Genomic DNA, 57,671 nt, shown 5'->3' with positions numbered 1-57,671 from the left:
TTTCTCTACATAAAACATTTGCCGCTGACGCTTCGCTTTCGCGCAGATAAACAATGTAGCTGACGCTTCGCTTTCGCGCAGATAAACAATGTAGCTGACGCTTCGCTTTCGCGCAGATAAACAATGTAGCTGACGCTTTGCTTTCGCTACATAAAACATTTGCCGCTGACGCTTCGCTTTCGCGCAGATAAACAATGTAGCTGTCGCTTTGCTTTCACTACATAAAACATTTGCCGCTGACGCTTCGCTTTCGCGCAGATAAACATTGTAGCTGACGCTTTGCTTTCGCTACAGCAAACACTCGCTGAAAGAAGTTAAAAATACTTCAATTGCTATTACGAAAGAATAGAGATTAATTGGTACAATTGTCTACCACACAACAACCTATCGGACATATATTACTCTGAAAGGAGTGTGTCTAATGACTAAAACAGTTGTACTCAGTAATGTAACAAAGGCTTATTTAGAGGAAAACCAAAGGATCCTCGATAAAATGATGCAGGGCATGACCTATGTGACAATTACATGTAGTATTTCAGATAATTTTATTAAGCAAATATTACCGCATCAAGTAGCTGCTATTAAATTGTCGGAAAATGTTTTGCAATACACCACGAATATATTTGTACAAAATCTCGCATTAGAAATAATAACAACAAGTACGGAGACTGTTGAATGCCTCGAAGCGATACAAAATAGATGCTGTATCGTACAAAATTCGGAATGTGAGTTGTACGAATATATGTGTGCGTATAAAGAAATTACCGGGGCTATGTTCCAAGCAATGAGCTTACCGCCAGTTTCCAATAATATTAATATAAACTTTCTTCGAACAATGATTGTTCATCATCAGGCAGGCGTTCGACTAGCGCAAAACGTTTTAAGGTTCTGTATTTGCCAAGAGTTAATACCAATCCTTCGAAATATGATTCAAACTATGTGCGATCGTATTTGTGAAATGGAAAAATTACTAGATGCTTTAAAAGATTGCGAGAATTGCTAGTTTGAACGGAACATTTATAAAGTGAAAAAACGCTAGAGTCGAAGTCGATTTTAGCGTTTTTTTGTGACTACGGTTGCTCTTGATGAAAAATAATCAAACATTTTCAACAGAAGGAGCGCACATAAATGTTACTGTTCGTTTATTACTATCGTAAAGACACCACTCTCGGTGATCAACAACCGAACCAACATTGATGCAGTATTGTTTTTCTTGTAATGCGATTGGTTGGCCATAGCGGATACGAATAGGTAACTTTTTATTGCGATGATAAAGACCTGATTCATGACTATGTCCAAAGAAAAGAATTGGTTTTTTAAACGGCGGAAATGTAGGTTGCCACGTCACATTCCATTTAAATTGATGTCCATGCATAAGTGTTGCTCCATCAATCTCCATTGTTTCAGGTAGCTCTGTAAAACGTTCGATACCAGTTACACGTGTAATACGTTCTTCCTGATTACCACGAATAGAGGGGAATGTTAGTAAATTTTCAAAATCGTTTTCTACTATCGCAGCTTTTTGTAGCGGTAAACCCGACATTGTTTGAGCCTTTTTCTTACTTACAGTACATTCATATAAATCACCTAGTCCCAATACCTTTGCATCTTTCGCAGATTGCTGAATATGGGCTAGAACTGCCTTAGTATCTTCTATATTAGAATGTAAATCTCCTAAAAGTGCGTACAACATTTTAATCAGGCCTTTCATCAATTATGCCTCGGCATAATTCCGTGACATCCGCCGGAGGCTTCAACTTCTTTCAGCAGGTGTCCAAACACCTGTACCCGACGCTTTGCTTTCGCTACAAAAGACATGTGCTCAAAGAAGTTAATCATTATACAAATATCATACACCTAACAGAAATTGATAGAAAAGTAAAATGTATAAATATATTTAGTTACATATAGATTATATGTTGGTTCATCACCATAACGTCGAGTTGATTTCCGTTCCGACTGGGCTTTCCTGAGGGCGTCGGGGTAACAGTTGTTTTAGTATGCGAAAGCGTAGTGTTAACGTAGCGACAGCGACAGGATGTTGGTCACGAAGGTGTTATCATAGGACGTGATGTATTCAGCCTTCGTTCCTCTATTGCTAATCCCAAAAGAGTCACCAGTCTCCCTCCAATTAAATTTTCCGCATGACATATGCTTTATTAAAATGTCATCTCTAACTTTCGATAATGAGTCTTATTTTTTTATGTATAGAAAAATTGCCAACTTTTTCATAGATTGATAAAATGTAATTGTAATTTTCTGAATTTTCTTATTGTGATTTTGTGTGGTGTGAGGGTAATGAATACTTAAAATTTGGGGGGCTTATGATGACGATGTTAATGACAGATATTCTACAAAACTATGCTATGCAGCAACCAAATGGGATCGCAACGGTTTACGATGGGACAAAGCTATCCTATAGTGAATTTTATAAAAGTGCAGAAACATTCGCTGCATACTTACAAGAGCAAGGCTTTGAAAAAGATGATGTAATTGCATTATATACGCTCAATTCAGATTTATTTTTAATCGCGTATATCGGTGTTCAGTTAGCGGGCTATGTTGTCATGCCTATTAATACAAAATTAGCAGCTCCAGAGGTCGAATTTATTTTTAATCATTCAGAAGCTAAAGGACTTATTTATGATGAAAGGTTAGAGGATGTACTCGCAACTATTGCGTATCCATTTCAACATATTATAGGGCTCAAAGAAATGAAAGAAGTTATTAAAAACTATCAAGGTCAAAGAAAAGCTGTCAAATTGGAGCCTCATGATACTGGTGTTGTTATGTATACTTCTGGGACGACGGGTAAACCAAAAGGGGTAATGCTAACTCATAAAAATATTGTATCAACTGCGGATATATGGTCGTCATCAATGGATATGACCAATGCAGATAGAATGTTTGTTTGTACGCCTTTATTTCATTGTGCAGGTCTTCATGTATTTGCGATGCCGATGTTTTATAAAGGAGGTACGATGGTTATAGAAGAGGCCTTTTCTTCGACGAACACATTAGAACAGCTTTCCGCTACAGCCGCGACAATTTTCTTTGGCGTTCCGTCGATGTATACAATTATTTTAAACTCACCTAACTTTAAGGAACATGCATTAAAAAATTTACGTTTATTATGTTATGGGGCAGCACCAATGCCTTATGAGCTTGTTAAGCAAGTGAAAGAGGCATTCCCTAATGTGAAAGTACAAAACCTATATGGACAAACTGAAAATTCTCCTGCCAGCACTTCTCTTTTAGATGCAGATGCATTGACGAAGATTGGATCAGTAGGAAAACCGTTAGCACAGACAGAAGTCCGTGTTGTTGATAGCTTTGGTGAAACTGTGCCAGCAGGTGAGGTAGGAGAAATTTGTGTCAAAGGACCACAAGTCATGAAAGGTTATTTACGTAACCCTGAAGAAACAGCTAGAGCAATTAAAGATGGCTGGCTCTTTTCAGGAGATTTAGGACGTTTTGACGAGGAAGGTTATCTTTATATTGTAGATCGTAAAAAGGATATGATTATTCGAGGTGGCGAAAATATTTATCCTATCGAGATCGAAGAGGTTTTATATCAAATGCCAGAAATTTTAGAGGTTGCCGTTGTAGGTTTACCACATGAAGTATATGGCGAAGTCCCGAAAGCATTTGTCGTATTGAAGGAAGGGAAGTCTTCCGATGATGAGGCGATTTTGGCTTATTGTCGGACTCAGCTAGCAAAATATAAAGTGCCATATGAAATTGAATTTTTAACTGAATTGCCACGTAATGCTTCTGGTAAAGTTTTGAAGCATACATTACGTCCAAGAGTAAGCACGCCATAAACTAAGTGTGTAAAAATGGAACTCGAAAGTAGCAAACCTAGTAAACTCTAAATCGGATGCGTACCGAGTGAGAGTTATGATGTGGGTTATTGTGTCACAGGTAGAGGGTATATGAAGATAGGCCTCTGCATAATTGCGTTCAGAGGCTTTAGTCCAACAAATGTTTTTTGGGGGCGAAAGCGAAGCGTCAGCAACAGATGTTTTTTGCGCGAAAGCAAAGCGTCAGCGGCAAATGTTTTATGCGCGAAAGCAAAGCGTCAGCGGCAGATGTTTTTTGCGCGAAAGCGAAGCGTCAGCAACATTAAGTTGGTCACTCAGTCGTTGCCACAGGACGTGGCGTCCTTAGACTGAGTTCCTTTATCACAGCGGATGTTTTTTGTACCGAAAGCGTAGCGACAGGTACAGGTGTTTGGACAACTGCTGATAGAAGATCAATTATGCCTCGGCATAATTGCGTCAGGAATCGGCTTTGTGCTTGCACAAAGAACTCCTTTCCGATTCCGTGACATCCGCCGGAGGCTTTAACTTCTGTTAGCGGGTGTTTGGACAACCGCTGACAGAAGTTAAAATAGGAACGTCTATGAAATTAGCGTATAATAGAGTCTGCGACAAATTGAAATAATATAATAGAATTGAAGTTATTGTCTTCAAACAAGATAGGAGCGGAATTTGTCTTGTGGACGTGGAATAAACGCCTTTTACTAATAGGTATTATGATAATTATGCTACTTTCGAGTTGCAATCAGATTTCGCAGCAGGAAATGCAAAACAAAGAATTAACTGTGTTAACAGTAGAGTTTAATAGTGGTGCACCCATACCTAACCTTTATATAACTGCCACAGATGTAGAGACAGGTGAGGTAGTGGAGGATACAGTTGGCTCAGAAGAGGGCGAAGCAACATTTTCAAAACTTCAAGAGGGACGGAAATATGCTATAGCTGCAACTACGCTTGAAAATAGTACGAAGAACGATGGTTATACGACAATCGAAAATTTTACATATGATTCGACAAAGCCGTATTATCGATTGGAGACATATTTTTCAAGGGACAAGCAAGAGCTGGGTGTCCCAGCTGTTATGCAAAATCCTGAACTACCACATGGCTGTGAAATAACATCATTAACGGCTGTATTAAATTATTATGGGTTAGATGTTACGAAGCAGGAAATGGCTGATAACTATTTACCGAAGCAAAAGATTAGTACTGTAGACGGACAACGATTTGGTCCAAATCCAGCACAGGCTTTTGCTGGTAATCCTCGTGACAAAGAAAGCGGTATGTATGTCTTTGCAGCTCCGATTGTCAAAGCTGCAGAGGCAGTAATAACAGATAAACAGGCAGACTTACAAGTGACAAATAAGAGTGGTGCCACGCAGGACGAAATTTTACAGCTTGTTCGAGAGGGAGTTCCTGTTGTGACATGGGTTACATTAGATTTATCAGAGCCAAAAACAAATTCAGCTAGGGGTTGGATCTATGAAGGTGAAAAAGAGCCGCATGCCGCGTATATGAACTTGCATGCTGTTGTTTTAACCGGGCATTTAGGCGATAAAGTAGTTGTCATGGACCCATTAAAAGGCTTTGTCACTTATAATGTGGATCAGTTTTTTCAAAGTTATAGAGAATTAGGTGAACAAGCTGTAGCCGTTCATAAATGATTCAAAGAAGAGTTATAAGGAGTACAAGGAAAGTATGTTACACTTGTAAAAAAGGCTCGTCACTGGGGATGAACCTCACGTTATGTGAGAGTCTAATAAAAGCTAAAGTGAGTTGAGTAGAATGGCCATTGAGCACGCTTTTTTACCGGTTTTATTAGGAGATGAAATGAATGCTTACGGCATGGCAAGAGCATTTTACGAGTCCTATGGCGTTAAACCACTTGCATTAAATCATACGAATATGGAGAAAATACAACAGAGTGATTTATTAATATTTCGTGAACTTCCAAGACTCCATATTGAAGAACGTTTCGTCGTTGCGTTAAAGGCAATTGCAGAGGAATTTGCAGATAAAAAATTGCTGTTATTAGCCTGCGATGAATTTTACGTGAAAAAAATTGTGCAACATAAAGAAGAGCTAGCAGAGTATTTTGTAATTCCTTATGTGGATGCAAAACTTGCTAACGAGCTATTAACGCGTGAAAGCATGTATGAACTTTGTGCGAAGTTCGGCTTTCACTATCCGGCAATGAATGTTTGCACCGTCAATGACTATGAGGAATTTGACATCCCTTTTGAATACCCAGTTGTCATTAAACCTTTGAATATGACAAAGTATGCTACATGTATTTTTCCAGGCAAGAAAAGAGTGTATATTGCAAAAGATAACGATGAAAAGGATGCTATTTTCCATGCCATTTATAAGGAATCGGCATACCGAGATGACTTAATGGTACAGCAATATATTCCTGGCGAAGATGCTCATATGTGCGTCGTAAATGCTTATGTTGGGCAAGATAGTAAGGTAAAGCTACTATCTGTAGGTAACCCGATTTTAGAGGAGCATTCTCCAGAGGGGATTGGCCGCTATGTAGCCATCATGACTGCATACGATAAAGACTTAATGGATCGCGTGAAATTGTTTCTTGAGGAAATACGATTCCAAGGCTTTGCCACGTTTGATATGAAGTATGATGAACGTGACGGTCAATATAAGTTATTAAGTATTGAATTACATAATGAACTTTCAAATTATTATGTGACAGCAAGTGGCTATAATTTAATGCAATATGTTGCGGATGATTTTATCCGCGGAAGTAAGCAACAGCTAACATATGTTCAGAACAAGCATCTTTGGACAATTGTGCCGAATGGTGTCCTCTTTAAATATGTACAAAATGAACAGCTTGTGATTGAAGCGAAAAGTCTTATTCGCCAAGGAATGGCTACGGATTCCATCTTTAATTATAAGGATATGAATGCGAAGCGCTGGTTGAATATAACATTAGATAATTTAAGCTTTTATCGCCAATATAAGAAATATTTTAACAACAAAGGTCTGTCAAACTAATGAAAAAACAAACTTTAGGTATAATTGGTGGCGTTGGTCCACTTGCAACGATGTTTATCGGTGAAATGATTGTAAGACGTACAAAGGCAACGAAGGATCAGGAGCATTTACATACAATCATTGATAATGATACGAATATCCCTGATCGTACTGCCTTTATTTTAGATAGTACAAAGGAAAATCCTGTACCAGTGATAGTCGCAGATGCTAAAAAGCTAGCTTCTGTTGGAGCAAATATGATTGCTATTCCATGTAATACGGCACATACCTTTTATGATGAGATTGTTGAAGGTTCTCCAGTTCCGGTCTTACATATGATAAGGGAAACGGCAAAGCGCGCTTCTGACTTAGGGGCAGAGCGTGTAGGGATTTTAGCGACAACGGGTACATTAACCTCACGCATGTATCAAGAGGCGTTAGAGGAATTTGGTATCACACCAGTTGTTCCAGACGATGTGATGAAAGAAAAAGTCATGTCTATTATTTACGATTATGTAAAGGCTGGAAAAAATGTCTCTCAGGAGGACTGGCAGCCGATAGAAGAGGCAATGATCGCACTTAATTGTGATCGTATCGTACTAGGATGCACAGAATTATCAATCGTCAATCGAGATTTAAAATTAAGTGACAAATATATCGACTCATTAATCGTGTTAGCAGAACGTGCTATATTGGCATGTGGCTATGAAATAGTAGATTGACAATTGAATGAACGAAATAAAAATCTGTTCGCTTTTCGCAGGTAAGTTGTAATTCTTCAAAAGAAGCTCAAGTGTCTATGAGGGCTTGAAGGCTGACAAATCCCGTGCAGAAGTCGTGCAGATTTTTTTTATTCGCATACTCAAAATTCGCTAGGTGAAATTAAGAAAGACTCATTATTGAAACGATAATACAAAGGTTTACGTACTTATGAAGTAGGAACATGATTAGTGTGTTAAACTAGTGTCAAGCAGATAGAAGGTGGGAGATTACATGTCAGTAATAAATTTATTAAATGAAGATTTACAAGCAAAATGGAAATTTGAAGAGCCGATGAAAATTCAAGAAGAAATGATTCCGGCAATGCTTGAGGGCAAAGATATTGTAGCTGAATCACCGACAGGATCGGGGAAGACTTTAGCGTATGTACTTCCTTTACTAAATAAAGTAAATGGTTCAAAAAAACAAACTCAAGGACTTATCGTAGCCCCATCACAAGAGCTAGCAATGCAAATTGTAGAGGTTATCCGTGAATGGACAGCGGGTTCTGATATTACGGTTCAACAACTAATTGGTGGCGCAAACTCAGCGCGTCAAATCGAAAAGTTAAAGAAAAAACCGACGATTGTTGTAGGAACACCAGGCCGATTAAACGAATTAGCACGCGCTGGAAAATTAAAGCTAAAAGAAATTGAAACAGTTATTTTAGATGAGTGTGATCAGTTACTTAGCCGTGAATATCGTGTTGTCGTAAAATCCTTTATCGAAAGCTCAGCATTTGGGCGACAAGTAGTTGTTGTGTCGGCAACAATTACGGAGGAAATTGAATTAGTAGCTAGTCGCATGATGTTTGAGCCAGTACGCTTCAAAATTAAACCTGAGGATATGTTAAAAGTTGGTAAAGTTGTACACTCTTTCTTAAAAGTGGAGGAGCGAGATAAAACTGATTTCCTACGCCGACTAGCACATACAGAAGGATTACGTGGATTGGCTTTCGTCAACAATATAGATCAATTGCTGATGAAGGAAACGAAATTACAATATCGTACGGCACCGATTGTGACATTACATTCTGACATGAAGAAGGAAGAACGTAAAAAGGCGTTAGATGCATTCCGTAAAGGAGATGCGCGTATTTTAATCGCTACAGATATTGCAGCACGTGGTTTAGATATTGAAGGTTTAACACATGTTATTCATGTCGATGTCCCAAGAACAATTGAGCAGTATTTGCATCGCTCTGGTCGTACAGGTCGTGCTGGAGCAGATGGTGAAGTATTAACGTTATTATCTTATCATGATGAAAAAACGTATAAAAAATGGACAAGAGAAATTTCTGGGAAACCTGTACAGAAGGTATGGCGTGAAGGCAAGTTAGTGGAGGGTAATTCAAAAACAATTGGACAAAAGCGAGGTAAATAATATGACGTTTGAAGAAAAATTACAAGCATATGCAGAACTTGCGGTAAAAGTCGGTGTCAATATTCAACCTGGGCAATACTTATTAGTTAATACATCAGTAGATGCATTAGATTTCGCCCGTTTAGTCGTGAAAGAGGCTTATAAGGCTGGTGCAGGACGTGTTCATGTTAATTTTTCAGATGATGAAATGGATCGTGCTTACTTTGAGCATGCTTCAGAAGAAGAATTTAATCGTTTCCCCGAATGGGTAGTTAAAATGCGTGATGAAGTAATCGAACGCAAAGGAGCACTATTATGGATTGATGCTGCAGACCCGGATAAATTAGCAGGTATTTCAGCAGATCGTCTAGCTACCCATCAAAAAGTATCAGGAGCTGCTCTGAAAAATTATCGCAACGCCGTAATGAAAGATTTAATAGCTTGGTCAATCGTTGCCGTCCCTTCACCAAAGTGGGCGTCGAAGGTATTCCCGAACTTAGCGGCTGAGGAACAAGTACCAGCATTATGGGAAGCTATTTTTAAAACTGTTCGTATCGGTGAAGGTAATGCTGTTGAAAACTGGCAGGAACACGTAGTAAATTTAGAATCTCGTGCTGCCCTACTGAACAATAAAAAATATGCGAAGCTTCACTATACAGCGCCAGGTACTGAGTTAACAATTGCCTTAGCGCCGCAGCATAAATGGCTTACTGGAGGTAGTAAGACACCAGATGATACTATCTTTATCGCTAATATGCCGACAGAAGAGGTTTATACGTTACCGATGAAACAAGGTGTAAATGGCTATGTAAGCAATACAAAACCGTTAGTTTATCAAGGAAATATTATTGATGGCTTTAAACTAACGTTTGAAGAAGGAAAAATTGTTAAGGCTGAAGCACAGGTAGGACACGATTTATTACAGGAGCTTATTAATGTAGATGAAGGCTCTTGTTATTTAGGTGAGGTCGCACTTGTACCGCATGAATCACCAATTTCAGCATCGGAGATTTTATATTTTAATACATTATTTGATGAAAATGCATCGAACCATTTAGCGATTGGTGAAGCTTATCCAACTTGCTTAGAGGGTGGAAGAGATTTAGAGAACGGACAGCTTGAAGCGTTAGGTGCAAATATTTCAGTAACACATGAGGACTTTATGATTGGCAGCGGTGAGATGGACATTGACGGTATTTTACCAGATGGAACTGTAGAACCAATTTTCCGCAAAGGTAGCTGGGCATTTTAAGCTCTTGATATAACTTCTTTCAGCGGGTTTCCAAACACCCGCTGAAAAAGAGGAACTCCGGCTAAAACCTTCACATCCTGTGAAAACGCCTGAGTGACCAACGTCGTATTGGCCCAAAGCCTCCGGCGGATGTCACGGAATCGGAAAGGAGTAGGGCAGATGAAACGATTACTAAGCATAATTAGTGCAGCTATACTCATGATGGCATTTGGTGTTTCATCTGCTTTTGCTCAGACTGAAAACTACCTGTCAGTTGGAGATTCCTTGGCGGCTGGTCAAACACCTTATCAACAGATTGATACTGGCTACAGTGATTTAATCGCCATGAAATTAGGAATGACTGGGCAATTGAGTTTCTATACAAAGGAGCTCGCTTTCCCAGGCTATACAACAGCTGACGTCTTGAAACGAGTAAAATCAGAGGAAGCAAGTGACTTATTAGCGAATGCAACACTTATTACTGTTTCGGCAGGTGCCAACGATTTACTGCGTCTCGTGCAGGTTAATCCAACTGCCGGTACATTATCCTTTGCGCAGCTACAAACAGATTATGCATTAAACATTGCCAGAAAAAATATGGCGGAGATTTTGGATGAGTTGAAAGTACGAGCACCTAAAGCAAAGGTCTATGTAATGGGCTATTATTTTGCTTATCCAAATGTTCATGCTACGCAAAAAGAAGGAACAAACGCACAACTTGTAAAGCTAAATAAGATTTTACAGCAACAGGCAGAGCATGCTGGAGCAGTTTATGTAGACGTATATGATGCTTTTGGGTTAAACGCTACAAACCTTTTACCCAATATCTCTGATGTACACCCAAATTTTGAAGGCTATCGCCAAATGGCAAATGCATTTCTATATGAATATAGCGGAAGTACAGCACTAGCCATTTCTTCAAACGAACTGCCAAAGCCTAACCCTATTTCATTTGAGCAGATTTTAGAACAACTAGCGAAGGGTGAGCAGAAACAAGAAGAAAAGGAAAAGCCGAGTCCTACTGCGCGTGCCATTCAAGGTTTTAACGGATACGCCGCTTTTATGGAGAAGGTAAGAGCTAAGAACCGTTTTAATAATAACTATTTGTAGCAGGGCATCGACAATGATGCTCTTTTTTATGTTGAACATATATCAAAACATAAGCGACGAATGAAATCGGCGGGCGAAGAATGGAATCCTCTGAGCGACGGAAAGAATCGTCAGAGCGACGGATAGAACTGGAGTGACGGAAAGAACCCCCGGAGTGACGGAAAGAAACTTTGAAGCGACGGATAGAACAGCGGAAGCGACGGAAAGAATCGTCAGAGCGACGGAAAGAATCCCCAGAACGACGGATACCCCGACACCCGCTCCCGACATTATGGCGAGGAGCCAAATTATAATTTTCAAACTAATAAAAGGAAAAACAATCAATCTATCAGCCGTGATAAAATGAAATAGACAGGAGGCGCAAAGAATGAAAATATTTCATACAGCAGATTGGCATTTAGGAAAGCTTGTACAAGGCGTCTATATGACAGAGGATCAACAATATATTTTACAGCAATTTATGCAAGCCATTGATGAGGAAAAACCAGATGCTATCGTTATAGCAGGTGATTTATATGACCGTTCGATGCCCCCTATTGAGGCAGTGAATTTACTAAATGATATTTTGGCGGAGATTGTACTTGATAAAAAAATCCCGGTGTTAGCGGTTGCCGGGAATCATGATAGCGCAGGTCGATTGAATTTTGGCAGCAGTTTAATGAGTGATAGTGGATTGCATATTAAAGGGCAATTTACGAAAGATCATGCACCGATAGTTTTACATGATGAGCATGGCGAGGTACATTTTCATCTCGTCCCTTATGCAGAGCCGGCTTCAGTACGAACTATTTTGGAGGATGATTCCATTCGATCTCATCAAGATGCGATGGAGAAAATTATTGAACATATTGGGCAAAGTTTAGATACGACCAAACGTAATGTTTTTGTTGGACATGCCTTTGTGACGAAGTATGGAGAAGAGGAAGCAAATACGAGTGATTCTGAGAGACCTTTATCAATAGGAGGCTCGGATTGCGTAAATGCAGCGTTGTTTAAGCCTTTTAATTACACAGCACTTGGACATTTGCATAAAGCGCATTTTGTGTTGAATGAAACCATTCGATATGCTGGCTCTCCATTAAAGTATTCATTATCTGAACACTTACATGAGAAGGGTTTTTTAATAATTGAGCTAGATGCGCAGGGAGAAGTCACTGTCGCAAAACGAAAGCTTATAGCTAGACGAGATTTACGTGTGGTAGAGGGCTTAATGGATGATTTATTGCAATTACCACCAAGTGATGATTATGTATTTGTACGCTTAACAGATACTACGTCAGTAACTTCGCCGATGGAACGTATTCGTACAGTGTTTCCTCATGCGATGCATGTTGAGCGTAAAGTAGTACGTCAAGAGGTAACACATGAAATTCAGGCGGTTGAGACAGAGAAGATAGAAGACATCGATTTATTCCGATCCTTTTTTGCAGATATAATTGGCATACAGCCTGATCAAGATACAGAGCGTCTATTCACAGAGATGCTACAAGAATTATTAGATGAGGAGCGAGAGACAGTAAAATGAAGCCTTTAAAGTTAACGATTACTGCATTCGGTCCATATAAAAATACAGAGGTTATTGATTTTCAACAACTTGGTGAACATCGCCTATTTGCGATTTCCGGAAAAACAGGTGCAGGGAAAACGACGATTTTTGATGCTATATGCTATGCACTTTACGGATCGGGTAGTGGTGAAGATCGTCAGGATACTGCAATGCTACGAAGTGGGTTTGCAGATGATGATGTCTATACTGCTGTGGAACTTGTTTTTGAAATGCATGATAAGGTCTATCAAATTTTACGTCAGCCGGGTCATATTAAAGCAACAAACAAAAGTGTTACTGGCAAGAAAATTGAACTGGCTGAAATCAAAGGAGACACGCTTGATTATAGTATTGTAGAAAAGCAACAAACGCTTGAGGTAGATAAAAAGCTACAGGATATAATAGGCCTCACAAAGGATCAGTTTAGTCAAATTGTTATGCTGCCGCAAGGTGAATTTCGCAAGCTGTTAACCTCAGATTCTACGAATAAAGAAGTTATTTTGCGCAAAATTTTTAAAACAGATCGATTTGGTGTGATGACAAAAAGACTTGATGCGAAACGAAAAGAAGCGGAAAGTGATTTGCTGCGTGCTCAACAATTAAAAGAGCATCTTCTTGGCCAAATTGCAGGCGCTTTACCACAGCGTTCGTCATCTTTATTTACTTGCATTACTAATAATACTGAAAATATGCATCAGCTGAAGAAGGCTCTGGAAGAGGAACAGGCCTATTATACGGAATGTATACAATTGGAACAGCAGCGCTATAAAGAGGCTTATGCACATCATCAAAAAGAGCAAGAATTTTATAGTAGAGCAAAAACACTGAATGAGCAATTTGATGAGCAAACTAATCGTCAGAATCGCCTACAAGCATTACTAGAAGAACAAGATATATATAGCGCAAAAGAACGTGAAATTGCATTAGCAGAGAAGGCAGAGCGTCTTGTCATACTTGAGCAACAATGTATCGATTTACGTGCTGAGCAAAATCGAAAAGAACAATCCTATCAGCAAGCAATGACAGAGCAGCAAAACGCAGAAGCTCAGTTAAAGATAACACAGGAAAAGTTTAACGTTGAAGAGGCGAAAGAACCTGAGCGTCAACACGTTTTACAACAGGAATTACAGCTGCAAGCATTATTACCGACATTCGAGGCGTATGAGAATAATGTGCAGCAAATGCAAATAGCTGAACAATATGTTGCAACAGCAAAGCTAGCAGTAGACGATAATAGTAAAATCGTAGAAGCGGGACAAATACAAATTCAGCAATTAGCAAAGACAATTGAACAATATGAAAACCAACTTGAGCCATATGAAAATTATTTAGAACAGCTACCGAAGCTAAAAGAACACGTATCATTACTAGCGCAAGCTGAAAAATACACAAGAGCAGTTGCAACTGCTGAGCAGGATGTAGCCACTACTAATGTTCATTATCAAGAAAGTAAGCAGGCTCTTCAAAAACTGGAGCAGCAATGGATTGCGAGTCAGGCAAGTATTTTAGCTCAGCAACTGAAGGATGGAGATCCTTGCCCAGTATGCGGTAGTACAACGCATATCGAAACACATCGTGAGCAATTAGAGATGATCGAATTAGCACAGGTGGAAGCTTTGCGAGGAAAGGCTACTACTGATGAGCGCAAGTTTTTAGAGAAAGAAGCTTTCTTGAATTCTACAAAGCATCTTCTACAAGAGGCGTTAGAACAGTTAGAGACGAATGAGATTGACCAATCGAATCAAGCACAAATTGTAGCTTCCTTGCAAAACGTAGAGCAACAAATTACGATCTTAAAAGTAGTGAGTAATCAATTGTCTGATGTACGTATGCAACAAAAGGATCATCGTACTCGCATGGAGCAGCTACATGAAAAGCACATAAAACTAGAGCAATATTTAGCTGAGAAGACGAAGGAATTGACTAAGCAACAAGCAATTGTGGAAGAGCAGCAAAAGCATATTCCAGAAAATCTTACGACGCTACAAGCATTGAAGCAGGCGATTGCTGATTTAGGTTCACAAAAGGTCGCATTACAAACTGCATGGAATCTCAGTCAGCAAAATCTGCAATCTGCCAAGGAAGCAACAAATAATGCTAGAATGACCGTAGAAATTACGAAACAGACTTTTGAGGAATTAAAGCTGAAAATGGATGAAAAGCGCGAGCAATTTTCAGTAAGTATGACGGAAGCTGGTTTTGAAAGCTATGAAGAATTTGCTACTGGAAAGCGGAGCATGCTGCAAATAGAAGCTTTACGGAAGGCATGCAATGATTATGCACTACAAATCCACACATTACAGGTACAAATTACTGAGGGACAAAAGCATCTTAAAGGGCAAGAGAAACAAGATTTAACGGTAATGGAAGAAAAGTTAGAGATGCTTCGTGTCACATATGAGGAAGCCTTTAAAGTATTGCAACAAGTGGAAGGATTTGCGAAGGCTTGCTCAGACTTTATCAAAAAAGTTGAGGAGACTGAACAGGAGATTCACTTACTTGAAAAAGAGGCAGGACGAGTGAAGGATCTGTATGCAATGTTAAATGGGCAGAATGCGAAAAAGCTGTCTTTTGAGCGCTATATTCAAATCAATTATTTAGATAAAATTACAGAGGCAGCAAATGTCCGACTTTATCATTTATCCAACGGTCAATTTGAGCTACGACGTTCAGATCGCTTAGAAAAGCATGCCAAGCAAAGTGGGCTTGGACTAGATGTGTATGATGCCTATACGGATCAATTACGAGATGTGAAAACATTATCAGGGGGAGAAAAGTTTAATGCGTCTTTAAGTCTTGCCCTTGGAATGGCAGATGTCATTCAAAGCTTTCAAGGTAATATCCGCATTGAAACGATGTTTATTGATGAGGGCTTTGGTTCTCTCGATGAAGAAGCGTTAAATAAGGCGATTGATACGCTTATTGATTTACAAGATTCAGGACGCATGATTGGAGTCATTTCACACGTTGCAGAGTTAAAAGCTACAATGCCTGCTGTGTTACATGTCGAAAAAGCGATGAACGGTCATAGTCAAACATATTTTGAAGTGAAATAACAAAGAAGCGTATCTCCGTTATGTGGAAATACGCCTTTTTGTTATTTTTTAGTTACGTTAGGATTTGTTCCTTTTTTTGCAGCGATTACTTTTTTGACAATTGGGATAACGATAGGTGCTAATTTTACAGCGGTTTTAACTACTTTAGATACTTTCACAAAATAACAGCTCCTTAAGTACTGTCTGTTCAAGGTTGAAATAAAACTTATCGGATGACGCGAACAGCTTGAATAATATTCCAAATAACGATTCCTAATGAAATGAGAATGTAAATTGCGAATGAAGCAAACCAAATGATAAGAAAAGTATTACTACCTGAATTTAGATCAAAATTGGTGCTGAATGATAAAGTTGAGAAAATAAAGACTGCAAATAATATTATTCCAAATGCGACTGGGATTAAATGTGATATTAGTGCTCGAATAGAGTGCCTCTTTACGTCGCTATCTTTTGCAACAAAGTAAACGACTAATGGCACAATAAAGGGTGCGAATAAAATGCTGAGATAACTAAAGGCAGATAAAATTTTTTGGTTCTCCATAGTAGTACCTCCTTTTTTAATATTTACGCATGAAAAACGATAAAGTTTCAAAAAATTAATTGTAGAAGAGGTTGTAATCGTAACAGTGTTTGCGTACAATGAGGTTGTTCAAATAAAATAAGATGTAACGACCACAAGGGGAGCTGATGATGTCAGCTGAGACTGGGCACGTAATGCCTTGACTCTTTGAACCTGTAAGTTAACACTTGCGTAGGGATTGTGGATAGAAACCGACACTTTTACGATGTGAGGCTCTGTCCTGGCATCGTTTTTTATCTTTATTGATGCCAGATAGGGACATATTTGCCAACTGATTTCTATTCCTGCTCTTGTATCCTACATCGGAACAAAGGAGAGAATATTATGGACAATAAAAAACTTTTAATGCTTGTGGAGATTGCGATATTCGCAGCGATTGGCCTTGTGCTAGATCAGGTTTCCTTTAAAGTATGGGCACAAGGTGGCTCTGTTAGTCTAGTGATGGTGCCAATAATTTTAATAGCATTCCGCTGGGGCCTTATTCCAGGTCTGACAACGGGATTACTTATTGGTGTTATGCAAACAATGTTTGGCGCCTATATTATACATTGGCTACAAGGATTACTTGATTATGGTGTTGCCTTTACAGTAGTAGGCTTGGCGGCCGTTGTTCGCCGACCAGTGCTCGATGCTGCCAGAGATTTAAACAAAAAGAAAATGGCACTTTATATTATTTTAGGAACGGTATTAGCAGGCTTTTTACGTTATGCAGCACATACTATTGCGGGCGCTGTATTTTTCTCGGAGTATGCTGGCGAACAAAATGCGTGGATTTATTCAATCATCTATAATGGAACATATATGCTACCAGCAACGATTTTAACAGCAATTGTCGGTGTTCTTCTATTTACGGCAGCACCTCAATTAATGCAACGAAAATCATAACGATTACGCCCTTCACATAAGTGGAGGGTTTTATTATTTATTTATTTATTTATTTATTTATTTATTTATTTAGGTGTGGCATTTGTTGAAAAGTATACACTGTATATAAGTTGATTGGAGTGGAGACTGGGCGACTCCTTGGGGATTAGCGTCACAGATGAGACCCTGGAGCGAGCAAATAGGGGAACGAAGGCTAAGAGCATCACATCCTGTGATAACGCCTTCGTGACCAACATCGTGTTGGCCCAAGCGGCTCATCGGACGCCCCCAGGAAGCTCTGCTCTGCGCGAAAGCGAAGCGTCAGCGGCAAATGTTTTATCTGTGCGAAAGCGTAGCGACAGCAACAAAGCGCCCAGTCGGAACGGAAATCAACCCCGCGCTATGGTGAGGAGCTTGTTTTTCAGCACTTTACAATTTATGATGGCATATAATATTTAAAGCGTTTAGCGTTTTTTGTATAAAAAGTTATGTTATATTAATGAATAGATATTAGATGAAAGGGACGTTAAAAATGATTGTAAAAACGCAAGAAGAGATTGAAGCTTTTAAAAAAATCGGCCGTATTTGTGCTGAAATTCGTGAGGCAATGAAGGCTGCTACAAAACCAGGTGTAACAACACTTGAACTAGATGAAATTGCAGGTCGTATGTTTGCTGAAGCAGGAGCAATTTCTGGACCTAAAGGGGAATATGATTTCCCAGGATACACATGTATTAGTGTAAATGAGGAAGTCGCACATGGTATTCCAGGTAAACGTGTGATTAACGAGGGCGATATCGTAAATATTGATGTATCTGGTTCATTAAATGGCTATTTTGCTGATACGGGCATTTCATTTGTAGTTGGTGAAGGCTATGAGGATAAAGAAAAGCTATGTCGCGTAGCCAAAAGTGCTTTCGACCGTGCGATGACAAAAGTAAAAGCTGGATCAAAATTAAACCAAATTGGTAAAGCAGTTGAGCGTGAAGCATATGCCAATGATTTAACAGTAATTATGAACCTAACAGGACATGGTTTAGGTCGTTCTTTACATGATGAGCCAAATCATATTTTAAACTACTATGATGCTTGGGATTCTACAATTATGAAAGAGGGCATGGTGCTTGCAGTCGAGCCATTTATCTCAGCGAAAGCGGAGCATATTGTAGAGTCTGGTGATGGCTGGACATTCGTTACGCCAGACAAATCATTAGTTGCTCAAATCGAGCATTCAGTTATCGTTACTAAAGACAAACCAATTATTTTAACTTCTCTAGATGAACAATAAAAAAGCTAAAAATCCTGCTAACCAATTTATTTTTGGTAGGCAGGATTTTTTTTAATAAATAATATACCGACAAGTAGCACTCCGCATAAAAACAAGGCTGCAGTTGACACAAGTAGCTCATCAAAACCATTATGTAATGCGACCCCAATATAGGACCAGATAAATACACTTGGATAGATAATATCAAAATAATGGAATCGAATATGTAGCGCTATTGCTGCTCCTATTGTCAGTAAAATAACTGCCCAAAGTGGATCACTAAGGCCAAGACCATTCCATTGATAAGATGTTAGCGTAAAGCTTACATTTGTCATCAGGCTAAATGTAACCCATGCTAAATAAACCGAGAAGGGTATACGACCTGTGAGTGAATTATTGCTGAGAGGGTACGTTTTGTACAACTTAAATAAATACAGTACTAAAACAAACGTACTGATAATTGACATGATAAATAGTTCGTGATGCCAAACAACAATTGCTAACGCCTGCATGATACATATGCTACTAAAGAGAACAGTCTGTTGAATAGATGTCTTTTTTAGATTCATGACTAACCAATAACCAAGAAACATGTAAACCACAATCCAAATCATGTAACTAACATTAAACGGTGCAAATATTACTGGAAAGCGATTTAAGATCTCTAAAAAAGAATGATCGTATATTTTCCTGAAATAGGATGAAAAGGTTAGGATGAGTGAGACAATAAAAGTTATTGTCATCAAAAAAAATCGAGGCATGTTTTCTCTCCCTTCGTGTTAAATTGTATAGGGAAAAGACAAATAAGTATAGGACTGTAACATTATATTTTCATTATAACGGAAATTTCCAACAATGTATCGCGTTGTTTCGTTAAAAATATCTACAATTTACCATTTGAATAGTTATTCATATATTTCTTTAGTACAATTAGAATATTCAAATGTAAGGAGTGAAGTTTTAATGACTCAAAATTTAAATGATCTAGATTTATCAGTTAAACTGGATAAGAAAATGTATAAAAAGAAATTAAAAGTACTCCAATATGAAATGTTAAATGCTCAACAGTTTTTATTAAAAAATAAAATTGGGCTAATTCTAGTATTTGAAGGTATGGATGCTGCTGGCAAGGGTGGCGCTATAAAGCGTCTAATTGAACGTGCTGATCCACGTGGTTATGTCGTGCACCCAATTTCAGCACCTCAGCCTCATGAACTACGCTATAATTACTTACAACGTTTTTGGCGAAAGCTACCACAGCATGGACAAATCGCTATTTTTGATCGCTCATGGTATGGTCGTGTATTAGTTGAGCGTATTGAAGGATTTGCAACAAATGAAGAGTGGTCTCGTGCATACGAAGAAATTAATAATTTTGAAAAGATTTTAACAGCAGGAGATTATATTGTCATTAAGTTTTGGCTGCAAGTATCTGATGAGGAGCAGCTTAACCGTTTTAATGAACGTGAAGAGGATCCATATAAGTCTTGGAAGCTAACAGATGAAGACTGGCGAAACCGTGAAAAAACACCTCAGTATATAGAAGCTGCGAATGAAATGTTTGAGAAGACTGATAAGAAAAATGCGCCATGGGTTCTAGTACCGGGTGACGATAAACAATATGCTCGTGTACAGGTGCTGAAAGAAACATTAGCACATATCGAACGCGAGGCACAAAAACGTGGCCTTCATTTAACGAATGTATTAGGCAAAGCACATTTAGAAGATGCTGAATCGTCTAGCCTTGAATTACTAGAAGAGAAGCCTAAAAAACAAAAACCAAAACAAAAACAAAAAATGAAATAATGTTATAGATGCTGTAACAACAAGACGATATGTTTTAGTTGTAGCAGCATCTTTTTTTACATACAATAAAGTAAAACTTCAATCAGTGGGTTGTTTCCCCACTGATTGTTAGTTGAACCAATCGGGCTATTACGGTCAGTTAATCGTCTACTATGTCGACAGAATTTCAATTAAAAGTTGGGAAAGACATTTACTGACCGTTAAAGCGGGATAAAAGTAAAACTTCAATCAGTGGGTTGTTTTCCCCACTGATGTGGTTTCATCCATTGATAAAATGAATTCAGGCATTAAAAACGTATCGACAATTATCGGAAGGTTAGTGTGGAGAAATGGTGCTTAAAATTTGGAGATTATTGAGGAAAAAGGGTGAAAATGTGGTATCAATTCAAGGGGGAAAATGCTACATTCGCACATTTTATGAAAAAGATGCACAAAGTTTAACCGATCTCGTAAGTCGCAATAAATACTTTTGGTCTACATATGAACCGTTACAACGACCGGAATATTATACCATTAATGCTCAATATAAAAAAATTCAAGAAAGCTTATACTTGATGGACTCAAAGAGGGAATTTACTTTTGGTATTTTTGAGCCAGGTACAAATAATCTAATAGGACATATTGCTCTTTATTCAGTAAAACGTTTACCGTATTCCAGTGCGTTTGTTGGCTATGCAATGGATGAAATTTATATTGGAAAAGGGATCGTGACAGAAGCAGTAAACATGGTTGTGCAATTTGCGTTCGAGCAAGTGGGCTTACATCGAGTAGAGGCTTATGTTTCAACACAAAATAATCCTTCTATCCGAGTCTTAGAAAAGGCTGGATTTCAGCGTGAGGGTCTTTTGAGGAAGTTACTGTACATTAATGGTAAATGGGTCGATCATTATATGTATGCACGTTTAGAGGGCCAATAAAAAGAAGCGTCTATCTTTCAAAAAATGAAGGATAGACGCTTCCTTTTTTTATTATTGTTTACTACCGTTTATGATTAAATCAAGGCGACCTGTATTTGGATCAATCACTAATCCATGAACAGGCACGTCTTTAACCATTAACGGGTGATTGCGAATTGTATCGACGCTTTTCTTTACACTTGTTGCTACGTCACCAAAGCCACGTAAAAACTCTTTTAAATCAAACCCTGAATATTCTATCGTGTCGATAGTTTCAGGGGTAATCCCTCTAGCAACCATTTTCTTTAGCATTGCCTCTGGGTCAACGGCACTCATACCGCAGTCGTAATGTCCAACAACATACACCTCATCTGCTTGTAGTTCATAAACAGCTACAAGTAAACTACGCATAATTGCACCAAAAGGATGACTAACTAATGCCCCAGCACTTTTAACGATCTTTACGTCGCCATTACGCAAATTCATAGCTTTAGGTAACAGCTCTACAAGACGAGTATCCATACAAGATAACACAACGATGCGCTTATCAGGATACTTTGTTGTAATAAAAGGCTCATATTTTTTTTCTTGAACGAAATCTTCATTAAACTTAAGAATATCTTGTAACATTGTCATGAAAAATTGCTCCCTTCCTTACAGGAATTATTTTAGAGCAAAACTATAAATATGCAAATAATAATGACAATATTCACGCAATTTTTTACGAAAAAAACAGAAGTTTAGTAATTTATTTAGCGAATCGAAATAATTAAATGTCCGTAAAATCCGCCGGAAGATAAATAAAAAACAGCTACTTAAAGTAGCTGTTTTCAACAAAATTAAAATTTTTCGTTGGGTTTTGGATCTACAGTTACTGAAGACTTAGAATCTAAACCAACTTGTAGGTAGTGGATGAAGAATGCCAAAGAGATTAATAAAACGACACTAAAGCCCAGTACAGTCGTAATGAACATAATAAAAGCCCCTCTCTACTAAAATAATCTACAATATTATCTAAAGTAATTATACAATAGGTTACTAGGAAAATCTAAGGAGAATTTATGACATCCACAACATACCTAGTTCAGACTAATATTAGTAGGGATAAATTACTTGAATTGTCCAGTTAATAATACGGGAAATTAATTATTTTTACCTAATCGCAGTGGTGCTTTCTATATTCCATTGCCTAGAAATTTTCATGAAGCAATGTACGGAGCTTTGACGTAGTCCAAAGTTCTTAAATGAACAGCTCTTTCCCGCCCTCAAAACAAAAAGTTATAGGCAATCCCCCTCGCAAAATATTTAGAGACATTTAAATCAGACTGTGAATAGGTAATGTGCTACTAACGCTATTAATAAAGTGCATTTTGTCTGTTGTTAAATTTTCTTGACCTGCTTAGCTGCGACGTTTTTTGTACCGAAAGCGTAGCGACAGGTACAGAAGTCTCAGTCTTTAGTTGGTAAAAGAAGTTCTTTGAACAAGCACAAAGCCAAATCTAGATGTAATTATGTCGAGGCATAATTGATTAAATATGGGAAGAAATAAAATGAGTCTTTAGGAGCGTTTTCATAGCGAATGCGAAAAAAGTATTTTGTCTGATAAATCGACATTAAACTGTTTTGCACCATTTTCGTGCGGTATTTTAGTAATTATCTGAGTTAGTTTTTAATTATTAGTCTAAGTACTTATATGAATGCGTGGATCTTTTTGGATATTTAATCCTGATTTTATGACTAATCAAGCATGTTTTAGTAATTTTGTGTCGAAGAATAATAATAAATTCTTAAGTTTTTTCAAATAAAGACAATTTAGTGTATTATTCTTAATTCAATATAATCAAATATGGTCGAAAAGTGAATAAAAAGTATTTATTACATCGAAAAAAATGTGAAATACATTTATACTATATTAAAATTATGGAAAAAAAGACGAAATAAAGCTTAATAGAAGATTTGGAGGTTCTAGAATGGATATATCGTCGATTGTAGGGTTAATACTTGCGCTAGTAGCGCTATTAACAGGAATGGTGCTAAAGGGTGTAAGTTTAAGTGCGTTTTATAACCCAGCTGCCATTCTAATTATCATCTTCGGTACAATTTCCGCGGTAACAATTGCCTTCCCCATGAAGGAGTTAAAGCGTGTACCAAAGCTATTTAAAATTCTTTTTAAAGAAACGAAATTAGCAGATGATATTGAGATTATTAAGATGTTTTCGCAATGGGCTGATTTAGCTCGCCGTGAAGGTCTATTAGCGCTTGAGAGTAAAGCTTCAGAGATAGAAGACCCATTTTTGAAAAATGGACTTACGTTAGCGATTGATGGTCAAAATGCGGATTATATTCGTGACGTCCTAACAGAAGAAGTCGAAGCAATGGAAGAACGTCATGCTAGTGGTTCTGCAATCTTTACACAAGCAGGTACATACGCCCCGACTTTAGGGGTACTCGGTGCGGTAGTAGGGTTAATCGCCGCGTTAGCAGATATGAATGACATAGAAAAGCTAGGACATGCTATTTCAGCTGCTTTTATGGCTACATTGCTAGGTATTTTTACAGGTTATGTTTTATGGCATCCGTTTGCGAATAAATTAAAACGTAAATCAGCTATCGAAGTTAAGCAAAAAAGAATGATGATTGAAGGCATCCTTTCTGTCTTAGAAGGGGAGGCTCCACGTGTTATTGAACAAAAATTATCTTCTTACTTAACAATGGAAGAACGTCGTCAAATTTCTGATGAAAGCGGGGCGGGCGGCCTTGGCAAAGAAAGCTAAGAAAAAAAAGCATGATGAACATATCGATGAATCTTGGCTAGTTCCATATGCAGATATTTTAACACTGCTATTAGCTGTATTTATCATATTATTTGCATCCAGTTCAGTAGACCAAGAAAAGCTAGAGAGAATGTCAGCGGTGTTTAGTCAAGTATTTGATGGTGGTACAGGCTTTTTAGACCAGCCTGCACCGATACAAAGTCCGAATGCAGAAAGTGACCAAACACCACAAACGCAGCAAAATTCGGCCTACTTGAAGGATCAGCAGGAGTTAGCTCAAATTAAAGATAGTGTTGATAATTTTATCGCAGTTCACGAGATGGAAGGTCAATTCGCAACAGCGATGACTGATGAAGGGTTACTTGTTACAATTCGTGATAGTATCCTGTTTGATTCTGGGAAAGCAGACATTAAACCAGAGTATATGACAATAGCAAAAGAGCTTGCAGATGTATTGGTATCTAATCCTCCGCGTAATATTGTTATTACAGGTCATACGGATAATGTTCCAGCTGGACCAAACTTCTCTTCTAACTTACAGCTCTCAGCGTTGCGTGCGGTGAACTTCGCAGAGATTTTATTAAATAGTAACTCGAAGCTAGATGGTCGGAACTTTAGTACACAAGGTTTCGGTGAGAACCGTGCCGTTGCACCAAATGATACTAAAGAAGGGCGTGCGAAAAACCGTCGTGTAGAAGTGTTAATACAACCACTCGTAACTGAGGATGGTTCTGCTGTAAAAAGTACTAAATAGAAAAAAGCTATTAGCAAACGGCTTTGGTGCCTTCATTGCTAATAGCTTTTTATTTACAAATGGCTATTTATTTACGTAAAGCTCCTAATTCAGCAACGATGGCTTGCATTTCACTAGGACTAAATGTGTTGCGCTTCATGACCATTTCGTATAAATAGACCAGGTCTTCGTAATTAGCTTCATCAAAATTTTCCGATTTCATCGCATCGACATTAACCATACGAAGCTTGTCTTTCATTTGATCAACCATATAAATAACGTTTTCTTTTGACGGTACTGATAAATCCATTATTTAAACCTACCTTTCGTAATCCTCGAAAATATCATTTCATTGAATAAAAAAAATGTCAACACTGTTTTTGGGCATTGCTTTAAAAATAGACCGTTATTGGGTAGAATAAGGGCGTAAGTAGTTTAATTATTCTAAGATACATTTACTAAAACAGGGGGTATTTAATATGGGACGAAGTAAATTATTAGCATCTATCGTAGTTGGTGCCACAGTTGGAGCTGCATTAAGTATGTTTGACCGTACAACGCGTGAAAAAACAATAGCTTCAACGAAAAAGATGAAAGAAGCAATATCGTATTATTCAACCAACCGAGAGGAATTACAAGTGCTGGTTGAGGAAAAAGTATTGGCTACTAAAGTGCTATGTGAAAGTGTTTCAGAAAATGTCAACTCAATCATTGATAAAGTTGATGAATTTAAAGAATTACCTTCCACAATCGAAGGCATGATTAATGATACGAAATCAGCCTTTTCTTTGCCTGATAAAGAATAGTTGTCGTACAGGAGGGAATTTGTATGGAAAAGAAAAAAGCATCGATACATTCAGCTGTCGGTATGGTGAAATCATTCGTCTCACCAGATGAAGATACTGTAGATGTGATGACATCAAGAGGCTTTATGCAAGATTTAATGCTACGCATACAGCGAGTGGAAATATCAGCTCTTGCAGCGGAATTGGCTTATTTCTTTTTACTGTCTTTTTTCCCACTACTAATTTTTCTAGTTACATTACTACCGTATTTGAATATACAGTCGACGCAAGTGTATTCATTTCTAGTGAATATAATGCCGGACGAGGTATACAGGCTTATTGAAAATACCTTAGATGAAATTTTAACAAATCGTAATAGTAGTTTATTATCCGTCGGGGTACTTGGGACAATTTGGTCCGCTTCCAAAGGAATTAATGCATTAATTAGAGCCTTAAATAAGGCTTATGATACAGAGACTAGGGGGAGTATCTTAGATCGAGGATTATCCCTTGTTTTCACCTTAGCATTCGTCGTTGTTATTGCTGTCGTACTACTTTTACCGGTTTTTGGGCAACAAGTAGGGCATTTCTTATTTTCGATTGTTGGCATTGAGGAGCAGTTTGAAATAATCTGGTATAGAATGCGTTGGTCGATACCACCTCTACTTATTTTTATAGTTTTAATGGGAATATATAGATTTGTTCCAAATACAAATCCTCGTTTAAAGTTAATGGGGGTTTGGCCAGGGGCATTGTTTTCAACTCTTGCCTGGGTGGCAGTAACATATGCTTTCTCTTTTTATATTAATAATTTCGCGAATTATTCCGCTACATATGGCAGTATTGGTGGCGTTATTATTTTAATGCTTTGGCTATATTTCACGGGGATTATTTTAATTTTTGGTGGCATTTTAAATGCGACGATGCAGAAAAAAGTATTGCAAAAAGAACTTTTGAAGCAGAAGACACTAACGAATAGGTAGGGATATTGAAAAGAACAGCCTCGCATCACGTTTTGTGATACGAGGCTGTTTGTTTTTTTAGGCGTTTTTATTAAGCATACGTAAGCCATTTAAAATAACTAAAATAGTGCTTCCTTCATGTCCGATTACACCTAGCGGTAAATCGACGACTTGTAAGAAGTTAGAGGCAATTAATAAAACGATGACGCCGATAGAGAAGAAGATATTTTGTTTGATGATGCGTTGCATTTTACGTGATAAACGTACTGCGTAGGCAATTTTTGATAAGTCGTTTTTCATTAAAACGACATCTGCTGTTTCCAAGGCAACATCTGTTCCTTCTCCCATAGCAATTCCGGTAGTTGCAGTGGCTAATGCGGGTGCATCGTTAATACCGTCGCCGACCATCCCTACAAATTTATGTTCAGAAAGAAGTCGTTTCATCTCAGTCACTTTTGTTTCAGGGAGACATTCTGCAACGTATTCTGTCACGCCTGCTTCCTTGGCAATTGCCTTTGCTGTCTTCTCGTTGTCGCCCGTTAGCATGATAACATCAATACCTAGCTCTTTTAGTAAGGATACTGCTTTTTTTGCTTCACTGCGAACGGTATCCCTTAAGGCTGCTAATGCGGCAATGCCATCTTTATCACGAATGAAAATAACGCTTTTTCCTTCTGAGGCAAGGTTTTCTGCTGCACCATTTGCAAAATCATTTGCCTCATCTAGACCAACGAAGTCTGGTTTACCAACAAGATACTCGACCTCGTTTACGTAACCTTTGATACCCCAACCTGGGATATCTTCGATAGTCGCTTGAGCAAACTGCGTGATACCTTCTTTTCTTGCGTATAAAGTAATTGCTTGAGCAAGTGGGTGGTTCGATTGTGCTTCAATACCTGCAAGGATTGCCATTGTATTTTCACGGTCTAATCCTTCTCGAACAATAAAATCAGTAACGGTTGGTTTTCCTTGTGTTAAAGTACCTGTTTTATCTACCGCTAGTGCACGTAATGCACCTAGATGTTCTAAATGTAGGCCTCCTTTGAATAGCACACCGTGTTTTGCACCATTTGAAATGGCTGCAAGAGTTGCTGGCATAATGGATGCAACAAGTGCACATGGAGAAGCAACTACTAGGAGTACCATTGCTCGATAGAAAGTTGTTGTCCAGTCCCAACCGAGTACAAAGTGAGGGAGAAACATCATGAGGGCAACGGTAAGTAGCGCAATTTTTACATAAGTACCTTCGAATTTTTCTATAAACTGTTGAGATGGAGATTTCTCACTCTGAGCACTTTGTACAAGCTGGATAATTTTTTGGAATAGTGTTTCAGAATTTGGTTTTGTCATTTCCATCGTAATGGCACCATTTAAGTTCACTGTACCTGCGAATACTTCGTCACCTTCACGTTTCGCCACTGGAAGCGGTTCACCGCTTATTGCGGATTCATCGATAGAAGACTGTCCTTTAAAGATTACACCGTCTGCTGGTACACGTTCACCAGGTTTTACGAGCAGGTGATCTCCGATTTGTAATGTAGAGACAGAAACTTTCATTGGTTCAAAGTTACCACGTACAAGCCAAGCTTCTTCAGGTTGTAAGTTCATGAGTGCAGAAATTTCACGATGACTTTTATTCATTGCGTATGTTTCAAGAGCGCCACTTACAGCAAAAATGAAAATAAGAATAGCACCCTCCGTCCAATAACCGATTGCAGCTGAACCAACTGCAGCTAATACCATTAATAGTTCAACATTAAGTTCTTTATTTTCAATGGTTTCTTCAATACCTTCTTTTGCTTTAGCAAATCCACCAACACAAAATGCAACAATATATAAAATAATAGAGGCTGTTGTTTGCCCGCTAGTATCTAAACGCCATGCAAGCAAAATAAACAGACCTGCTATAAGGGCAGCAATTAATTCAGCGTGTTCCTTCGTTTTCTCAATTAAACTAAAGTTTTCTCGTTTAGAGTGTTCCACCTTTATCCCCCCTGATAATGAAAATCAATATCAAAACCTTTATAATGCAATGTATATAAACAATAGCGAATTGAAAATCGCTTTCAATTAACTCCTTTCTAATTTAGAATTATTATAACAAAGGTATTTGGAAAAAGAAAGTAAGAAATTTGAAGGGATTTTTAAAGAAAGGGAATAAAAGCAGTCCAGGATTGAGATGGAGGCGATTATGAGTTTTTTTGAAATAATTTTGAACATAAGAAAAAGCACAGTTATTCATAGGAATATTCTGTGCTTTTCAAATTTGTGCAGGCTCATCACCATCCCAAAATGGGTGATGAGCCATTAATTATTAAGTTATAAATTCGCTTTTGCAGAGTGGCTGCCGCTATGCTAACACCACAGCTTAAAAACCAATTCTGCTATTCAATGTAACGATTTTATTAGAATACTCGTTCTGCGTGTAGAGCAAGTTTTTCTAGTGATGATTTGTCTACATCTGCGTGTAGTGAGTTACCGTGAGAGTCCATTGTTACAACAGCTGTGAACTTCTCAACGTTTAAATGCCACATTGCTTCTGGAATACCGAATTCCATTAGGTCAACGCCTTCAACACCTTTAATGCAGTCTGCGTAGTACTGTGCAGCACCACCGATTGCATTTAAGTAAACACCACCGTGCTCTTCTAATGCAGCAAGTGTTTTTGGTCCCATTCCGCCTTTACCAATTACAGCGCGGATACCGAATTTTTTCATGATGTCACCTTGATATGGCTCCTCACGAATAGAAGTAGTTGGACCAGCAGCCTTGACAGTCCAGTTGCCTTCTGCGTCTTTTGCCATTACAGGACCACAGTGATAAATAACTTGTCCATTAAGATCAACTGGAGCATCATGACTCATTAAGTGATGGTGAATTGCGTCACGGCCAGTATACATACGACCAGTAATTGAAACAACGTCACCAACTTTTAGAGCGCGAATTTGTTCTTCAGTAATTGGTGCAGTAAGTTCTACTACATCTGTAGTATTATCTTCTGTTGTTGCTGCAACTTCATCTTCTTTAAATGTAATTTTTTCGCCTTCTTGGTAATGCCAGTTAATAATTTCGCCAGTTTGAGGATTGATGTCCACAGCCATACGACGGTATGCCCAGCAGTTATAAGCTACTGATACGTAGAATGATGCAGGGATACGGTGCATAACACCAATTTTACAGCCAAGTAATGTTGCTTCACCACCGAAGCCCATTGTACCGATACCAAATGTGTTAGCAGTTTTCACTACATACTCTTCTAATTTAGCAAGATCAGGATTTTGGTTTGTATCTTCCACATGACGGAATAACTGTTCTTTTGCTAAGTCGTATCCAGAAGAGCGGTCGCCACCGATACCTACACCGATGAAACCAGCTGAACAACCTTGTCCTTGTGCTTGGTATACTGAGTGAATAATACATTTACGGATACCATCTAAATCACGACCAGCACGGCCAAGACCTTCAAGCTCACATGGTAGGCTGTATTGAATGTTTTTGTTTTCACAGCCGCCACCTTTAAGGATTAATTTAATAGTAATATAGTCTTTTTCCCATTGTTCGAATTTCATAACAGGAAGACCGTCACCAAGGTTATTACCGCTGTTTGCGCCTGTTAATGAATCAACCGCATTTGGACGTAATTTTGCATCTGCAGTAGTATCGTTAATAGCTTTTTTAATAGCTTCTTTAATTTCTAATTGGTTTACACCAACAGGAGTATAAATTTTGAATGTTGGTAGACCAGTATCTTGACAGATTGGTGATACATTATCTTCTGCCATAATAATATTAGTTGAGATTGTGTCTAAGCTCATTGCAGCACGAGTACCAGCATTCTCAGCTTCTTTAGCTTTCTTAATTGCACGACGTACGTCTTTTGGTAGATTAGTAGATGTTTCAGTAATTAAATTGTAAAGACTTTTCTCCAAATTTTGGATATTCATTTAGTGTTGCCCCCCATAGAAAATTTGATTATTTCCACGATACATTATACTCTTTTCAACTAATGAAAAAAAGAGTTCAACTCATTGTGGTCGGAATTAAAGGTCTATTCTCAAAAAGAGGTAATTTAAATGTGAAATTATGTATCTATCGTTAAGTTGTTAAGAGATAATGGAAGCGTGGTAATAAACAATATCTTAAGGATTTCCTGATTGATTTTAGGATTTACTGGAGCGTTTTTTTTCGAGAAGGGGATCACTTTAGGGGCGAAGCGGATCAATTTGGGAGCGAAACGGATCACTTTGGGGGAGAAGCGGATCAATTTTAGGGCGAAGCTGATTACTTTGGGAGTGAAGTGGATCACTTTTGAATCCGTGCTGATTAAATCACCGTAAAGATTGCTGATAGAGAACAATTGTTCTATAATAGATATATAATTTACATTAGGGGGTAATATTATGAAGTTACTTAATTTACCTGAAGCGTTTGAACAATATCGGACTGTAATAGAGGAAACGATACAGCCTACTGTATTTATTGAAACGGAAGAACGAAAAACATCTTTATTTGAAAGTAAGTTTGCAGGCGATCCTTATTTTCCATTGTCAATGGAATATCCGGAAAGTCCTGAAGGGCAACCTTTAAAATTACTAGCACAAATTAATTTTGCAGATGTACCTAATCATTTACCAAATTTCCCTGAAGAGGGAATTTTACAGTTTTATATTGATGGTTATGATGATGTATTAGGAATTGATTTTGATAATGGTCAAAATCAGGAGGGCTTCCGCGTCATTTTCCACGAACATATTGTCAGTGATGAGTCGCAATTAGTACAAGACTTCTCATTTGTTGAAGTGGAAGAAGAATTATTCTTTCCAGTGGAAAAAGAAATGGCATTGTCTTTTGGGACAAGCTATGAACCATTATCAGCAAATGACTTTAGAAGTGAAAAAATATATGCGAAGATCTTTGCTAATATAGAAGACAATGATAATTTAGTAGACTCATTTTATGAAACCTTAAATAGTTCAGGTCATAAAATTGGAGGATATCCATTTTTTACTCAGGAAGATCCAAGAGCATATGGCAACTATACAGATTCAACAGTTTTGTTGCTTCAAATTGATAGTGTAGGCGAACATATTGTGTGGGGGGATGACGGGGTTGGCAATTTCTTCATCACTGAAGATGAGCTGAAACGTAAGGATTTTAGTAGAGTTCTATATAATTGGGATTGCTATTAACTGAAAATGGAACAGAAAAAAGCAAGTGGATATAGAGCATCCGCTTGCTTTTATCTTCATTCAGCAAATCTTTTTTTTGCGAAGGCGAAGCGTCAGCGGCAATCCGCCAAGGCGAAATTGATTAGTAATTATTGTTCACGAGCATTAAATTGCTCCATTTTATCTTCTAAATCATCCATCATTTGAATTAAACGATCGATATCCTCTAATTCAGTTGTTTCAGGATCAATTGCATCTAAAACTTCTAAAAATATTTCAAGACGCTCTTTTAAGTAATTCATTTGCTGTTTTTTATCAGTGATAGGATTTGACATACATACACCTCATTTCGTCCCCTCCATCTTAGCTGATTTGGGACTAAATTTCAATGTTTAGGTAAACACCTAGGACTTAGCGATTATTTTGCGAAAATCAATAGACAGAATATTTACAATATTGAGGGCGTGTGTTAAATTAATATTAAGAAAAAGTAAAGGAGCTGATTTAAAAAATCCAAAAAACTCTAACTCGAAAAGGAGGGAGTTTAAACAAGTACTCGGCCGATATAAAAGCCGAAATTCGTGTTTATACAATTAAATGGAGATAAGTGTTAGTTAGGCCTTAGCGTAAAATCACATGTGGTGAGCGCTAAGGCTTTTTGTTATGCTGTTATTTGGAAGAATGACTTGATGTTGGAGGAAATGATGACATACTTCTCAGATTACAGCAAAAAAAGATTTGCCATTCTAGTGTTAATTGTATCTATTTCAGGCTTTTCGCAAGGGATGCTTTTACCGCTAATTTCAATTATTTTCGAACGTGATGGAGTATCCTCTGCGTTGAATGGATTAAACGCAACAGGTCTATACATAGGAACTTTATTAATCTCACCGTTTATCGAGCAGCCATTACGAAAATGGGGCTACAAACCCATTATTTTAATTGGCGGTGCACTTGTCTTCGCTTCACTACTTGCATTTCCTTTATGGAAGAGTGTGACCTTTTGGTTTATTCTCCGCTTACTTATTGGGATAGGAGATCATGCATTACATTTTGCAACACAGACGTGGATTACAAGCACCTCAGATCATAAAAGCTTAGGAAAAGGTATGGCTATTTACGGCTTGTCCTTTAGTACAGGCTTTGCAGTCGGGCCTTTGATGGTGAAACTTATACAAGTTTCAGAAGCATTACCGTTTATTGTGTCCTCGATTATGTGCTTATTGGCATGGGCTTTTGTCTTCCTTTTACAAAATGAAAAACCAGAGCGATTAACGGGAGACTTAAAGGCACGAGGCTGGCATCGTTATAAAATGGCTATTGCATTTGGCGGGATTTTAACGCAAGTGCCGCTTGGAGCAATAGGGGATAAAGTCGGACGACGTAATGTCTTGATGATAGGCTCATTTGGTGGGGCTGTTATTTTTGGCATTGCAAGTTTTGTAGAGCATTCACAAATGGCAGTAGCCGTAGCATTTTTCTTTTCAGGTACATTAGTCGGTTCGATGTTTTCATTAGGTATTACCTATATGGCTGACTTAACACCTAAGGAACTAATGCCAACAGGAAATCTGCTTTGCGGTATTGCCCTTAGCATTGGTAGCTTAACAGGTCCATTTTTAGGAGGCGTTTATTTAGAATATGTAAATTACAGCTTCCTTATATTAGTGGCGATGCTTTTGCTAGCCATAGCAATTGTTTTATTAGTATTTGGACGAAATAAAAATAAGCGACCAGTGTCGATGTAGGGGGGCATTGTCTTTTGGAAATTATCCTTGAAGCAGAAGGAAGAGAGTCAAACGCTCGGGGAAACAGAAGAATTACTCAGTTCGGAGACTTTTGAGCAAAATAAAAGAGCGGGGCTCATCTCCCGCTCATAAAACAAAAAACGCCCAGCAAATCCGTGCTGTTATGGCGTTCTTGTCGTGACAAGGATGTTCCATCCAAGTCACATAGGTTTGGCACCTAGAAAGTTATTATACAGACAAGCAAACATAAAATCAAATAATATTTGCAGATAGGTAATATTTGGACTTTGGATTTCTATCTCTATATAATAGAAGAACACTAACTAAGATGACTATTTATAATGAGGAGATTACCACATGGCAGAATATAAAAAATTATCGATTCACCGTGCATTAACAGAATTAAAGATGCTAAATCACCGTATCGAAGCAGCAACGAATGAAGTTAGCTTAGTGTTAGCTAATCGTAAAAGCAATAGCAAAATTAATGGTGTAGAGATTCAAGAATATGAAAAGCAAATGCAAGCCTCGTACGATAAAGTAGTTAGCTTAGTTGACTATCGTAACCGAATTAAGGCGCAAGTTGTAGAGTCTAATGCTAAAACAAAAGTAATAGTAGGAAAAGAAGAAATGACTGTAGCAGAAGCGATTGAACGCAAACAGTCCATTCAATATGAAAAGGAACTGTTAGAAGTCATGCAACAGCAATATCGTTCAGCGATAAATACGGTTGCAAAAGAAAATGATGCGTTGCCAGGAAAGCTAGAAACGTATTTAGTTAATATATTAGGAAATAAAGATAAACAATCTCCAGAAGAAGTAAAATTACATACGGAGACATTTATGAAAAGAAACGAGTACGAGTTAATCGATCCGATGAATGTTAAAAAGAAAATTGAGGCGTTAAGTAATCGAATTGAAGAATTCGAATCAGAGGTCGATGCTGTATTATCGGAATCGAATGCAACAACATTTATTGAAGTGCAAGCCTAACTAAAAATGCATGGCCTAGCGAAAACAGAAAACGAAAAGTCGCTCGCGCTTCAAGACATGTGTGCGAGTTAAAACCTGAAACATGTCTTACTACAATGGATAGTTTAAACAATCGGAGATAAAAGCTCAAAGATTAAAGCTAAAAGTCCAAAGTTTACGTTTCAAAGTTCTTTAGTATTAAAGCTAAAAACTTAAAGAATAAAAATCTTTTAAATCCTGGGTTACTGGTTAAGGTGTTGATTTTTCTGGACCGTCTGTCGTCCACTAGGCAGCTGGAGCTGTGCATTACATATAAAATAATATACAAAACAATGAAGGCGTCTCTTAATTTTTAGGAGACGCCTATTTTGATGCTGTTTAATTTATTTTAAAGAGCGTCTCTCATTTTTTGAGGACGCCCATTTTCATTACTTATCCTTCAACACAAGCTTCGCCACACATTCCACCTGCGCCGTTTGTGCAAACATATCAACCGGCTGAATATATTCCACATCATAAAACTTCGATAATTCGTTTAAATCCTTCGCCAAAGTTGATGGATTACACGATGTATAGACAAAGCGCTTCGGTTTTAGCTTCAGCACGGTGCGGATGAACTCTGGTGCTAGACCTGTGCGTGGTGGGTCTACTGTAATAACATCTGGTGTAAATCCTTCCTTGCGCCATTTTGCTAATACGCTCTCTGCTGTTCCGACTGCGTATTTAGTATGCTTGAAGCCATGGTTTCGGGCATTTTTACGAGCATCCTGAATGCTTTCTGGAATAACGTCCATTCCACGAACTTCTTTGGCTTTGTCAGCTAGCCATAAACCGATTGTACCAACACCGCAGTAGGCATCAACAACGGTTTCTTTGCCTGTTAATGCTGCTGCTTTTTTAATTTCATCATAAAGATGAACAGTTTGTGTTGGATTCAGTTGGAAAAAGGCGCGAGCTGATAAATCAAATGCTAATTCGCCAAGTTCCTCATGAATTGTTTCCTTACCATCAAGGACAATCGTTTCATCGCCAAAGATTAACGATGTTTTCTCACGGTTAATATTTTGTGCGATCGATACGATACTTGGGTCGATTTTCTTTATACGTTCAATAAGCTCCGCTTGATGTGGAATTTCCTTACGTGTTGTAACGAGCACGACTTGTGTTTCACCAGTACGAATCCCAGTACGTACAACAATTGTACGCACTAAGCCATCAAGCGTACGACCATCGTAAATAGTAATATTCAGTTTTTGCAAAATTTTACGTGTTGCCACTGTGATTTTTGATGTAACCGGATGTTGAACAAGGCAATCATTTATGTTCAGTAACTTGTTGCTACCTTCTGCAAATAACCCTGCATAGACACGTTTACCTTCTTTACGTACTTGATATTGACTTTTGTTACGATAATTCCATGGGTTATCCATCCCTAGAGTTTTGCGAACTTCAACTGTATTAGCTAAAGGCTTAGCATAACGTTCTAATGCTTGAACTACGATATCACGCTTTTCGATTAGCTGTTTGTCATATGTCATATGTTGAAGCTGACAGCCGCCACATTCATTGTAAACTGGGCATGGTGCTTCCTGACGATATTTTGAAGCTTTGCGAATAGCTAATATTTCTGCTTCGGCAAAGTTTTGCTGTGTTTTAGTCACTTGTGCTGTAATTTCTTCACCAGGAATAGCGCCCTTTACGAATACAACATTACGCTTATAAAAGCCTACTCCTTCACCGTTAATACCAAGTCTTTTTATTATTAGAGGAAATTTTTGTCCAACTTCCATTGTTGTTTGCTGCGTCAAGCGTTCCACGTCCCTGTTCTTTTAATATCTCCCCATTATAACTAAGGAGTAGACGATTGCAAAGCGACAGGGAAATCTTCATGTTCTAAAACTAAATCGTCAAGGGATAAAAATGTATAGCCTTGTTTTTTCGCTTCGGCAATAAACCTTGGAAGAGCTTCAGCGTTATCCTGCGCTACAGTATGCATTAATATTACGGCACCAGGGTGTAGCTGTTCTATTAATGCATTGTACGCATAATCTGCGCCACGACGTACATCCCTTTCCCAATCCTTAAAGGCAACGGACCAGAAAATATGACGGTAGCCTTCAGAATTTCCGACCTCTAATAATTTCGCATTAAATATACCTTCAGGTGGGCGGAAGTAAGTTGTACGCTTTATACCAGTCAATCCCCTCAGCTTATCGTCAAATTTTTTCCATTCTGTACTCATAGCATCTGGCGTTAATCTCGCCATATTTGGATGTCCATATGAATGGTTGCCGATTGTATGGCCATCTTTAACCATGCGTTTTACTATTTCGGGGGCACTTTCTAAATAATGACCAGTTAAAAAGAAGGTGGCTGGTGCTTTTTCCTTCTTCAATGTATCCAAAATGCTTTCTGTAAACCCATTTTCATAGCCGTTATCAAAGGTTAAATAAGCAACTTTTTTATCAGGCTTACCTTTATAAATAGCGCCATACTTCTCAAGTAGCTGATCAAGCTGTGCCCCAGCCTCAGCTGGTTCGCCGTTTTTCGCTCGCTTTAATCCCCAATGGTATTCTTCAGAGCCAGAAGCTGAAAATGGATTAAAGCTAATTGCCGCGGCAATAATAAAAGTAGCGATGACCGCTCCTACAATATGCTGTTTCCACATTAAAACGCATCCTTTCTTTTTTATTAGAATGCGTATTTTTCAAAAAAATATCCTATTTGATTAAATACAATAAATCTTGAAGAGCTTCTTTTAAATTAGGGAATTTAAATACAAAATGATGATGATGTTTTTCTTAAAAAGTAGGTAGTATATGGACCTTTCATTCATATAAATGTTTTGCTTTCTCTTTAGTAATCCCGCGTGAACCGGGAGAGTACTCGCGGAAGGGAAGCAAATACTCGCGGAAGAGAAGCGAATACTCGCGCGAACCGGGAGAATACTCGCGGAAGAGAAGTGAATACCCGCGAACCGAGAAATACTCGCGGAAGAGAAGCGAATACTCGCGCGAACCGGGAGAATACTCGCGGAAGAGAAGCAAATACTCGCGCGAACCGGGAGAATACTCGCGGAAGAGAAGCAAATACTCGCGCGAACCGGGAGAATACTCGCGGAAGGGAAGCAAATACTCGCGGAAGAGAAGCGAATACTCGCGAACCGTGAAATACTCGCGGAAGAGAAGCGAATACTCGCGCGAACCGGAAGAATACTCGCGGAAGGGAAGCGAATACTCGCGCAAACCGTGAAAATACTCGCGGAAGAGAAGTGAATACCCACGCGAACCGAGAAATACTCGCGGAAGAGAAGCGAATACCCGCGCAAACCGGGAGAATACTCGCGGAAGAGAAGTGAACACCCGCGAACATAGAATATGCCTACGGAAAAAAGCAATACATACGAAAAATGTTATAATGGTGAATAGTGAGGTGTTACTAATGCGTATTATTACGAAAATTGCACGTCAAAAAAACAATCCAGAACGTTATAATATATATTTGAACGAAGAATACGCTTTTCCTGTAGATGAGGCAATTCTTATTCAATTTGGATTAACGAAGGGAAAAGTGCTTGAGGAATTTGATATTCAGGAAATTGCCTATGAGGATGAGATTCGAAAGGCTTTTAATAAAGGGTTAAATTTTTTATCTTATCAAATGCGTAGCGAGCATGAAGTAAAGAAAAAGCTTCTCACGTTAGAATTTGGCGAAGCGGTTATTTTAGAGGCTATACAAAAGCTTAAATCATATGGGTTTTTAAATGATGAAACTTACTCTAAGGCATTACTCGATACGAAAAAAGCTACGATGAAAAAGGGTCCCAAGGCAATTAGACAAGACCTTATGAAAAAAGGAATTGATAAAAGCTTGCAGGATGAGGTACTTGCTACGTATAGTCATGCGGAACAGGTAAAGCTTGCGACACAATTGGCTGAGAAGGTCATTCGATCGGAAAAAAGGAAAACGCCAACACAAATAAAAGCTAAAATTCAAGATTTTTTAATGCGAAAAGGTTATTCTTTTAGTGTTGTAGATGATGTGCTAAGTCAAGTAGAGATTGAGCAAGATGAAGATGAATGGCAACAGCTACTTGATGTACAAGGCGAAAAAGTTTGGAAAAAGTATTCATCGAAGTATACTGGTTATGAACTGAAAATGAAAATAAAGCAGGCGCTCTATCAAAAGGGGTTTCCTATAGAAGTTATAGATCGTTTTATAGAAGAGAAGGAGAATGAGGAATGAACGAAAAAAATTATGCTGCAATGTCAGAGCACGAATTACGTGAGGAAATAGCTATGATAAAGGAAAAGGCACGTAAGGCGGAGCAGCTAGGTATCATCAATGAATTCGCAGTTTACGAGCGTAAGGCTTTAATGGCGGCTGCTTATTTAGTGGATTTGGATACAATAATTCCTGGGGAAATGTATCGTATTGATGGCTCTGAAAATGAATTTTTCCAAGTGGATTATTTAAAAGGACGCTTTGCTTGGGGACATCGCTTAGGGGGCGAAAAATACCAAGAGGCTTTACCTGTTTCCATGCTATCTCCTGTAAAGGTGGGCAAATAAATGGATGAAAAAATTGAAAAACTAACTGCTGAATTACTTGCAAAAAATCCGCAAATGTCAGTAGGACGTGCACGAGTATGGATTGAGCTTTTATGGAGTGATTTTGAATCGACTTCTGCAAAAGCTGGTTACTCTTATCGTGGTGCTGATTACACTGAAAATTTAGTGCGTCAATTAATTACCAGCTACGGTGATAAACTGCATGCATTTGCAGGACGCAATCCCAAATACGCACATTTACTTGATGCTAGTGATGATATGGTGCAATAACAAAACCCTGACCAATATTTGGTCAGGGTTTGCTGATGTTTAATTACTTGCGCCAACCTGTAATTTTTTTTGGAGTTTATCTTCAGTGAAAATCCAGCCTGTGTATGAAGTGATAATCTCATTGTCATCATTTAAATGAGCGACAGCAACGAACGGATAGCGATTATCACTGCGGTAACGCAGATCAATTAATCTTACTTCTGTTAAGCCATTATCGAGTTCTGAAATTTCCCAACGATACAATGGTGAGAATGACACGAAAGCAGCGAGATTACGATCTTTCAATGCTATTTCGATAAGAGGCGTTTTCGGTAAAGGTTTTATTTCGAATTTATCATAAATATTAACAGTTCGCCCATAAGCGCGCCCAACGTAATAATGCGTTTTAGATTTTGCTGCAATTCGCCAGTGGAAGAATCTCATTGTAGGAGCTACAATAACATACTCTTCATCCTGAATGGTTTTATGCACAGCGTTCTTTACAGCCTTTTGGACCGCAAATCGCAAAATGTAGTAAACGATAATAATGAGATACATGATACTAAATGTCCAAACTGGATCTGCACCAAATGCCCAAAGTAAAATGCCGAGGCAATGTAGTGTAAAAATGATTGGATCAAACGTATTAATAACACCAAGTGCAACCCATCTTCTAGAGAATGGTCGAAGTGCTTGTGTACCATAAGCATTGAAAATATCAACAAAGACGTGAAGTGCTACAGCTAAAAATGTCCAAAGCCATAAATGAAACACATTTGCGTCTTGAATAATAATTGCTAAAACCACTGTAATTAAGAGAGGCCAAATAGCTACTGCTGGTAGTGAATGTGTTATTCCGCGATGGTGTCGAATATAAATTGCGTTGTTGCGCAGTTTTAAAACAGTATCGACATCTGGTGCCTGTGAGCCAATAATTGTACCTGCCATTACTGCGGTAAAGGTCATTGAATGCTCTGCTACAACGGGATCGGCTAATGCAAGACCACCGAGAGCTATACCCATAACGAAATGTGTGCCTGAATCCAAAAATATCCACTCCTTGTATGCAACAAAAAAGAGTACAATTTGCATACATGTATATTTCAATAATCCGTAATACCTGATATTTACTTATTTAATTTTGAAGCTAGAAAAAATATGACGTTTTTTGTCGTTTCTGACAATGATCTTTTCTTAATTGTATACTCTTTTTACCATAAATAAAATCGTAAAGACGCAGGAGGTCACTGTGAATTATCCATATGTAACAGAATTTCGACAATCTTTAGTCGAATGGTTTAATGTTGAGAAACGTGATTTACCTTGGAGGCATACTACGGACCCTTATAAAATCTGGGTATCGGAAGTGATGCTACAGCAAACACGTGTCGACACAGTTATTCCTTATTACAATCGTTTCATGGAAAGTTTTCCAACATTAGAATTACTCGCGGAAGCTCCACAAGAATACTTATTGAAGCATTGGGAAGGCCTCGGCTATTATTCCCGTGCACGTAACTTACAAGCGGGTGTTCGTGAGGTATTAGAAAACTATGGTGGAATAGTACCCGATAATCGCCACGAAATTTCAACATTAAAAGGTGTTGGCCCATATACTGCTGGAGCTATTCTAAGTATTGCCTATAATAAGCCCGAACATGCGGTAGATGGCAATGTTATGCGCGTTTTAAGTCGTGTGCTTAATATTCATGAAGATATAGCAGTTCCAAAGACTAAAAAGATTTTTGAAGCGGCTGTTGAAGAATTGATAGATCCTGAAAATGCATCGTCCTTCAATCAAGGCTTAATGGAGCTTGGTGCACTTATTTGTACGCCAACTTCACCAAAGTGTTTATTGTGTCCAGTTCGCGAATACTGTACCGCTTTTAATGAAGGTGAGCCTGGAAAATTACCTATCAAATCTAAAAAAGTAAAAATGAAGCATATCACATACGATGTGCTTGTATGCCAAGATGACGAAGGTCGAATTTTATTGGAGCAGCGTCCAACAGAGGGTTTACTAGCTAATCTATGGCAGTTTCCAATGCTTGAGCACGGTAAAGATTCAATAGATACTTTTATTAATGACTATACTATGAATGTTCAATTGCAACAGGATTTGTTAACATTTAAACATGTTTTTTCACATTTAACATGGCATATAAATAGCTATTTTATGAAATGTAATTCAGCAGTAAAGGGCGAATGGCTGACTCGCGAACAAATAGAATTATTACCAATGCCCGTTCCAATGCTGAAAATTTGGCAAGAAATTAAGGATTAATCAAGAAAATAATATTTATAAAAATTTATAGCATAAAACCATTCACCTCGGTACACAATAATGAGCGTGGAGGTGAATGAATAATGAAAAAGCAAAACAACAACCAAAATTTACAACCGAATAAAAACATGCAACGTCAAAGTCAAGAATTTGGTTATGAAACGGATGTTAATGAAGTGCAAAAGCAAAATGCTAAAGCAGAGCAAAACAAAACTCAAGCTTCAGGTAACTTCAATAAAACTAACCAAGATCTTGGTGAATAACACTTTGTAATTGCATAATTGCATTTACCTCTAAGGAGCTGTCTAAAATCGAAAAGATTAAAAAAGGCAGCTCCTTTTTAATTTTTATATAGCAAGATGAGAAAATCGCTCGGATAGGCCAGAGAACTGATTGGATGCGGGGAAGAACGTCTCAGCTCTGCTTCAGAAGAAAAACCCCAATCTGATCTATAAACATAAGCAAAAAAATTTCAATTGGGTTATTGTTATGATAAAATTCGCTTCAAATTAACGAAATTTTGTACATATTTAAAAGAGCGCAGGGAAATTTGTGGTTTTCTAACTACACCTTTCGCGTACACATTGCTATAATATACTAGAGACTGACTGCTAGATTTAGGTAGCATAGACGAAAAGGTGGGCTTCAAAGATGGCAATACCGGTAGAAGGAGAAACGATACAAATACATAGTTATAAGCACAATGGCCGTATCCACCGTGTTTGGCAAGAAACAACGGTTTTAAAAGGAACGAAAAATATCATTATCGGTGCGAATGAACGGACACTTGTGACAGAATCCGATGGTCGTACGTGGCTAACGAGAGAGCCTTCTATTTGTTATTTCCATGCGGAGCACTGGTTTAACATCATTTGCATGCTACGTGAGGACGGTGTGTATTATTATTGCAATCTAAGCTCACCATTTGTTTTCGATAATAATGCCATTAAATATATTGACTATGATTTAGACATTAAAGTTTTCCCTGATATGTCTTATTCACTCTTGGATGAGGATGAATATGAGCTACATAGTAAGGAAATGTCTTATCCAGATGTCATAGATAAAATTTTAAAGCGCAATGTCGATAAATTAATTAGCTGGATTCAACAAAAAAGAGGACCCTTTGCACCTGATTTCATCGATGCCTGGACAAGCCGTTATAAGTTTCAGCTCGATATGCAAGCAGATGATTGTTAGTTGCACCTATTAGTTTTACTAATGGGTGTTTTTTTATGTCTTAAACAATCGGATTGTAAAATAGTTAGTAATAAAGCTAAATTAAATGTACTTAAAACAAAATATTGCTATAATACGTTTGGGCATTCAGTTTGTGGATGTCTGTTTCTTTTTATGTATTACATAAGAGCAAGGCTTTTAAAATAAGGATGTGATAATGAATTGGATAGTATAAAGCGTTATATGAAATTTGTAAAACCATATACATGGGAAATTATTTTAACGGTTTTAATTGGTATAGTTAAATTTGCGATTCCGTTGTTTATCCCATTGCTCATAAAAATTGTGTTAGATGATATTATTGATGCGGATAGTCTAACGGATGCAGAGAAAACAAAAGAACTGTTTTATTGGTTAGGTGGTACGATCATTGTATTCTTTATTATTCGACCACCGATTGAGTATTACCGTCAATATTTTGCTCAACATGTTAGTAACAAGGTGCTTTTCGATATTCGAAAACAAATATATGCACATTTACAGCGACTAAGTTTAAGATACTATGCAAATACAAGAGCTGGTGATGTTATTTCAAGAGTGATTAATGATGTGGAACAAACAAAAAACTTTATCATGACAGGCTTGATGAATGTTTGGCTTGACCTTGCGACTATTGTTATTGCTATCGGTATTATGCTTGCCATGGATGTTAAGCTTACGCTAGTAGCATTAGTTGCGTTCCCATTCTATGCATTTAGCGTGAAGTACTTCTTTGGTAAACTTCGATCTTTAACACGTAAACGATCACAAGCGCTTGCAGGTGTGCAAAGTTATTTGCATGAACGTGTAGCTGGAATGAGTATTATCAAAAGCTTCACGCTAGAAAAGCATGAGCAAAAATTATTCGATGAAGCAAATGGTGAATTTTTAGAAAAGGCACTAGACCATACGAAATGGAATGCTAAATCCTTTGCAGTGGTGAATACAATCACGGATGTAGCACCTCTCCTAGTAATTGCTTATGCAGGTTATCAGGTTATTAATGGTTCACTTTCAGTCGGAACGATGGTGGCCTTTATTGCCTATATCGAACGACTTTATGGACCACTCCGTCGTCTTGTAAGTTCATCGACTATGTTAACACAATCATTTGCATCAATGGATCGTATGTTTGAATTAATGGACGAACCTTATGAAATAAAAAACAAGGATAATGCGGTGGAGCTACCTCGAGTAAAGGGTGAAGTCCGCTTTAACAATGTGAACTTTCAATATGAAGAAGAAGGCTCACAAATATTAAACAACATCAATTTTACGATTAACCCTGGAGAGACAGTTGCATTTGTAGGAATGAGCGGTGGAGGAAAATCAACCATCATTAGTTTAATTCCTCGCTTTTATGATACAACGAGTGGCGCAGTGACTATTGATGAATATGATGTACGTGACGTATCATTACATTCTTTACGCTCACAAATTGGAATTGTACTACAGGACAATATTTTATTTAGCGATTCGGTAAAAGAAAATATATTAATGGGCAAGCCAGAAGCTTCTGATGAAGAGGTTATTGCTGCTGCAAGAGCGGCAAATGCACATGATTTTATTATGAGTTTACCAAATGGCTATGACACAAAAGTCGGGGAGCGCGGTGTGAAGTTATCAGGTGGACAAAAGCAGCGAGTAGCAATCGCTCGTGTATTTTTAAAAAATCCTCCTATTTTAATACTGGATGAAGCAACCTCTGCTTTAGATTTAGAAAGTGAGGCACTTATTCAAGAATCATTGGATGTGCTTGCACATGAACGCACGACCATTATAATTGCTCATCGACTTTCTACAATTACACATGCAGATAAAATTTTGGTTATAGATCATGGACAATTAATTGAAAGTGGTACGCACGAGCAATTAATGCAAAAAGAGGGGACTTACTTTAATTTATTCCAAGTGCAACATTTAGACTGATGTACTACGCTATAATAGGAAAAATCTGACTCACTATCATAACATGGGGTTGATTTCCGTTCCGGCTGGGCGCTTTGCCGCTGACGCTACGCTTTCGCACAGAGCGAAGCTTCCTGGGGACAGTGAGCAATAAATAGCGAAGCGTCATGTCCCCCATCTTTTGGTGATGAGTAATAATCTAAAAATAGCCTTCCATATCATAAATGGAGGGCTATTTTTTTGTCTTATTAATAAAATATTATCGATTAATAAGATAATATTAATACGAAACTCGAACGATGTAGAAAATTTATGTTAATTGCAGAATAATAATGATTGAAAGAGAGATGTTTTTTAGTTAGAATTATCTGAAAATAGGGAATTGCGTGATAGTGAATGTGGTTAAGTGAAAATATGGGTAGGGTGGGGCGATTGATTATGAGAAAAAAGCTGCTAGAAATAAAAGGTTTAAAGACAACTTTTTTTACAGATGATGGACAAATTCCTGCCGTAGATGATATCGATTTTTCTGTTCATGAGGGAGAAATATTAGGGATTGTAGGGGAATCGGGAAGTGGAAAAAGTGTTACATCACTGTCCATTATGGGATTAATACCGTCACCACCTGGAAAAATAACAGGGGGAGAAATACTATTAGATGGCAAAAACCTCGTAACATTATCTGATAAACAAATGCAGAAAATTCGTGGGAAAGATGTGGCGATGATTTTTCAGGAACCTATGACTTCCTTAAATCCTTTGTTTACAATTGGAGATCAACTAAAAGAAGCGATTTTAATTCATAATCCAAAATGGTCTAAAAAAGAAGCCTATGCAAGGGCAATTGAAATTATGAAGCTAGTAGGTTTACCACGTGCCGAGGAATTATTAAAAGATTATCCACATCAACTATCGGGGGGGATGCGACAACGGGTCATGATTGCAATGGCACTTGTCTGTGATCCGAAGGTATTGATTGCTGATGAGCCGACTACTGCACTAGATGTTACGATTCAAGCTCAAATTTTGCAGCTTATGAAAGATTTAAATAAACGTTTAAATACAGCTGTTTTATTAATTACACATGATTTAGGTGTAGTAGCAGAAACATGCGAGCGAGTTATTGTGATGTATGCAGGTCAGATTGTAGAGGAGGCACCTATTCAGGAGATATTCGTTAATCCAAAGCATCCTTATACACAAGGGCTTATTAAATCTGTACCGGATATGCGTTATAAAAAGGACAATCTTTACTCTATATCAGGTAGTGTACCTAAGCCTGGAAGTATTCAGGAAGGCTGTCGTTTTGCAGCGCGTTGCGAATTTGCAATGGACCGCTGTGTACAAGAAACACCACCTTTATATGAAGCAACAGAGCAGCATAAATCGAGATGTTTTTTACTAGAGAAACAGGAGGTGGAGCAACATGTCGAAAGTGTTGTTGAAAGTTGATGGTTTGAAAAAATATTTCCCCATTCGGAAGGGTGTCTTAAATACACAGGTTGGAGACGTAAAGGCAGTAGATGATGTTTCCTTTGAAGTATTTGAAGGAGAAACATTAGGTATTGTAGGTGAGTCCGGATGTGGTAAATCAACAACTGGTCGACTTTTAATGCGATTACTTGAGCCAACAGAGGGCGAGATTGAATTCGCAGGTAAAATGATTTCTGAATTATCTAACAACGAAATGCGCAAAGCCCGTAGAGACATTCAAATGATTTTCCAAGATCCGTATGCCTCTCTTAATCCTAGGCATAACATTGGGAAAATATTAGAGGAGCCTCTTATTGTTCATGGAATGGGTAATTCAAAGGAACGAAAACAGAAGGTAATAGAGCTTCTCGAAATTGTTGGTTTAAATGAATATCATGTGAAAAGGTATCCTCATCAATTTAGTGGTGGTCAAAGACAGCGTATCGGCATTGCCCGTGCACTAATGACGAATCCTCGTTTGATTATTGCGGACGAGCCTGTCTCTGCACTCGATGTGTCAATACAGGCGCAAGTATTGAATTTATTGCAAAACTTACAGAAGGACTTAAAGCTAACTTATATTTTTATCTCCCACGATTTAGGGGTTGTACGCCATATTAGTAATCGTGTAGGTGTGATGTATTTAGGGAAATTAGTGGAGTTGACAGCAAGTGAGGATTTATACGCTGAGCCACTTCACCCATATACTCAAGCACTGCTATCCTCGGTACCTGTTCCAGATCCTGCGTTTGAACGTGAACAGCTTATTATTTCTGGAGATATTCCTAGTGCTTCGAATCCGCCAAGCGGGTGCACTTTCCATACGAGATGTCCATTTAAAAAAGAAGAATGTTCTCAAGTAGTTCCGAAAATGCAAGAAGTGAAACCGGGTCATTTTGTTGCTTGCCATCTTTACGATGCAATCCAACATTCAATGATATAAAAAAACTTAGGGGGAAATTTAATGAAGAAAAAGAAGCTTTGGACTTTGGGTGTAATGCTTATCCTTGTTCTCTCGACAATCTTAGCAGCTTGTGGCGGCTCAGATACTAAGGATACGGGTAGTAAAGATACTTCAAGTGGTGGCGATTCAGCTAGTAGCGGATCAAAAACATTAGTATACGGTCGTGGTGGTGATTCAGTAGCACTAGACCCTGCAGTTGTAACTGATGGTGAATCATTCACGGTTACAGCAAATATATATGAAACGCTGGTTAATTTCGGCGAGAAAGATGTAACAATTCAACCAGGTTTAGCAAAATCATGGGAGCCGTCAGAAGATGGTTTAACATACACATTCAATTTACAAGAAGGTGTAAAGTTCCATGATGGCACTGATTTCAATGCAGAAGCAGTTGTTAAAAATTTCGAGCGCTGGAAAGCTGGTGCTGATAAACACCCTTATTACAGCTCCCAATTTGTAGTAGGTGACAAGCAAGTGATTGAATCGGTAACTGCTAAAGATGATTATACTGTTGTATTCAAACTTAGCCAGCCACAGGCACCATTCCTAAAAAATTTAGCGATGTCTCCTTTTGCTATTGCTTCTCCAAAAGCTTTTGAAGCAAATGAAGAAGGATTATCTACAAATCCAGTAGGGACGGGTCCATTCAAATTTGTGAGCTGGGTACGTAATGATGCAGTTACTATTGAGAAAAACCCAGATTACTATATTGATGGTTTACCGAAATTAGATAAAGTAATTTATAAATCAATTCCAGAAAACTCTACACGTTTAAATGCATTAACTAACGGTGAAGTTGATGTAGCGGATGGCTTAAGTCCATCTGATAAAGCTTCAATTGAATCAAACTCAAATTTACAATTAATCGAACGCCCATCTATGAATGTTGGTTATCTTGGATTAACAGTAACACGTCCACCATTCGATAATGTAAAAGTTCGTCAAGCAGTAAATTATGCAATCGATAAACAAGCATTAGTAGATGCATTCTATGAAGGCTTAGCAGAGCCAGCGAAAAATCCTATGCCTCCAGTAATTTCAGGCTACAACGATGACATTAAAGGCTATGAGTATGATCCAGAAAAAGCTAAAGCATTATTAGCTGAGGCTGGCTATGATGGTAAAAAAATTCAACTATGGGCTATGCCTGTGCCACGTCCGTATATGCCAGATGGCAAAAAAATTGCTGAAGCGATCCAAAAGAATTTAGATGATGTTGGAATCAAATCTGAAATTGTATCTTTTGAATGGGCTACGTATTTAGAAAAAGCGCAAAATGGTGAAGCAGATGCGTTCTTACTTGGTTGGACAGGTGATAACGGAGATGCGGATAACTTCCTTTATACTTTATTAGACGGGGATAACATTGGTTCTAACAACTACACATTCTATGATAATAAAGAATTACACAAGATTTTAGTGACTGCACAAACTGAAATTAATGAGGACAAGCGTAATGAACTTTATAAGCAAGCACAAGAGATCATCTCTAAAGATGCGCCATGGGTTCCACTTGCTCACTCTACTCCAATTCTAGGTGCTAGCACTAAAGTTACAAACTATATTGCACATCCAACTGGTTCTGACCATTTAGCTAATGTAGATATGAAGTAGGCGTAAAAGGTCAATCCCGACAAAGAGAGAACTTTTAAGAATCTGCTTGCTTTCTGCGGGTAAGCCGTAGAAATCTAGCGGATTCTTTTTACAAGCTAGAGGTATTTTTTCTGTATGAAAGACCAATCATCTAAAACCGTTTGGTGAAAGCTGACCCTTTCTACAGTATGCGTAGAGACTTCAATGCTTTTGTTGCAAAAGTATATTATGAAAATAACAGAGGGGTGAAGAAGATGCTTCACTATATGGGAAGGCGTTTGTTTCAATTAATCCCAGTTTTGCTTGGAATGACTTTTATCGTCTTCATGTTAATTCGTTCAATTCCTGGTAATCCAGCACAAGTAATTTTAGGACAGCAGGCAACGAAAGAAGCGGTCGAAGCGTTAAACGCAAGTTTAGGATTAAATAAGCCGTGGTATACACAATATTTTGGTTATTTAGGTGGCATTTTTCAGGGGGATTTAGGAGTATCCTTACGTACTAAATTGCCTGTATCAGAGGAGATTTTCCCGTATTTAGCGGCAACAGCTGAGCTAGCGCTATTTGCCATGATTATCGCAGTGATAATTGGCGTAAATGCAGGCATTATTTCTGCATGGTTCCAAAATTCTTGGTTCGACTATGTGGCAATGATAGTTGCTTTAATTGGGGTGTCTGTACCAGTCTTCTGGCTCGGTTTAATGGAACAATGGGCTTTCAGTAATCAGCTTGGTTGGTTCCCGACATCTGGGCGAGAAGATGTGCGAGATCCGATAACCGCCATTACCCATTTTTATTTACTGGATACGTTAATACATGGCCGCTTTGATCAATTTTTGGAAGTATTAAAGCGATTAATATTACCGGGCATGGCTCTTGCGACAATTCCAATGGCAATTATTGCGAGAATGACTAGGTCGTCTATGCTTGAAGTAATGCGCTCTGACTATGTACGTACAGCTAGAGCAAAGGGGCAAAGAATGTTTATTGTTGTTTATAAGCATGCATTAAAAAATGCAGTTATTCCGGTGTTAACAGTAATCGGTTTGCAAACAGGATTGCTGCTAGGTGGTGCCATTTTAACAGAGACAATTTTCAGCTGGCCAGGAATTGGTCGTTATATTTATGATGCCATTGGCTTCCGAGACTATCCTGTTATTCAATCAGGTATTTTAGTAATTGCATTTATTTTTATCATGATTAACTTAATTGTGGATTTACTGTATACGGTGATAGATCCACGGATTAAATACAAATAGAGGGGAGAAGCGATAATGACTGGAGCGATAAATATAAAAACAGAGGCAGCACCAGGTCGTGAACGAGCGGCAGGTCCTTGGAGAGAAGGCTGGCGTAGCTTTAAAAAGAGTAAAATCTCCCTAGTAGGTGCAGGCATTGTACTATTTTTTATTATACTTGCTATGGTTGGCCCGATGATTGCTCCTGAAGGAATTAATGAACAAAATCTTTCGCAGCGTTTATTAGCACCGTCAAATGAGCATTGGTTTGGCACAGATGACTTTGGTCGGGATATTTTCTCTAGAGTTATACATGGAGCTAGTATTTCTTTGAAGGTAGGCTTTTTATCGGTTATTCTTTCTGTTATTGTTGGTAGTTTCCTTGGCATTATTGCGGGGTATTATGGAAGATGGATTGATACGATTATCTCGCGTATGTTCGATATTTTGTTAGCTTTTCCTAGTATTTTACTAGCGATTGCAGTAGTAGCAGTACTTGGGCCATCATTACAAAATGCACTGATTGCCATTGCCATTATTAACGTTCCGAATTTCGGGCGCCTAATTCGTTCGAAAGTATTGAGTGTAAAGGAAGAGGAGTATATCGTAGCAGCAAAGGCGATTGGAATGCGTGATTCCCGAATTTTATTCTCGCATATTTTGCCAAACTCGATGACGCCAATCATCGTACAAGGAACGCTAGCAATAGCGACAGCGATTATTGAAGCGGCGGCATTAGGCTTCCTTGGATTAGGAGCTCAAGCACCAGCGCCAGAATGGGGTAAAATGCTAGCGGATTCCCGTATCTATTTATTAAAGGCTCCGTGGACGATGATTTTCCCAGGTTTAGCTATTATGTTAACGGTTCTCGGTTTTAATCTAATGGGGGACGGTTTACGTGATGCACTTGATCCGAAAATGAAAAGCTAATAAAAAGAGCGAAGAGATGGATATAATGCCAACTCTTCGCTCTTTTTTTAAATAAATTCCTCTTCAAACTCCACATTAATTTCTTGACCATGATGAGTTTGATACGACACGATAAGCGTATCTAAATGCTCTAGGTTTTCTTCGTAATCTAAAATACGCGATAAAATATAAAGCAAGTGATAACTCGAGAATTCTGTATCGCCTTCATCATGCGCATAAGTTATTTGCTTTATAAATATTTCCATTAACTCGTTACGCTGAACATAATCAATATGTTTACTCCACTCTGAATGCTCGGGCTTCAATTTCCCCGTATATTTCAGTAGTAGCTGTTCGTGATAGGTTAGTAGGAAATCAAGCCGCTCTTGAATCATTAAATGAAATTGCGTCGGTAGCTGCGCTAATTCATTTTCATGATTATGAAGACGATGAAGAAGCTCTAAACTTTTCTTTGACGTTGTGATCATTTGACGATAAACAACTAATTTACGTGCTTTTACAAACTTTTTATTTTTAAAGTAATTACGCTCTTCCTTATAAAAATCATACAGTGTATCAACTCGTTGCATACGAGACTTAAATTTGCTTAATGCTTCTTTTGTAGACGTATGCTCTGATGCTTGACGAACAGCAAGTCGCGTCCATCGAATAATATCATCTTGTAAAAAGTAAATCTTACGGAAAAGCTTTACTTCATATTTGGGTGGTAGGAAGAACAGATTGACAACAAATGCTGCTAACACCCCAACTAATATCGTAAGAAAGCGAATAAGACCAAATGTCAGGAAGTCATCTCCTTGAATCTCCATAATAGCTACAACTGTAACAAGTGCTAGGGACAATGACTTTTCAAGTTTGAATTTCAACATGATACCGATCGCAATAATGACTGCAATGCCGATTGCTACTACATGGTGACTAAAAAGCAAACCAAAAATGACCGCGATAGTAGCTCCTATAATATTGGCTTGTACTTGCTCAACAATTGTTTGATAGGAACGATAAATAGATGGCTGAATCGCAAAGATTGCTGCAATTCCTGCAAAAACAGGTGAAGGTAGCTCTAGCAGCTCAGCAATAAATAGTGCAAACACGATGGCAACACCAGTTTTAAATACACGGGCACCTAATTTCATAGAAAATGGATGTCCTTTCTGTCTAAAATTTTAACTTCTTTCAGTAGATGTTCCCCGCCTCAATAGGGGGAGTTAAATGCTGCTTAAGTTACTTTACCCAATCATCCGCGGATGTCTTCTATACATTATAGAAGGAAGTGCTCATAAAATACATAGATTTGTATGTCATTTACAGAAAAAAGACGACTCACAGAGGAGTCGTCCTTAAAAGTTTATCTTAGACACTATTCTAAATTGCACTTCTCACTAAGCGTTTAGCCATTGCATATACAAATTACAATTGTGAAAATGCACTATCTACCGCTTTGATTGTTTCAAGAATATCTGCTTCTGTATGCTCTGTTGTTAAGAACCAAGCTTCATATTTTGATGGAGCTAAATTAATTCCTTGAGCAAGCATTAATTTAAAGAAACGACCAAAGATTTCACCGTCTGAGTTTTCAGCCTGCTCATAGTTTTCTACTTTCACATCTGTAAAGTAAATTGTAAGAGCACCTTTTAGGCGATTAACAGTAATTGTGACATCATGTTTTTTGGCTGCGGCCAAGATACCTTCTTCTAAAATGGCTCCAAGACGGTCCATTTCATCATAAATTCCTGGAGTTTGTAATACTTCTAGGCAGGCAATACCAGATTGCATGGATGCAGGGTTTCCTGCCATTGTGCCTGCTTGATAGGCAGGTCCAAGTGGAGCCACTGTGTCCATAATCTCTTTGCGACCGCCGTATGCACCGATTGGTAAACCACCGCCGATTACTTTACCAAGTGCAGTTAGGTCAGGTGTTAAACCTAGTAAGTTTTGGGCACCGCCGTAGTGGAAGCGGAAAGCAGTAATAACTTCATCATGAATAGTTAATGCCCCTTTTTCCTTTGCTGTGGCATGAACTAATTCCAGGAAGCCTGGGTTAGGCTCTACAATACCGAAGTTTCCAACGATAGGCTCGATTAAAATAGCAGCGATTTGATCGCCCCATTTATCCATTGCTTCTGTAAATGCTTCAGGGTTGTTAAATGGTACAGTAATAACTTCCTCGGCTGTAGAAGTTGTAACACCGGCTGAGTCAGGAGTACCTAATGTTGCAGGACCAGAACCAGCAGCTACTAATACTAAGTCAAAGTGACCATGGTAACAACCAGCGAATTTCATAACTTTTGTACGGCCAGTATAAGCACGTGCAACACGAATTGTTGTCATGACAGCTTCTGTACCGGAGTTATTAAAGCGTACTTTATCCATAGATGGGATGGCTTCTTTTAGCATTTTTGCGAAAGTAACCTCGTACTCAGTTGGAGTCCCAAACAAAGTGCCATTTTCAGCTGCGTTTGTAATAGCCTTTGCGATATGTGGATGACCGTGACCAGTAACGATTGGACCGTAAGCTGCTAGATAGTCGATATAACGGTTGCCATCAACATCCCAAAAATAAGCACCTTTCCCACGAGTCATTGCAACAGGTGAACCTCCGCCAACTGCTTTATAAGAACGAGAAGGGCTATTTACACCACCAACGATATGCTGTAGCGCTTCTGCGTGTACTGCTTCAGATTTTGTATGATTCATATATATTTTGCCTCCTAAATCTTTATACTTCATCTATTGTAGACCTATCAGTGCAAGAAATCCAAAGAAATTAAGGGATATGATTTGTTTTACTATTTAGAGTAAAATAGAGCGTACAAGAGGAGGAGATTGATATGGCTTTAATAGAAGGTAAAAAAGCACCTGATTTTTCCCTTATAAATGAAAAAGGAGAAACAGTAAAGTTAGCGGATTTCAAAGGACAAAATGTTATTTTATATTTTTATCCTAAAGATATGACACCAGGCTGTACGACGGAGGCTTGTGACTTTCGTGATAAGCACGAGGGTTTTAGTAAATTAAATGCAGTTGTACTTGGCATTAGTCCTGACGATGCAAAAAAACATACCAAATTTATAGATAAGCATGGACTACCATTCTCGCTATTAGTGGATGAGGATCATGCCGTAGCAGAAGCGTATGGTGTGTGGGTGCTGAAAAAGATGTATGGACGTGAATATATGGGGATAGAGCGTTCAACATTTTTAATTGATACAGAAGGAAACTTGATAAAGGCTTGGAGTAAAGTACGTGTAAAAAATCATATTGAAGAAGTATATACATATTTAGCAGAATGGGAGGTGACTCAATGAGAATTTATTTTACGTTTGAACCAAGACCAGATTTACGTGAGCCACTAGTAGCAGAATTTCCACAAGTTGATTTTATTTTTGAAAATGGCTTATCAATCGAAGAGCTACAACAAGCGGATGTGCTTGTCACATATGGTGAAGATTTAAATGATGAAAATATTAAGTATGCGACAAAGGTTAAATGGATTTTTGTAGCTTCAGCGGGAATCGAAAAAATGCCAACTCAAGCTATTATTGAACGAGGGATACTAGTTTCGAATGTGCGTGGCATTCATAAAACACCAATGGCGGAATCGATGCTTGCTCATATTTTAGCGATTAAGCGTGCACTGCCTTGGATGTATCAACAGCAAAAGAAAAGTGAATGGTCCAAAAAAGCGAAACAAACCGAGTTGCGGGATAGCACAGCACTTATTTTAGGACCTGGAGCTATTGGCTCGGAAGTAGGTCGCTTATTACAAGCTTTTGGTGTTGTGACAATTGGCTGCAATCGTTCGGGGAACGAAGCGGCATATATGAATGATATGGTGAGCTTTGATCAATTAATCGAAGCTTTACCTAAGGCTGATATTGTCATTTCTGTATTACCTAAAACGGAGGAGACGACACATTTATTGAAGGAAGAGCATTTTAAAGCGATGAAAAAAGATGCTATCTTCATGAATTTTGGTCGTGGAAACTTAGTAGAGGAAAACGTTTTGATACGTGCCATTCAAGCAGGTGAAATTGGTTATGCTGTTTTAGATGTATATGAACAAGAGCCTTTAGCTGAGAATCATCCTTTATGGACTTTACCGAATGTCATTGTGTCTCCTCATATTTCAAGTCACTCTTCTCGCTATGTTGAACGAAGCTTGGAAATCTTTAAGCCAAGTTTAGAGAAGTGGTTACGCGGTGAAACCGATTTAGAAAATATGATGGATTTATCAAGAGGCTATTGAAGTAGTAGTCCTAAAATCAATTATGCCTCGGAATAATTGTTGCTGTCGCTGCGCTTTCGCACAGAAAACATTTGTTGCTGTAGCTGTGCTTTCGCTACAGATAAATTGCCACAGGACGTGGCGTTCTTAGACTGAGTTCCTCTTTTTCAGCGGATGTTTGGACACCCGCTGAAAGAAGCTAAACTGAAATGTGTATGAATGTTGACAGAAGTAAGAGTAATTCGATACACTAATTATAACAATTATAAATTAATAATCTTTATGGAAGAGGTGCATTACGATGTCTGAAACGCATTTACAGGATGCACTTGACACGTTAAAAACAACTGGTGTTCGTATTACTCCTCAACGTCATGCTATTTTGGAATATTTAATTCAAACAATGGCACATCCAACTGCCGATGAAATTTATAAAGCACTTGAAGGGAAATTCCCAAATATGAGTGTAGCGACCGTCTATAATAACCTTCGCGTATTTCGTGAAGTTGGTCTAGTAAAAGAACTAACTTTTGGTGATGCTTCAAGTCGCTTTGATTTCGTTACAAACGATCATTATCATATGATTTGTGAATGCTGTGGCAAAATAGTCGACTTCCATTATCCTGGTCTCGACGAAATTGAACATTTTGCATCACAAGTAACAGGCTTTGATGTGCATGCGCATCGTTTAGAAATTTACGGCACTTGTCCATCGTGTAAAGATGTATCTGCAAAAGTACAATAAAAAAATCCTAGCTCTTAAATGAGGGCTAGGAATTTTTTGTCTTATTATAAGATTGGTCGAACTCTTTTCCTTCTAGAGTTGGATCCAGTGTTAATGGTTCATTACAGTACATACACATATCTACACGGCCTAATACTTTTGTGTGCTTATGGCAATTAGGGCATTCCACTGGAACAGCTTTAGTTGAGAGCAGTCCAATCCATGCATATACGACTGTACTACCAATAATACAAAGTACACCAAGGGTCATGAAAATTAATACTAGAATAGGATTGTTTTTAAAGAAGATTCCCCCATACATAACTACAAAGCCGATAAAAATAAGTGCTAATGCGAATGAACGAATTTTATTAATTTTACTTTTGTAAGGTTTCATTTATCATCTTGCCTCCCAATCTAAAATCTACTATAACATATAAGAACAAAGTATTTTAGCTTTGATAACGTGGAAAGAAGGAATACTTTTAGAGTATGTCGAAATTTTAACGAAATCAATTTCGCCTTGGCGTAATTGAGTCCGGTGAAAATCCGTGACACCACTGAATGAAGTTAAAAGGTAACAAGCAAATAGAGGGGGACTGAACATGGAACAAGTTTTGCGTCCGATATACCAGGAACGTGCAAGTCAGTCGAATACATTAGGCGTTATTTTAGTGGAAAAACGCGAGGAAAAAAGTAATGTTACAGATACATTTGATACAGTCTTACTTATTATTGTAAAAGAAGCAGAAAAGCCAGTCTTTTCGAAGCATTACTTATATGAAGGAAATAAAGTAGCTTTACATACTGTTACTGAGAAAATAATAAGAAAATGGCTACTCATTGGCTCAAATAAAAAAGTGGTCGATTGGATTTTCTTTGGTAGAGTATTATTTGATCGGAATGAATTTCTTCATAAATTAAAAATTGAATTACAGGAGTTTCCGTTTAGTGGTCGTAAAATCAAAACAGGTATTCAATTTTCAAAGTTAATTCGACGTTACTTAGAAGGGAAAGAATACTTTGATAAGGGGAGCTATCTCGATGCTTATAATCATGTAGTGGATTCGTTACATCACTTGGGGCGTTTATCCATTATTGATAGTGGACTTTACCCTGAAGTAACTGTTTGGGCACAGGTGAAAAAAATTGAACCAGCGATTTATAAATTATACGAGGAGCTCGTTACAAGTAATGAACCGATAGAAAAACGGTTAGAGCTATTGTTTTTAGCTAGCGAGTTTTTAATACATTCACGTACACGGGATGGCGCTCAACATATTTTAGAAGTAATGCAAACAAAAGAGACTTGGACAATTCAGGAATTGCACGATCATAATGAGCTCATGAACTACTCAGTAGATTTAGAAGTGTTTGTAGAATATTTAGTGGACAAAGGTTATATTCAAATTGAACCTATCGTTGCGAAAAGTGAAATGATATTCCACCGTCATTATAAGGTAAATAAAGAAGCTCTAGAAATGGATCAAGGACTGTAGTATGCTAGTTATCGAGGTATGAAAAATACCTCGATAATTTTTTATGAAAAGTTGTTGACTTTTAATTTGTTGATATTGTATTATATTAATTGTCGCTAAGACATAACAAAATAACTTAACGAACGAAAAAAACTTTTCTAAAAAAGTTGTTGACATGAATTGAGTTAAATGTTAATATAAAGAAGTCGCTGAAAAACAACGACATCAACATGAACCTTGAAAACTGAACAAGCAAAACGTAATCAATAAAGTTTTTAGTAGCTAACCTTGAGTTGGTGAACGAAACAAAATTTTGGACATCAAACATGATGCCAGCAAAACAATTTGAGCTAATCAAATTTCTTTTTATGGAGAGTTT

56 protein-coding genes and 1 riboswitch (1 of these 57 running past the window's edge) are annotated in these 57,671 nt (G+C 38.0%); of the genes, 39 read left to right on the top strand and 17 right to left on the bottom strand.

The features are described from left to right. Nucleotides 1-195, bottom strand: partial view of a hypothetical protein gene (locus AC1DCY_RS12260; RefSeq protein WP_477350460.1) — the 5' portion only. It extends 102 nt beyond the left edge of the window; 195 of the gene's 297 nt are visible here — the first part of the coding sequence; its start codon is at nt 193-195; its stop codon lies beyond the left edge, outside the window. 226 nt (nt 196-421) lie between these two features. Between AC1DCY_RS12260 and AC1DCY_RS12255 the strand changes: the two genes are divergently transcribed. Continuing rightward, nucleotides 422-1,003, top strand: a complete 582-nt coding sequence (locus AC1DCY_RS12255; protein WP_477350458.1) for a DUF305 domain-containing protein — start codon at nt 422-424, stop codon at nt 1,001-1,003. A gap of 93 nt (nt 1,004-1,096) precedes the next feature. On the opposite strand, the gene AC1DCY_RS12250 is transcribed toward AC1DCY_RS12255, so the two are convergent. Next, nucleotides 1,097-1,693, bottom strand: a complete 597-nt coding sequence (locus AC1DCY_RS12250; RefSeq protein ID WP_477350512.1) for a metallophosphoesterase family protein — start codon at nt 1,691-1,693, stop codon at nt 1,097-1,099. A 634-nt stretch (nt 1,694-2,327) separates the two neighbouring features. Between AC1DCY_RS12250 and AC1DCY_RS12245 the strand changes: the two genes are divergently transcribed. The 8 genes from AC1DCY_RS12245 (at nt 2,328) to AC1DCY_RS12210 (ending at nt 11,277) form a co-directional block, all read left to right on the top strand. Next, nucleotides 2,328-3,824 (top strand): class I adenylate-forming enzyme family protein, encoded by a 1,497-nt coding sequence (locus AC1DCY_RS12245; RefSeq protein WP_477350456.1) that lies wholly within the window; start codon nt 2,328-2,330, stop codon nt 3,822-3,824. Between the two features lie 133 nt (nt 3,825-3,957). Next, complete coding sequence (locus AC1DCY_RS12240; RefSeq protein WP_477350454.1) at nt 3,958-4,170, top strand: hypothetical protein; 213 nt, start codon at nt 3,958-3,960, stop codon at nt 4,168-4,170. Between the two features lie 415 nt (nt 4,171-4,585). After that, nucleotides 4,586-5,485 carry a C39 family peptidase gene (locus AC1DCY_RS12235; protein ID WP_477350452.1) on the top strand — a complete coding sequence of 300 codons (900 nt, stop codon included), beginning with the start codon at nt 4,586-4,588 and terminating at the stop codon, nt 5,483-5,485. 121 nt (nt 5,486-5,606) lie between these two features. Continuing rightward, nucleotides 5,607-6,836, top strand: a complete 1,230-nt coding sequence (locus tag AC1DCY_RS12230; protein WP_477350450.1) for a carboxylate--amine ligase — start codon at nt 5,607-5,609, stop codon at nt 6,834-6,836. Further along, entirely contained in the window at nt 6,836-7,537 is a 702-nt protein-coding gene (cuyB, locus tag AC1DCY_RS12225; RefSeq protein ID WP_477350448.1) for a cysteate racemase, read from the top strand. The genes AC1DCY_RS12230 and cuyB overlap by 1 nt, the downstream gene beginning before the upstream one ends. Before the next feature lie 271 nt (nt 7,538-7,808). After that, complete coding sequence (locus AC1DCY_RS12220; RefSeq protein WP_477350446.1) at nt 7,809-8,957, top strand: DEAD/DEAH box helicase; 1,149 nt, start codon at nt 7,809-7,811, stop codon at nt 8,955-8,957. Nucleotide 8,958: 1 nt separating this feature from the next. Next, the gene (locus tag AC1DCY_RS12215; RefSeq protein ID WP_477350444.1) at nt 8,959-10,188 is read left to right on the top strand and encodes an aminopeptidase; all 1,230 of its coding nucleotides are present in this window, start codon (nt 8,959-8,961) and stop codon (nt 10,186-10,188) included. A gap of 159 nt (nt 10,189-10,347) precedes the next feature. Beyond that, nucleotides 10,348-11,277: an SGNH/GDSL hydrolase family protein gene (locus tag AC1DCY_RS12210; protein WP_477350442.1), complete on the top strand. Its 930-nt coding sequence runs from the start codon at nt 10,348-10,350 to the stop codon at nt 11,275-11,277. Here AC1DCY_RS12210 and AC1DCY_RS12205 read toward each other — a convergent pair. Beyond that, nucleotides 11,258-11,563 carry a hypothetical protein gene (locus AC1DCY_RS12205; RefSeq protein ID WP_477350441.1) on the bottom strand — a complete coding sequence of 102 codons (306 nt, stop codon included), beginning with the start codon at nt 11,561-11,563 and terminating at the stop codon, nt 11,258-11,260. The genes AC1DCY_RS12210 and AC1DCY_RS12205 overlap by 20 nt on opposite strands. Before the next feature lie 81 nt (nt 11,564-11,644). Between AC1DCY_RS12205 and AC1DCY_RS12200 the strand changes: the two genes are divergently transcribed. Continuing rightward, entirely contained in the window at nt 11,645-12,802 is a 1,158-nt protein-coding gene (locus AC1DCY_RS12200) for an exonuclease SbcCD subunit D (RefSeq protein ID WP_477350439.1), read from the top strand. Next, nucleotides 12,799-15,879 (top strand): AAA family ATPase, encoded by a 3,081-nt coding sequence (locus AC1DCY_RS12195; RefSeq protein WP_477350437.1) that lies wholly within the window; start codon nt 12,799-12,801, stop codon nt 15,877-15,879. The genes AC1DCY_RS12200 and AC1DCY_RS12195 overlap by 4 nt, the downstream gene beginning before the upstream one ends. A gap of 205 nt (nt 15,880-16,084) precedes the next feature. Here AC1DCY_RS12195 and AC1DCY_RS12190 read toward each other — a convergent pair whose 3' ends face one another. Continuing rightward, nucleotides 16,085-16,420, bottom strand: coding sequence for a magnetosome magnetite crystal formation protein family (locus AC1DCY_RS12190; RefSeq protein ID WP_477350435.1), 336 nt, complete (start codon nt 16,418-16,420; stop codon nt 16,085-16,087). Nucleotides 16,421-16,546: 126 nt separating this feature from the next. Further along, a riboswitch (TPP riboswitch) is annotated at nt 16,547-16,655 on the top strand. Nucleotides 16,656-16,783: 128 nt separating this feature from the next. On the opposite strand from AC1DCY_RS12190, the gene thiT reads away from it, so the two are divergent. The 3 genes from thiT (at nt 16,784) to map (ending at nt 18,611) form a co-directional block, all read left to right on the top strand. After that, on the top strand, nt 16,784-17,344 hold the full coding sequence (gene thiT, locus AC1DCY_RS12185; protein ID WP_477350434.1) for an energy-coupled thiamine transporter ThiT: 561 nt from the start codon (nt 16,784-16,786) through the stop codon (nt 17,342-17,344). 138 nt (nt 17,345-17,482) lie between these two features. Next, the gene (locus tag AC1DCY_RS12180; RefSeq protein WP_477350432.1) at nt 17,483-17,782 is read left to right on the top strand and encodes a hypothetical protein; all 300 of its coding nucleotides are present in this window, start codon (nt 17,483-17,485) and stop codon (nt 17,780-17,782) included. A gap of 73 nt (nt 17,783-17,855) precedes the next feature. After that, on the top strand, nt 17,856-18,611 hold the full coding sequence (map, locus tag AC1DCY_RS12175; protein WP_387085186.1) for a type I methionyl aminopeptidase: 756 nt from the start codon (nt 17,856-17,858) through the stop codon (nt 18,609-18,611). 26 nt (nt 18,612-18,637) lie between these two features. On the opposite strand, the gene AC1DCY_RS12170 is transcribed toward map, so the two are convergent. Next, a complete protein-coding gene (locus tag AC1DCY_RS12170) occupies nt 18,638-19,351 on the bottom strand; it encodes a hypothetical protein (protein ID WP_477350430.1) in 714 nt (237 codons plus the stop codon). A 202-nt stretch (nt 19,352-19,553) separates the two neighbouring features. Here AC1DCY_RS12170 and AC1DCY_RS12165 point away from each other — a divergent pair, with 202 nt between their 5' ends. Both AC1DCY_RS12165 and AC1DCY_RS12160 read left to right on the top strand, forming a co-directional pair. After that, on the top strand, nt 19,554-20,396 hold the full coding sequence (locus AC1DCY_RS12165; RefSeq protein WP_477350428.1) for a polyphosphate kinase 2 family protein: 843 nt from the start codon (nt 19,554-19,556) through the stop codon (nt 20,394-20,396). A 329-nt stretch (nt 20,397-20,725) separates the two neighbouring features. Continuing rightward, the gene (locus AC1DCY_RS12160; protein WP_477350427.1) at nt 20,726-21,313 is read left to right on the top strand and encodes a GNAT family N-acetyltransferase; all 588 of its coding nucleotides are present in this window, start codon (nt 20,726-20,728) and stop codon (nt 21,311-21,313) included. Between the two features lie 51 nt (nt 21,314-21,364). Here AC1DCY_RS12160 and AC1DCY_RS12155 read toward each other — a convergent pair whose 3' ends face one another. Next, nucleotides 21,365-21,928, bottom strand: coding sequence for a beta-class carbonic anhydrase (locus AC1DCY_RS12155; protein WP_477350426.1), 564 nt, complete (start codon nt 21,926-21,928; stop codon nt 21,365-21,367). 1,334 nt (nt 21,929-23,262) lie between these two features. Between AC1DCY_RS12155 and motA the strand changes: the two genes are divergently transcribed. Beyond that, nucleotides 23,263-24,066, top strand: a complete 804-nt coding sequence (gene motA / locus AC1DCY_RS12150) for a flagellar motor stator protein MotA (RefSeq protein ID WP_079562711.1) — start codon at nt 23,263-23,265, stop codon at nt 24,064-24,066. Further along, nucleotides 24,050-24,820 carry a flagellar motor protein MotB gene (gene motB / locus AC1DCY_RS12145; RefSeq protein ID WP_477350424.1) on the top strand — a complete coding sequence of 257 codons (771 nt, stop codon included), beginning with the start codon at nt 24,050-24,052 and terminating at the stop codon, nt 24,818-24,820. The genes motA and motB overlap by 17 nt, the downstream gene beginning before the upstream one ends. 67 nt (nt 24,821-24,887) lie before the next feature. On the opposite strand, the gene AC1DCY_RS12140 is transcribed toward motB, so the two are convergent. Further along, the gene (locus AC1DCY_RS12140; protein ID WP_053483058.1) at nt 24,888-25,109 is read right to left on the bottom strand and encodes a DUF1128 domain-containing protein; all 222 of its coding nucleotides are present in this window, start codon (nt 25,107-25,109) and stop codon (nt 24,888-24,890) included. A gap of 169 nt (nt 25,110-25,278) precedes the next feature. Here AC1DCY_RS12140 and AC1DCY_RS12135 point away from each other — a divergent pair, with 169 nt between their 5' ends. Both AC1DCY_RS12135 and AC1DCY_RS12130 read left to right on the top strand, forming a co-directional pair. Beyond that, nucleotides 25,279-25,605 carry a YtxH domain-containing protein gene (locus AC1DCY_RS12135; protein ID WP_477350422.1) on the top strand — a complete coding sequence of 109 codons (327 nt, stop codon included), beginning with the start codon at nt 25,279-25,281 and terminating at the stop codon, nt 25,603-25,605. A 23-nt stretch (nt 25,606-25,628) separates the two neighbouring features. Further along, nucleotides 25,629-26,567, top strand: a complete 939-nt coding sequence (locus AC1DCY_RS12130) for a YihY/virulence factor BrkB family protein (RefSeq protein WP_477350420.1) — start codon at nt 25,629-25,631, stop codon at nt 26,565-26,567. 57 nt (nt 26,568-26,624) lie between these two features. On the opposite strand, the gene AC1DCY_RS12125 is transcribed toward AC1DCY_RS12130, so the two are convergent. Both AC1DCY_RS12125 and AC1DCY_RS12120 read right to left on the bottom strand, forming a co-directional pair. Further along, entirely contained in the window at nt 26,625-28,529 is a 1,905-nt protein-coding gene (locus tag AC1DCY_RS12125) for a heavy metal translocating P-type ATPase (RefSeq protein WP_477350419.1), read from the bottom strand. Between the two features lie 422 nt (nt 28,530-28,951). After that, nucleotides 28,952-30,490: a fumarate hydratase gene (locus AC1DCY_RS12120; protein WP_477350417.1), complete on the bottom strand. Its 1,539-nt coding sequence runs from the start codon at nt 30,488-30,490 to the stop codon at nt 28,952-28,954. Nucleotides 30,491-30,946: 456 nt separating this feature from the next. Here AC1DCY_RS12120 and AC1DCY_RS12115 point away from each other — a divergent pair, with 456 nt between their 5' ends. Next, nucleotides 30,947-31,735, top strand: a complete 789-nt coding sequence (locus AC1DCY_RS12115; RefSeq protein WP_477350415.1) for a YwqG family protein — start codon at nt 30,947-30,949, stop codon at nt 31,733-31,735. A 128-nt stretch (nt 31,736-31,863) separates the two neighbouring features. Here AC1DCY_RS12115 and AC1DCY_RS12110 read toward each other — a convergent pair whose 3' ends face one another. Further along, nucleotides 31,864-32,049: an SE1561 family protein gene (locus AC1DCY_RS12110; RefSeq protein ID WP_197143548.1), complete on the bottom strand. Its 186-nt coding sequence runs from the start codon at nt 32,047-32,049 to the stop codon at nt 31,864-31,866. Nucleotides 32,050-32,418: 369 nt separating this feature from the next. Between AC1DCY_RS12110 and AC1DCY_RS12105 the strand changes: the two genes are divergently transcribed. Further along, nucleotides 32,419-33,462 carry an MFS transporter gene (locus AC1DCY_RS12105; RefSeq protein WP_477350413.1) on the top strand — a complete coding sequence of 348 codons (1,044 nt, stop codon included), beginning with the start codon at nt 32,419-32,421 and terminating at the stop codon, nt 33,460-33,462. A 357-nt stretch (nt 33,463-33,819) separates the two neighbouring features. Next, nucleotides 33,820-34,455 carry a hypothetical protein gene (locus AC1DCY_RS12100; protein ID WP_337988724.1) on the top strand — a complete coding sequence of 212 codons (636 nt, stop codon included), beginning with the start codon at nt 33,820-33,822 and terminating at the stop codon, nt 34,453-34,455. Nucleotides 34,456-34,862: 407 nt separating this feature from the next. On the opposite strand, the gene rlmD is transcribed toward AC1DCY_RS12100, so the two are convergent. The 3 genes from rlmD to AC1DCY_RS12085 all read right to left on the bottom strand — a co-directional run bounded on the left by rlmD (nt 34,863) and on the right by AC1DCY_RS12085 (nt 37,679). Continuing rightward, nucleotides 34,863-36,242, bottom strand: a complete 1,380-nt coding sequence (gene rlmD, locus AC1DCY_RS12095) for a 23S rRNA (uracil(1939)-C(5))-methyltransferase RlmD (RefSeq protein WP_477350410.1) — start codon at nt 36,240-36,242, stop codon at nt 34,863-34,865. A 41-nt stretch (nt 36,243-36,283) separates the two neighbouring features. Continuing rightward, complete coding sequence (locus AC1DCY_RS12090) at nt 36,284-37,102, bottom strand: polysaccharide deacetylase family protein (protein ID WP_477350408.1); 819 nt, start codon at nt 37,100-37,102, stop codon at nt 36,284-36,286. 160 nt (nt 37,103-37,262) lie between these two features. Next, a complete protein-coding gene (locus AC1DCY_RS12085; RefSeq protein WP_477350406.1) occupies nt 37,263-37,679 on the bottom strand; it encodes a hypothetical protein in 417 nt (138 codons plus the stop codon). A gap of 196 nt (nt 37,680-37,875) precedes the next feature. On the opposite strand from AC1DCY_RS12085, the gene recX reads away from it, so the two are divergent. From recX to AC1DCY_RS12070, 3 genes are read left to right on the top strand one after another with little or no spacing between them, the layout of a single operon-like run. Further along, a complete protein-coding gene (gene recX / locus AC1DCY_RS12080) occupies nt 37,876-38,679 on the top strand; it encodes a recombination regulator RecX (protein ID WP_477350404.1) in 804 nt (267 codons plus the stop codon). Next, entirely contained in the window at nt 38,676-39,005 is a 330-nt protein-coding gene (locus AC1DCY_RS12075; protein ID WP_053483069.1) for a YfhH family protein, read from the top strand. The genes recX and AC1DCY_RS12075 overlap by 4 nt, the downstream gene beginning before the upstream one ends. Then, nucleotides 39,006-39,275 (top strand): YfhJ family protein, encoded by a 270-nt coding sequence (locus AC1DCY_RS12070; RefSeq protein ID WP_402871437.1) that lies wholly within the window; start codon nt 39,006-39,008, stop codon nt 39,273-39,275. Nucleotides 39,276-39,314: 39 nt separating this feature from the next. Here AC1DCY_RS12070 and AC1DCY_RS12065 read toward each other — a convergent pair whose 3' ends face one another. Next, complete coding sequence (locus tag AC1DCY_RS12065; protein ID WP_477350402.1) at nt 39,315-40,301, bottom strand: metal-dependent hydrolase; 987 nt, start codon at nt 40,299-40,301, stop codon at nt 39,315-39,317. A 202-nt stretch (nt 40,302-40,503) separates the two neighbouring features. Between AC1DCY_RS12065 and mutY the strand changes: the two genes are divergently transcribed. The 9 genes from mutY (at nt 40,504) to nikC (ending at nt 50,862) form a co-directional block, all read left to right on the top strand. Next, the gene (gene mutY, locus AC1DCY_RS12060) at nt 40,504-41,538 is read left to right on the top strand and encodes an A/G-specific adenine glycosylase (RefSeq protein WP_477350400.1); all 1,035 of its coding nucleotides are present in this window, start codon (nt 40,504-40,506) and stop codon (nt 41,536-41,538) included. A gap of 83 nt (nt 41,539-41,621) precedes the next feature. Then, entirely contained in the window at nt 41,622-41,801 is a 180-nt protein-coding gene (locus tag AC1DCY_RS12055; protein ID WP_402871440.1) for a gamma-type small acid-soluble spore protein, read from the top strand. A 388-nt stretch (nt 41,802-42,189) separates the two neighbouring features. Further along, complete coding sequence (ntdP, locus tag AC1DCY_RS12050) at nt 42,190-42,738, top strand: nucleoside tri-diphosphate phosphatase (protein ID WP_100545160.1); 549 nt, start codon at nt 42,190-42,192, stop codon at nt 42,736-42,738. Nucleotides 42,739-42,939: 201 nt separating this feature from the next. After that, on the top strand, nt 42,940-44,685 hold the full coding sequence (locus AC1DCY_RS12045; RefSeq protein WP_477350398.1) for an ABC transporter ATP-binding protein: 1,746 nt from the start codon (nt 42,940-42,942) through the stop codon (nt 44,683-44,685). 417 nt (nt 44,686-45,102) lie between these two features. Then, nucleotides 45,103-46,116 carry an ABC transporter ATP-binding protein gene (locus AC1DCY_RS12040; RefSeq protein ID WP_477350396.1) on the top strand — a complete coding sequence of 338 codons (1,014 nt, stop codon included), beginning with the start codon at nt 45,103-45,105 and terminating at the stop codon, nt 46,114-46,116. Then, nucleotides 46,091-47,080 (top strand): ABC transporter ATP-binding protein, encoded by a 990-nt coding sequence (locus AC1DCY_RS12035; RefSeq protein ID WP_477350394.1) that lies wholly within the window; start codon nt 46,091-46,093, stop codon nt 47,078-47,080. The genes AC1DCY_RS12040 and AC1DCY_RS12035 overlap by 26 nt, the downstream gene beginning before the upstream one ends. 21 nt (nt 47,081-47,101) lie before the next feature. Next, nucleotides 47,102-48,715 carry an ABC transporter substrate-binding protein gene (locus tag AC1DCY_RS12030; RefSeq protein WP_477350393.1) on the top strand — a complete coding sequence of 538 codons (1,614 nt, stop codon included), beginning with the start codon at nt 47,102-47,104 and terminating at the stop codon, nt 48,713-48,715. Nucleotides 48,716-48,948: 233 nt separating this feature from the next. Then, nucleotides 48,949-49,953: an ABC transporter permease gene (locus AC1DCY_RS12025; RefSeq protein ID WP_477350392.1), complete on the top strand. Its 1,005-nt coding sequence runs from the start codon at nt 48,949-48,951 to the stop codon at nt 49,951-49,953. Between the two features lie 15 nt (nt 49,954-49,968). Further along, entirely contained in the window at nt 49,969-50,862 is an 894-nt protein-coding gene (gene nikC / locus AC1DCY_RS12020) for a nickel transporter permease (RefSeq protein ID WP_477350390.1), read from the top strand. 47 nt (nt 50,863-50,909) lie between these two features. On the opposite strand, the gene AC1DCY_RS12015 is transcribed toward nikC, so the two are convergent. Both AC1DCY_RS12015 and AC1DCY_RS12010 read right to left on the bottom strand, forming a co-directional pair. Next, the gene (locus tag AC1DCY_RS12015) at nt 50,910-51,998 is read right to left on the bottom strand and encodes an FUSC family protein (RefSeq protein WP_477350388.1); all 1,089 of its coding nucleotides are present in this window, start codon (nt 51,996-51,998) and stop codon (nt 50,910-50,912) included. Nucleotides 51,999-52,272: 274 nt separating this feature from the next. After that, the gene (locus AC1DCY_RS12010; RefSeq protein ID WP_477350386.1) at nt 52,273-53,559 is read right to left on the bottom strand and encodes a glutamate-1-semialdehyde 2,1-aminomutase; all 1,287 of its coding nucleotides are present in this window, start codon (nt 53,557-53,559) and stop codon (nt 52,273-52,275) included. Nucleotides 53,560-53,693: 134 nt separating this feature from the next. Between AC1DCY_RS12010 and bcp the strand changes: the two genes are divergently transcribed. The 3 genes from bcp to perR all read left to right on the top strand — a co-directional run bounded on the left by bcp (nt 53,694) and on the right by perR (nt 55,835). Then, the gene (bcp, locus tag AC1DCY_RS12005; protein ID WP_477350384.1) at nt 53,694-54,170 is read left to right on the top strand and encodes a thioredoxin-dependent thiol peroxidase; all 477 of its coding nucleotides are present in this window, start codon (nt 53,694-53,696) and stop codon (nt 54,168-54,170) included. Then, on the top strand, nt 54,167-55,111 hold the full coding sequence (locus AC1DCY_RS12000) for a D-2-hydroxyacid dehydrogenase (RefSeq protein ID WP_477350382.1): 945 nt from the start codon (nt 54,167-54,169) through the stop codon (nt 55,109-55,111). The genes bcp and AC1DCY_RS12000 overlap by 4 nt, the downstream gene beginning before the upstream one ends. Before the next feature lie 280 nt (nt 55,112-55,391). Then, complete coding sequence (gene perR, locus AC1DCY_RS11995) at nt 55,392-55,835, top strand: peroxide-responsive transcriptional repressor PerR (RefSeq protein WP_049668868.1); 444 nt, start codon at nt 55,392-55,394, stop codon at nt 55,833-55,835. Nucleotides 55,836-55,860: 25 nt separating this feature from the next. On the opposite strand, the gene AC1DCY_RS11990 is transcribed toward perR, so the two are convergent. Beyond that, on the bottom strand, nt 55,861-56,211 hold the full coding sequence (locus AC1DCY_RS11990; RefSeq protein WP_477350380.1) for a YgzB family protein: 351 nt from the start codon (nt 56,209-56,211) through the stop codon (nt 55,861-55,863). Nucleotides 56,212-56,419: 208 nt separating this feature from the next. Here AC1DCY_RS11990 and AC1DCY_RS11985 point away from each other — a divergent pair, with 208 nt between their 5' ends. Then, the gene (locus tag AC1DCY_RS11985) at nt 56,420-57,313 is read left to right on the top strand and encodes a nucleotidyltransferase-like protein (protein WP_477350378.1); all 894 of its coding nucleotides are present in this window, start codon (nt 56,420-56,422) and stop codon (nt 57,311-57,313) included. Nucleotides 57,314-57,671 lie beyond the last annotated feature (358 nt).

This window comes from Lysinibacillus sp. 10T31 (genome assembly GCF_056394365.1).
Note: the sequence above shows the minus strand (reverse complement) of the source record. Positions and strands in the feature narration are given on the sequence as shown.

What these genes read in the sequence shown, in the direction of transcription:
- AC1DCY_RS12255 (WP_477350458.1), top strand. Translation starts at nt 422, where the DNA reads ATGACTAAAACAGTTGTACTCAGTAATGTAACAAAGGCTTATTTAGAG.
- AC1DCY_RS12250 (WP_477350512.1), bottom strand. Translation starts at nt 1,693, where the DNA reads ATGTTGTACGCACTTTTAGGAGATTTACATTCTAATATAGAAGATACT.
- AC1DCY_RS12245 (WP_477350456.1), top strand. Translation starts at nt 2,328, where the DNA reads ATGACGATGTTAATGACAGATATTCTACAAAACTATGCTATGCAGCAA.
- AC1DCY_RS12235 (WP_477350452.1), top strand. Translation starts at nt 4,586, where the DNA reads ATGCAAAACAAAGAATTAACTGTGTTAACAGTAGAGTTTAATAGTGGT.
- AC1DCY_RS12230 (WP_477350450.1), top strand. Translation starts at nt 5,607, where the DNA reads ATGGCCATTGAGCACGCTTTTTTACCGGTTTTATTAGGAGATGAAATG.
- cuyB (WP_477350448.1), top strand. Translation starts at nt 6,836, where the DNA reads ATGAAAAAACAAACTTTAGGTATAATTGGTGGCGTTGGTCCACTTGCA.
- AC1DCY_RS12220 (WP_477350446.1), top strand. Translation starts at nt 7,809, where the DNA reads ATGTCAGTAATAAATTTATTAAATGAAGATTTACAAGCAAAATGGAAA.
- AC1DCY_RS12215 (WP_477350444.1), top strand. Translation starts at nt 8,959, where the DNA reads ATGACGTTTGAAGAAAAATTACAAGCATATGCAGAACTTGCGGTAAAA.
- AC1DCY_RS12210 (WP_477350442.1), top strand. Translation starts at nt 10,348, where the DNA reads ATGAAACGATTACTAAGCATAATTAGTGCAGCTATACTCATGATGGCA.
- AC1DCY_RS12200 (WP_477350439.1), top strand. Translation starts at nt 11,645, where the DNA reads ATGAAAATATTTCATACAGCAGATTGGCATTTAGGAAAGCTTGTACAA.
- AC1DCY_RS12195 (WP_477350437.1), top strand. Translation starts at nt 12,799, where the DNA reads ATGAAGCCTTTAAAGTTAACGATTACTGCATTCGGTCCATATAAAAAT.
- AC1DCY_RS12190 (WP_477350435.1), bottom strand. Translation starts at nt 16,420, where the DNA reads ATGGAGAACCAAAAAATTTTATCTGCCTTTAGTTATCTCAGCATTTTA.
- thiT (WP_477350434.1), top strand. Translation starts at nt 16,784, where the DNA reads ATGGACAATAAAAAACTTTTAATGCTTGTGGAGATTGCGATATTCGCA.
- map (WP_387085186.1), top strand. Translation starts at nt 17,856, where the DNA reads ATGATTGTAAAAACGCAAGAAGAGATTGAAGCTTTTAAAAAAATCGGC.
- AC1DCY_RS12170 (WP_477350430.1), bottom strand. Translation starts at nt 19,351, where the DNA reads ATGCCTCGATTTTTTTTGATGACAATAACTTTTATTGTCTCACTCATC.
- AC1DCY_RS12165 (WP_477350428.1), top strand. Translation starts at nt 19,554, where the DNA reads ATGACTCAAAATTTAAATGATCTAGATTTATCAGTTAAACTGGATAAG.
- AC1DCY_RS12160 (WP_477350427.1), top strand. Translation starts at nt 20,726, where the DNA reads ATGGTGCTTAAAATTTGGAGATTATTGAGGAAAAAGGGTGAAAATGTG.
- AC1DCY_RS12155 (WP_477350426.1), bottom strand. Translation starts at nt 21,928, where the DNA reads ATGACAATGTTACAAGATATTCTTAAGTTTAATGAAGATTTCGTTCAA.
- motA (WP_079562711.1), top strand. Translation starts at nt 23,263, where the DNA reads ATGGATATATCGTCGATTGTAGGGTTAATACTTGCGCTAGTAGCGCTA.
- AC1DCY_RS12140 (WP_053483058.1), bottom strand. Translation starts at nt 25,109, where the DNA reads ATGGATTTATCAGTACCGTCAAAAGAAAACGTTATTTATATGGTTGAT.
- AC1DCY_RS12135 (WP_477350422.1), top strand. Translation starts at nt 25,279, where the DNA reads ATGGGACGAAGTAAATTATTAGCATCTATCGTAGTTGGTGCCACAGTT.
- AC1DCY_RS12130 (WP_477350420.1), top strand. Translation starts at nt 25,629, where the DNA reads ATGGAAAAGAAAAAAGCATCGATACATTCAGCTGTCGGTATGGTGAAA.
- AC1DCY_RS12120 (WP_477350417.1), bottom strand. Translation starts at nt 30,490, where the DNA reads ATGAATATCCAAAATTTGGAGAAAAGTCTTTACAATTTAATTACTGAA.
- AC1DCY_RS12115 (WP_477350415.1), top strand. Translation starts at nt 30,947, where the DNA reads ATGAAGTTACTTAATTTACCTGAAGCGTTTGAACAATATCGGACTGTA.
- AC1DCY_RS12110 (WP_197143548.1), bottom strand. Translation starts at nt 32,049, where the DNA reads ATGTCAAATCCTATCACTGATAAAAAACAGCAAATGAATTACTTAAAA.
- AC1DCY_RS12105 (WP_477350413.1), top strand. Translation starts at nt 32,419, where the DNA reads ATGACATACTTCTCAGATTACAGCAAAAAAAGATTTGCCATTCTAGTG.
- AC1DCY_RS12100 (WP_337988724.1), top strand. Translation starts at nt 33,820, where the DNA reads ATGGCAGAATATAAAAAATTATCGATTCACCGTGCATTAACAGAATTA.
- AC1DCY_RS12090 (WP_477350408.1), bottom strand. Translation starts at nt 37,102, where the DNA reads ATGTGGAAACAGCATATTGTAGGAGCGGTCATCGCTACTTTTATTATT.
- recX (WP_477350404.1), top strand. Translation starts at nt 37,876, where the DNA reads ATGCGTATTATTACGAAAATTGCACGTCAAAAAAACAATCCAGAACGT.
- AC1DCY_RS12075 (WP_053483069.1), top strand. Translation starts at nt 38,676, where the DNA reads ATGAACGAAAAAAATTATGCTGCAATGTCAGAGCACGAATTACGTGAG.
- AC1DCY_RS12070 (WP_402871437.1), top strand. Translation starts at nt 39,006, where the DNA reads ATGGATGAAAAAATTGAAAAACTAACTGCTGAATTACTTGCAAAAAAT.
- AC1DCY_RS12055 (WP_402871440.1), top strand. Translation starts at nt 41,622, where the DNA reads ATGAAAAAGCAAAACAACAACCAAAATTTACAACCGAATAAAAACATG.
- ntdP (WP_100545160.1), top strand. Translation starts at nt 42,190, where the DNA reads ATGGCAATACCGGTAGAAGGAGAAACGATACAAATACATAGTTATAAG.
- AC1DCY_RS12040 (WP_477350396.1), top strand. Translation starts at nt 45,103, where the DNA reads ATGAGAAAAAAGCTGCTAGAAATAAAAGGTTTAAAGACAACTTTTTTT.
- AC1DCY_RS12035 (WP_477350394.1), top strand. Translation starts at nt 46,091, where the DNA reads ATGTCGAAAGTGTTGTTGAAAGTTGATGGTTTGAAAAAATATTTCCCC.
- AC1DCY_RS12030 (WP_477350393.1), top strand. Translation starts at nt 47,102, where the DNA reads ATGAAGAAAAAGAAGCTTTGGACTTTGGGTGTAATGCTTATCCTTGTT.
- AC1DCY_RS12025 (WP_477350392.1), top strand. Translation starts at nt 48,949, where the DNA reads ATGCTTCACTATATGGGAAGGCGTTTGTTTCAATTAATCCCAGTTTTG.
- nikC (WP_477350390.1), top strand. Translation starts at nt 49,969, where the DNA reads ATGACTGGAGCGATAAATATAAAAACAGAGGCAGCACCAGGTCGTGAA.
- AC1DCY_RS12015 (WP_477350388.1), bottom strand. Translation starts at nt 51,998, where the DNA reads ATGAAATTAGGTGCCCGTGTATTTAAAACTGGTGTTGCCATCGTGTTT.
- AC1DCY_RS12010 (WP_477350386.1), bottom strand. Translation starts at nt 53,559, where the DNA reads ATGAATCATACAAAATCTGAAGCAGTACACGCAGAAGCGCTACAGCAT.
- bcp (WP_477350384.1), top strand. Translation starts at nt 53,694, where the DNA reads ATGGCTTTAATAGAAGGTAAAAAAGCACCTGATTTTTCCCTTATAAAT.
- AC1DCY_RS12000 (WP_477350382.1), top strand. Translation starts at nt 54,167, where the DNA reads ATGAGAATTTATTTTACGTTTGAACCAAGACCAGATTTACGTGAGCCA.
- perR (WP_049668868.1), top strand. Translation starts at nt 55,392, where the DNA reads ATGTCTGAAACGCATTTACAGGATGCACTTGACACGTTAAAAACAACT.
- AC1DCY_RS11990 (WP_477350380.1), bottom strand. Translation starts at nt 56,211, where the DNA reads ATGAAACCTTACAAAAGTAAAATTAATAAAATTCGTTCATTCGCATTA.
- AC1DCY_RS11985 (WP_477350378.1), top strand. Translation starts at nt 56,420, where the DNA reads ATGGAACAAGTTTTGCGTCCGATATACCAGGAACGTGCAAGTCAGTCG.